This window comes from Paenibacillus antibioticophila (assembly GCF_000455265.1).
Taxonomy (GTDB): domain Bacteria; phylum Bacillota; class Bacilli; order Paenibacillales; family Paenibacillaceae; genus Fontibacillus; species Fontibacillus antibioticophila.
Genome location: NZ_HG005139.1, coordinates 434,690 through 492,360 on the forward strand (window position 1 = coordinate 434,690; position 57,671 = coordinate 492,360).

The 57,671-nt window shown below is 47.4% G+C and carries 48 protein-coding genes and 3 tRNA genes (1 of these 51 cut by a window edge); 43 read left to right on the forward strand and 8 right to left on the reverse strand.

Annotation, left to right across the window (positions count from 1 at the left end):
• Positions 1–449 precede the first annotated feature (449 nt).
• The 12 genes from TX85_RS01855 (at position 450) to TX85_RS01910 (ending at position 17,325) form a co-directional block, all read left to right on the forward strand.
• A tRNA-Glu gene (locus TX85_RS01855) sits at positions 450–524 on the forward strand.
• A 13-nt stretch (positions 525–537) separates the two neighbouring features.
• A tRNA-Leu gene (locus TX85_RS01860) sits at positions 538–620 on the forward strand.
• A gap of 224 nt (positions 621–844) precedes the next feature.
• Positions 845–2,941 (forward strand): S-layer homology domain-containing protein, encoded by a 2,097-nt coding sequence (locus TX85_RS01865; RefSeq protein WP_044477443.1) that lies wholly within the window; start codon positions 845–847, stop codon positions 2,939–2,941.
• A 42-nt stretch (positions 2,942–2,983) separates the two neighbouring features.
• Positions 2,984–9,997: an RHS repeat-associated core domain-containing protein gene (locus tag TX85_RS01870; protein WP_049894754.1), complete on the forward strand. Its 7,014-nt coding sequence runs from the start codon at positions 2,984–2,986 to the stop codon at positions 9,995–9,997.
• 49 nt (positions 9,998–10,046) lie between these two features.
• Complete coding sequence (locus TX85_RS01875) at positions 10,047–10,241, forward strand: hypothetical protein (RefSeq protein WP_044477444.1); 195 nt, start codon at positions 10,047–10,049, stop codon at positions 10,239–10,241.
• Between the two features lie 799 nt (positions 10,242–11,040).
• Positions 11,041–11,220, forward strand: coding sequence for a ribbon-helix-helix protein, CopG family (locus TX85_RS01880; RefSeq protein ID WP_020432359.1), 180 nt, complete (start codon positions 11,041–11,043; stop codon positions 11,218–11,220).
• A 139-nt stretch (positions 11,221–11,359) separates the two neighbouring features.
• Positions 11,360–11,644, forward strand: a complete 285-nt coding sequence (locus TX85_RS01885) for a DUF6809 family protein (protein ID WP_044477446.1) — start codon at positions 11,360–11,362, stop codon at positions 11,642–11,644.
• Between the two features lie 504 nt (positions 11,645–12,148).
• Entirely contained in the window at positions 12,149–12,334 is a 186-nt protein-coding gene (locus TX85_RS01890; protein ID WP_044477447.1) for an SAF domain-containing protein, read from the forward strand.
• Between the two features lie 286 nt (positions 12,335–12,620).
• Positions 12,621–14,456: an ABC transporter ATP-binding protein gene (locus tag TX85_RS01895; RefSeq protein WP_199558817.1), complete on the forward strand. Its 1,836-nt coding sequence runs from the start codon at positions 12,621–12,623 to the stop codon at positions 14,454–14,456.
• Positions 14,453–16,201, forward strand: a complete 1,749-nt coding sequence (locus tag TX85_RS01900) for an ABC transporter ATP-binding protein (RefSeq protein ID WP_044477448.1) — start codon at positions 14,453–14,455, stop codon at positions 16,199–16,201. Before TX85_RS01895 ends, TX85_RS01900 begins: the two co-directional genes overlap by 4 nt.
• Positions 16,202–16,221: 20 nt before the next feature.
• Positions 16,222–16,824, forward strand: coding sequence for a TetR/AcrR family transcriptional regulator C-terminal domain-containing protein (locus TX85_RS01905; protein WP_049894755.1), 603 nt, complete (start codon positions 16,222–16,224; stop codon positions 16,822–16,824).
• Positions 16,825–17,100: 276 nt separating this feature from the next.
• Positions 17,101–17,325: an NlpC/P60 family protein gene (locus TX85_RS01910; RefSeq protein WP_044477449.1), complete on the forward strand. Its 225-nt coding sequence runs from the start codon at positions 17,101–17,103 to the stop codon at positions 17,323–17,325.
• 540 nt (positions 17,326–17,865) lie between these two features.
• Here TX85_RS01910 and TX85_RS01915 read toward each other — a convergent pair.
• The gene (locus TX85_RS01915; protein ID WP_044477450.1) at positions 17,866–18,855 is read right to left on the reverse strand and encodes a zinc-binding dehydrogenase; all 990 of its coding nucleotides are present in this window, start codon (positions 18,853–18,855) and stop codon (positions 17,866–17,868) included.
• 136 nt (positions 18,856–18,991) lie between these two features.
• On the opposite strand from TX85_RS01915, the gene TX85_RS01920 reads away from it, so the two are divergent.
• Entirely contained in the window at positions 18,992–19,846 is an 855-nt protein-coding gene (locus TX85_RS01920; RefSeq protein WP_044477451.1) for a LysR family transcriptional regulator, read from the forward strand.
• A 556-nt stretch (positions 19,847–20,402) separates the two neighbouring features.
• Here TX85_RS01920 and TX85_RS01925 read toward each other — a convergent pair.
• The 4 genes from TX85_RS01925 to TX85_RS01940 form a co-directional block, all read right to left on the reverse strand.
• On the reverse strand, positions 20,403–21,785 hold the full coding sequence (locus TX85_RS01925) for a serine hydrolase domain-containing protein (RefSeq protein ID WP_044477453.1): 1,383 nt from the start codon (positions 21,783–21,785) through the stop codon (positions 20,403–20,405).
• 18 nt (positions 21,786–21,803) lie between these two features.
• Positions 21,804–23,141: an alpha/beta hydrolase family protein gene (locus TX85_RS01930; RefSeq protein WP_044477454.1), complete on the reverse strand. Its 1,338-nt coding sequence runs from the start codon at positions 23,139–23,141 to the stop codon at positions 21,804–21,806.
• 59 nt (positions 23,142–23,200) lie between these two features.
• Complete coding sequence (locus TX85_RS01935; RefSeq protein WP_044477455.1) at positions 23,201–23,965, reverse strand: MerR family transcriptional regulator; 765 nt, start codon at positions 23,963–23,965, stop codon at positions 23,201–23,203.
• A 239-nt stretch (positions 23,966–24,204) separates the two neighbouring features.
• On the reverse strand, positions 24,205–24,696 hold the full coding sequence (locus TX85_RS01940; RefSeq protein WP_044477456.1) for a GyrI-like domain-containing protein: 492 nt from the start codon (positions 24,694–24,696) through the stop codon (positions 24,205–24,207).
• Positions 24,697–24,789: 93 nt separating this feature from the next.
• Between TX85_RS01940 and TX85_RS01945 the strand changes: the two genes are divergently transcribed.
• The 8 genes from TX85_RS01945 to TX85_RS01980 all read left to right on the forward strand — a co-directional run bounded on the left by TX85_RS01945 (position 24,790) and on the right by TX85_RS01980 (position 33,844).
• Complete coding sequence (locus TX85_RS01945; RefSeq protein WP_044477457.1) at positions 24,790–25,710, forward strand: helix-turn-helix transcriptional regulator; 921 nt, start codon at positions 24,790–24,792, stop codon at positions 25,708–25,710.
• A gap of 234 nt (positions 25,711–25,944) precedes the next feature.
• Positions 25,945–27,666 (forward strand): helix-turn-helix domain-containing protein, encoded by a 1,722-nt coding sequence (locus TX85_RS01950; RefSeq protein WP_044477458.1) that lies wholly within the window; start codon positions 25,945–25,947, stop codon positions 27,664–27,666.
• A gap of 112 nt (positions 27,667–27,778) precedes the next feature.
• Positions 27,779–28,798, forward strand: coding sequence for an ABC transporter substrate-binding protein (locus tag TX85_RS01955; RefSeq protein WP_044477459.1), 1,020 nt, complete (start codon positions 27,779–27,781; stop codon positions 28,796–28,798).
• 26 nt (positions 28,799–28,824) lie between these two features.
• Positions 28,825–29,832, forward strand: coding sequence for a FecCD family ABC transporter permease (locus TX85_RS01960; RefSeq protein ID WP_044477460.1), 1,008 nt, complete (start codon positions 28,825–28,827; stop codon positions 29,830–29,832).
• A complete protein-coding gene (locus tag TX85_RS01965) occupies positions 29,825–30,853 on the forward strand; it encodes a FecCD family ABC transporter permease (protein ID WP_044477462.1) in 1,029 nt (342 codons plus the stop codon). The genes TX85_RS01960 and TX85_RS01965 overlap by 8 nt, the downstream gene beginning before the upstream one ends.
• Before the next feature lie 18 nt (positions 30,854–30,871).
• Entirely contained in the window at positions 30,872–32,455 is a 1,584-nt protein-coding gene (locus tag TX85_RS01970) for an alpha/beta hydrolase (RefSeq protein WP_044477463.1), read from the forward strand.
• 347 nt (positions 32,456–32,802) lie between these two features.
• Complete coding sequence (locus TX85_RS01975) at positions 32,803–33,123, forward strand: AzlD domain-containing protein (protein WP_044477464.1); 321 nt, start codon at positions 32,803–32,805, stop codon at positions 33,121–33,123.
• 25 nt (positions 33,124–33,148) lie between these two features.
• Positions 33,149–33,844 carry an AzlC family ABC transporter permease gene (locus TX85_RS01980; protein ID WP_044477466.1) on the forward strand — a complete coding sequence of 232 codons (696 nt, stop codon included), beginning with the start codon at positions 33,149–33,151 and terminating at the stop codon, positions 33,842–33,844.
• On the opposite strand, the gene TX85_RS01985 is transcribed toward TX85_RS01980, so the two are convergent.
• Positions 33,841–34,485: a PAS domain-containing protein gene (locus TX85_RS01985; RefSeq protein WP_044477468.1), complete on the reverse strand. Its 645-nt coding sequence runs from the start codon at positions 34,483–34,485 to the stop codon at positions 33,841–33,843. The two genes, TX85_RS01980 and TX85_RS01985, sit on opposite strands and share 4 nt — an antisense overlap.
• Before the next feature lie 257 nt (positions 34,486–34,742).
• On the opposite strand from TX85_RS01985, the gene TX85_RS01990 reads away from it, so the two are divergent.
• The 19 genes from TX85_RS01990 to TX85_RS02080 all read left to right on the forward strand — a co-directional run bounded on the left by TX85_RS01990 (position 34,743) and on the right by TX85_RS02080 (position 51,549).
• Entirely contained in the window at positions 34,743–35,033 is a 291-nt protein-coding gene (locus tag TX85_RS01990) for a helix-turn-helix domain-containing protein (RefSeq protein WP_392391803.1), read from the forward strand.
• A 58-nt stretch (positions 35,034–35,091) separates the two neighbouring features.
• A tRNA-Leu gene (locus tag TX85_RS01995) sits at positions 35,092–35,174 on the forward strand.
• Between the two features lie 228 nt (positions 35,175–35,402).
• The gene (locus tag TX85_RS02000; RefSeq protein WP_044477470.1) at positions 35,403–35,681 is read left to right on the forward strand and encodes a hypothetical protein; all 279 of its coding nucleotides are present in this window, start codon (positions 35,403–35,405) and stop codon (positions 35,679–35,681) included.
• 93 nt (positions 35,682–35,774) lie between these two features.
• Positions 35,775–36,203 (forward strand): thiol-disulfide oxidoreductase DCC family protein, encoded by a 429-nt coding sequence (locus TX85_RS02005; protein WP_044477472.1) that lies wholly within the window; start codon positions 35,775–35,777, stop codon positions 36,201–36,203.
• Between the two features lie 379 nt (positions 36,204–36,582).
• Complete coding sequence (locus tag TX85_RS02010) at positions 36,583–37,749, forward strand: AAA family ATPase (protein WP_044477473.1); 1,167 nt, start codon at positions 36,583–36,585, stop codon at positions 37,747–37,749.
• Positions 37,746–39,008 (forward strand): CpaF family protein, encoded by a 1,263-nt coding sequence (locus tag TX85_RS02015; RefSeq protein WP_187375122.1) that lies wholly within the window; start codon positions 37,746–37,748, stop codon positions 39,006–39,008. Before TX85_RS02010 ends, TX85_RS02015 begins: the two co-directional genes overlap by 4 nt.
• Positions 38,995–39,804, forward strand: a complete 810-nt coding sequence (locus tag TX85_RS02020) for a type II secretion system F family protein (protein WP_044477474.1) — start codon at positions 38,995–38,997, stop codon at positions 39,802–39,804. The genes TX85_RS02015 and TX85_RS02020 overlap by 14 nt, the downstream gene beginning before the upstream one ends.
• 11 nt (positions 39,805–39,815) lie before the next feature.
• A complete protein-coding gene (locus TX85_RS02025; RefSeq protein ID WP_044477475.1) occupies positions 39,816–40,688 on the forward strand; it encodes a type II secretion system F family protein in 873 nt (290 codons plus the stop codon).
• A gap of 42 nt (positions 40,689–40,730) precedes the next feature.
• Positions 40,731–40,925 (forward strand): Flp1 family type IVb pilin, encoded by a 195-nt coding sequence (locus TX85_RS02030; RefSeq protein WP_044477476.1) that lies wholly within the window; start codon positions 40,731–40,733, stop codon positions 40,923–40,925.
• Positions 40,922–41,578, forward strand: a complete 657-nt coding sequence (locus TX85_RS02035; RefSeq protein WP_044477478.1) for a TadE/TadG family type IV pilus assembly protein — start codon at positions 40,922–40,924, stop codon at positions 41,576–41,578. Before TX85_RS02030 ends, TX85_RS02035 begins: the two co-directional genes overlap by 4 nt.
• A 33-nt stretch (positions 41,579–41,611) precedes the next feature.
• Positions 41,612–43,846, forward strand: coding sequence for a hypothetical protein (locus tag TX85_RS02040; RefSeq protein WP_044477479.1), 2,235 nt, complete (start codon positions 41,612–41,614; stop codon positions 43,844–43,846).
• A complete protein-coding gene (locus TX85_RS02045) occupies positions 43,815–44,801 on the forward strand; it encodes a TadE/TadG family type IV pilus assembly protein (RefSeq protein WP_044477480.1) in 987 nt (328 codons plus the stop codon). The genes TX85_RS02040 and TX85_RS02045 overlap by 32 nt, the downstream gene beginning before the upstream one ends.
• 16 nt (positions 44,802–44,817) lie before the next feature.
• Positions 44,818–45,330 carry an A24 family peptidase gene (locus TX85_RS02050; RefSeq protein WP_049894756.1) on the forward strand — a complete coding sequence of 171 codons (513 nt, stop codon included), beginning with the start codon at positions 44,818–44,820 and terminating at the stop codon, positions 45,328–45,330.
• Between the two features lie 105 nt (positions 45,331–45,435).
• The gene (locus TX85_RS02055) at positions 45,436–46,905 is read left to right on the forward strand and encodes a DUF6382 domain-containing protein (RefSeq protein ID WP_158297290.1); all 1,470 of its coding nucleotides are present in this window, start codon (positions 45,436–45,438) and stop codon (positions 46,903–46,905) included.
• Positions 46,906–47,208: 303 nt separating this feature from the next.
• Positions 47,209–48,507 (forward strand): ABC transporter substrate-binding protein, encoded by a 1,299-nt coding sequence (locus tag TX85_RS02060; protein ID WP_044477482.1) that lies wholly within the window; start codon positions 47,209–47,211, stop codon positions 48,505–48,507.
• Positions 48,482–49,783, forward strand: a complete 1,302-nt coding sequence (locus tag TX85_RS02065) for an ABC transporter substrate-binding protein (RefSeq protein WP_044477483.1) — start codon at positions 48,482–48,484, stop codon at positions 49,781–49,783. The genes TX85_RS02060 and TX85_RS02065 overlap by 26 nt, the downstream gene beginning before the upstream one ends.
• 12 nt (positions 49,784–49,795) lie before the next feature.
• Positions 49,796–49,996, forward strand: a complete 201-nt coding sequence (locus TX85_RS02070; protein ID WP_044477484.1) for a hypothetical protein — start codon at positions 49,796–49,798, stop codon at positions 49,994–49,996.
• A 45-nt stretch (positions 49,997–50,041) separates the two neighbouring features.
• Positions 50,042–50,917 carry an ABC transporter ATP-binding protein gene (locus tag TX85_RS02075; protein ID WP_044477485.1) on the forward strand — a complete coding sequence of 292 codons (876 nt, stop codon included), beginning with the start codon at positions 50,042–50,044 and terminating at the stop codon, positions 50,915–50,917.
• On the forward strand, positions 50,905–51,549 hold the full coding sequence (locus TX85_RS02080) for an ABC-2 transporter permease (protein WP_044477486.1): 645 nt from the start codon (positions 50,905–50,907) through the stop codon (positions 51,547–51,549). The genes TX85_RS02075 and TX85_RS02080 overlap by 13 nt, the downstream gene beginning before the upstream one ends.
• On the opposite strand, the gene TX85_RS26660 is transcribed toward TX85_RS02080, so the two are convergent.
• Positions 51,542–51,715 (reverse strand): hypothetical protein, encoded by a 174-nt coding sequence (locus TX85_RS26660; protein WP_392391804.1) that lies wholly within the window; start codon positions 51,713–51,715, stop codon positions 51,542–51,544. The two genes, TX85_RS02080 and TX85_RS26660, sit on opposite strands and share 8 nt — an antisense overlap.
• Before the next feature lie 781 nt (positions 51,716–52,496).
• A complete protein-coding gene (locus TX85_RS02090) occupies positions 52,497–52,964 on the reverse strand; it encodes a DUF2621 domain-containing protein (protein ID WP_044477488.1) in 468 nt (155 codons plus the stop codon).
• Between the two features lie 128 nt (positions 52,965–53,092).
• On the opposite strand from TX85_RS02090, the gene TX85_RS02095 reads away from it, so the two are divergent.
• The 3 genes from TX85_RS02095 to TX85_RS02105 all read left to right on the forward strand — a co-directional run.
• Positions 53,093–54,205, forward strand: a complete 1,113-nt coding sequence (locus tag TX85_RS02095; protein WP_044477489.1) for a deoxyribonuclease IV — start codon at positions 53,093–53,095, stop codon at positions 54,203–54,205.
• Positions 54,206–54,350: 145 nt separating this feature from the next.
• Positions 54,351–55,250, forward strand: a complete 900-nt coding sequence (gene purU, locus TX85_RS02100) for a formyltetrahydrofolate deformylase (protein ID WP_044477490.1) — start codon at positions 54,351–54,353, stop codon at positions 55,248–55,250.
• Positions 55,251–55,495: 245 nt separating this feature from the next.
• Positions 55,496–57,671: the 5' portion of a DUF7408 domain-containing protein gene (locus TX85_RS02105; protein WP_148444315.1), read on the forward strand. It continues 143 nt past the right edge of the window; only the first 2,176 of its 2,319 coding nucleotides appear in the window; its start codon is at positions 55,496–55,498; the stop codon falls past the right edge of the window.

The following is a 57,671-nucleotide window of genomic DNA, read 5'->3' on the forward strand; positions in this document are numbered from 1 at the left end:
AAAGGCAATAAAATTGCAGGCGTGGGGGTTCGTGCGACGAAATAAGTGCCCAAAGGCAATAAAATTGTGGGTGCGGGTGCTCGTGCGACGAAATAAGTGCCCAAAGGCAATAAAATTGCAGGCGTGGGGTTCGTGCGACGAAATAAGTGCTCAAAGGCAATAAAATTGCAGGCGTGGGGGTTCGTGCGCGAATATAGTGCATAAAGTCACCTAAAGTTCATCTGAATATCGCTCGAAAGGTAATGAGGCGGAATTTAATGGCTGCCTTTAGGTAGAGTCTGATCTTGTCAACGTCTGTATTACCTACCTGAGAGTGACACTATCCTAGAACAACCAAAAGAGAAAATGGGAAGATTATAGGAGAAAATCTAGGAGAAAATTTTGGTTGCATTAGCATTCGGATTTTGCTATACTCATTTTTGCCGCTGCTTGTTGGCGATCTTTGATGTGGCCCGTTGGTCAAGGGGTTAAGACACCTCCCTTTCACGGAGGTAACAGGGGTTCGAATCCCCTACGGGTCACCATTTAACTGAATACGCGGTCGTGGTGGAATGGCAGACACGCTATCTTGAGGGGGTAGTGGGTGTATACCCGTGGAGGTTCGAGTCCTCTCGACCGCATTTCATGAACTAGGATGATTCCTGTGCAAAACAGGGATCATCCTTTTTTTGTTTTGATATTGGCTCAGCGATACATATGTCGAAAAATCTTTTCGTGATGGGTAATATTTACTATTTATCATAAATGCTCCTCCAAATGAAATATGTTCATCCGATATAGATATAAGACAATAGTTGGAGAAATTGCATCTATGTCTGACTAAGACAGGAGGTTATACATAGGAATGAGTGGAGTATGCAAAAAAGGATGGCGGGGCTGGAAGCGAGCTTGTCTGATCTGGACCGTGATATGTCTGTCAGGAAGCTTAGGAGGAGCAAGTGCTGTTCATGCCGTGGGTGCGAGGGGAAGCGAGATGGCTTCGGCAGCTATGAGCCAGTCGGATTCAGGGGTATCCGATGGAATCGTGGTTTGGCTAAGTACAGCAGCTGATGGGGAACAGCAGATTTATGCCCGTTATGAGTCAACAGGAGAGACGAAGGCATTAACCTCTCGAAAGACGAGGAAGGATGTGCCCTATATTAAGGGGACAATGGTGGTCTGGGCAGATAAGGGAGAACAAGACGCTTCCAGTACCAACTGGGATATTTACAGTTATGATCTGTCCACCGGAACAGAGCGGAAATTAAATAGCAAAGCAGGCCAGTACGCCAATCCTTCCGTGGATGAGAGCGGAGTGGTATGGGCGGACCAGCAGAAGTATGGACGCATCATTCATTATGATCCGGTCTCGGGAGCGGAATCCTCACTTGGCGAAGGGCAGTACCCGATCCTCAGTCAGGGGAGGGTCATTTTCAAAAATGCTCGTGATGGCGGATTAAGCATGATTGAGCTAAGCAGTGGAGTACACCGTCCGCTTGTTAGCCTCGGTGCGACGAATTATGTGGATTGGTTTGTGACGAATGGTGAATACGTGCTGTATAAGCAGAAAAATAGCAATCTCGAAAGTAAATATGCGATCATCTCACTTTTGGACCGTTCACTTGAGACTCAGGATTTGTCTCCCATGAGTGCCAAGGTAGAAGAGTACGCATTTATGTCGATTGGAAATTCGCAGGCAGCCTACCTGGTAAATGAAGGCGGACAGGCTGTGTTAAAGGGTGTTGATTTGGCTACAGCCAAGGTCTATTCGGTTAGAGAAGCCGAGGCAGGCGTTCAATACATTGGCTTTAACGGAGATCGCCTGCTATATGCTCAATCGGACGGTTCTTTGGGATCGCTGGAGATGAGCAAGTACAACACGAACCCTGATTCAGGCGGCGGTGAAGTGCCTTCGCCAACAGGCCCGAATAAACCAACAGAACCGAATCCAACAACCAACCCGGTGAAGAATGACGGAGGAAGCACTCTTCCAGGAACATCGGCAACCTTTGTTGTGGGATCTCAAGGGGGTGCTTTCAGCATTCTGGATGGTCAGGTCCAATTCGTGATAGCCGCAGATGCGTTCTCAAGAGATACCGAGATCAAGGTGTCGGAGATGGCTGCGAATTATTATTTGCTGAAGGATGAGAAGGGGCGTTCACTGGAAGCTGCCGGGAAGGTCTGGGATATCCAATCCGCCGGAGAATTCGGTAAAGCACAGCTTTCGCTATCCTATTCAAATGAGCCCTATTGGACAGAGCATCGGGAAAAGCTTGGTATTTACCAATATCAAGCAGCACTTGGTTGCTGGAGCTATGTTGGCGGTGTCACTGACAATTCCAACAACGGCCCATCTATTCAGACGACTATTGATTCTCCTGGAACCTATGCAGTGCTGCTGCGGAGCATTCATTTTGCCGATGTAGACACCGCTCACTGGGCTGCGAAGGAAGTAGAAGTACTTGCCGCGCGCGGTATCGTGGACGGAACGGGGGCAGATCTTTTTGCGCCGAAAAGCATCCTGACACGGGAGCAGTTCAGCAAAATGCTGGCAGGTACGCTCGGACTCGAGCCCGTATCACCGGCCGAATCCTCTTTCGGAGATGTTCCTTCCTCCAAGTGGAGTTACAGCTGGGTCGAAGCAGCAGCTGCGGCAGGCATTGTTGAAGGCGATCATGGGTTGTTCAAGCCGGAGGATGCACTTACGCGGGAGCAAATGATGGCGATGCTTGTACGTGCCGTTAAGGACCGCCTGGAAAATAACCAGACTCAAGGGACGGAGCTCAATCGATTCAAGGATCAGGAGATGATCAGTGAATGGGCTCTGCCGTTTGTGAGGCAGGCGGTGGCGTTAAAGCTTGTCGAGGGCAACGGAGAGCTTATCCAGACACGCGCTACGACAACAAGAGCCGAGGCCGCTGTAGTTCTCTACCGGTTGCTAGAGCAGCTAAATGAATTGTGATGTTGATAGATTGAGATTGAGTTGAATGGGGAGTTGCGTTTAATGAAGATGATAGAGAGCCTATTCCTGAAGAGACGCCGGTTCAAGAGCAGATCTGTTCTGGCAGGCATACTTGTGCTTATTATGCTGGTAACCTCGATGCCTTTCGTTCCTGGCATGAAGATTCAAACAGCTGAAGCCTCGACGAACTTGCGTATTTCACCAAGTGAAATCAATACCGATCTGGGCGAAAAGACCGTCATCAGCTTTAGCTTTAACGCCGCAGATAATGGTCTGGCAGAGCATGAAGTCAAGATTCAATTGTGCACACCAGGCGTGAATGGAGGAGCGCCCCAGTTAGGGCAACTGATTGCAAGCGGCAAATACCCCACCAAAAATGCTCAGGGCGAGTATATTGTGCATGAGGTGGAATGGGACGGGAAAATAAATGGTGTTCCTTTGCCGGAAGGGAAGTATTACATTGCAGTTTCTCCTGCCGACTATAACGGAATTGGCGTCTATTACGGCCAAATTGGCAGCTTTGAAATTGTGAATAGCACGCAACCGAAACCGCCGGTCTTGAGTTCCATAGAATCGGGGGCGACGGGTTCAATTACCGTTAAAGGCACCTCGGAAGCGGGAACAACAGTGAGCCTGGAGGTTGGAGATCACCTGGGCCAGCTGGTAGATACGCATACGGGAATTAAAGTCAATGGACAAGGACAATGGATGCAATCCTTGAGCGTGGGTACGGGGAAGCCGGTTCAGATCTCAGCTAGAAGTGATAATAAGGGTCAGCGCTCCAGTTATTCTGAAATCAAGGAAGTGCTTCGCATTGCCGCACCCGGCTTTCCGGTGAGCTGGAGAGCACTTGCAGGATTTTACTATAGGGCGGATTCCACAGCAGCCGTTCAAGCTTCTGTACAGGAAATAGCGGCATGGAATGGTCTGGGCAGTGTCCAAGTATCCGGCAATGTGCCAGGGACGTCAATCCTGCTGATCAATCCACAGTCGACGGGCACTTTAACCCAGAGCGACCTGGAGCAATTTACAAATGAAGCCATTAAGAAGCGGCTGCGTATCGTCAATCCATCCTGGAATGACGTGGTGGAGCCTGTGCGAGGAGACTTTGCTTACGCTGCCGATCCACTAGTCTTGCAAGCGTTAATGCCGCTCCACTTCGGCGTGTCTTATCTAAGCCGTGATCCATATCAGGGAGTGAATGGGCCGGGTTGGCATCATTCCTATGAATGGCGTCTGACTCCGGTTGACGGCAAGCAAGAGCTCATGCAGCCGGATGGCTCGCGCTTTGAGTTTATTCCTTTGGCGGGGGGAGCTTATCTGACTCCTGCAGGAACGGACTGGATGCTGAGCAAAAGCGCGAACGGGCATGCTCTAACAACTCCGCAAGGGCTTAGCTATCAATTTGATGCAAGCGGTCTGCTAACTTCTATACGTGATTTGAACGGAAATGAAATCAAGCTGAACTATCAAGGAGAGCTTCTGCAGCAAGTAACAACAGATGGGGCTTCGCTAACCCTATCCTATGGTTCAAACGACAGGCTGATCTCTGTCACCGACCATACAGGACGCAAGCTGGAGTATAGCTATGATGGCGCTGGAGATATGGTGTCTTTTACGGATGTTGACGGAGCAGTTACAAGGTTCGGTTATGATGGCGAACATCATGTCATCTCTGTTACGGATCCGGCACAAACGGCAATTATGCGAATCGCATATGATGATCATCAGCGGGTCACGAGTCTCACGGATTTTTACGGCTCTACACAGACGGCGGAATACAGCGGCAAGGTAGCTCCCGTCGTGCGGGAAGAGGAGGATGAAGCGGTATCGATCGACCCTGGCAATGGCCGGGATATCCCTGAATCCGATGTGGTCCTCTTGTCGGGTACAATGCACAATTTGCGGAATGCTCCGCCGCATCAAATTGTTCCTGGCCTGAAGCCGGTGATAAACAAATATTTGGATAATCTGTCCGAGGGAATCCGGAAGCAGATAGATAGTTATGAGGCTGCAGCTGGCTCCGGAGTCGCCGGTGACATGGATACGGTCAAGAAGATGATTACTGCGGGCGGAGGCAGCAGTCCTGTTATTGTCCGTGCCGGGCAATTGAATGTCGAAGAGGGCGTGACCTTAGGCAGTGCAAGCCAGCCGGTCATCCTGATTGCGGATGGTATGAATACGAATCAGGAGATGACAATCAGTATTTACGGCACCCTGATTCTGAAGCAAGGCTTGAATGCCAATACCAAATTGAATCTCAATGCGTATAAAGTCAACGGAAAGTACGGAAGTATTTGGGCAAAGGGTACGATTCATCTCAATAATGACTCCAATGTTAAGGTTGAAGATACGTTATATGCCGGAGTGCTAACCTATAACAGCGGCCAATTAACAGTGGATGCACCTTCAGTTATTGTGCGAGGGGACTTGTCGATCAACACTAAAGTTAAGATGAATATTGCTAGAGAAATGGTACTTGGAGGCATTGTCTCCAATAATCAGATTGCGGATCTGGTCATCAAGGGCGGAGATTTGTTCGTCCGGGATCATGTTCATGTGAATAATCAAATGTCTGTTACTGCTGGCGGAGTCTTTGCCATCGGGGGCGATATGGTTCCCAATCAAACTCCACAGGTGCGTATCGGAGCAGGGGATGGCAAGACAAATCTGACTTACCCTGAAACCCCCAGATTGACTGGGAAGGAACCAAACTATGCTGAGCTTGTGGCCGAGGCCAACCAAAAGGTAATTCTGCCCGCGACAGTCTCTGCAACACTCTTGTCTGTAAGTGAGACGAAGCAGACAGATGCGCAGGGATACGCAACGACTTATACCTGGGGGGATCGGTTTCTCCTGACCAATTTAAGCCTTCCGGACGGATCAAGCTGGCAATATGATTATGATGCCGGTCATCGATTGGCTGCTGTCACGGATGGGAACGGATATAGAACAACTGCAAGCTACGATGCCCGGGGCAATAAGCTGCTGGTTGCGGATGGCAACCGGCAATCTACTGTGATCCGGTATAACGTGCAGAATCGACCGGTAGAGGTTGTTAATGCATTGGGTGAATCTATTCTGTATACCTATGATACTGCCGGTAACTTAGTGGCGGAAGAGGATGCGCTAGGAAATAGCGTCGCCATTACAAGAAATGCCCGTGGTATAGCCACAGAGGTAAAGGATGCGCGCGGAGGCATTACGCAGTATACGGTGGATGCAACAGGGTTCGCCACCGCTGCCGTAGATCCATCCGGTTACAAGATCGAGATGGACAGGGATGCGCTGCATCGTGTCACTTCGATTCGGGACGCAAACGGCATTTTGGAAGAAATAACGTATGATGCCAAAGGACGGACGCAGGCGAGCACGGATGCTCTGCAGCAAGTACAGGAATGGCATTATGACGCCAACGGCAATTTGGTGTCCATCAAAGATCAGGCCGGTTCGGAAACCTCGCTTAGCTATGACGTATATCGCATGGCTACTGTGACGGACCCGCTCGGACATCTGAGCAATCATGTGTATGATACGGTTGGTAACATCGTGGAAGAAAGCGACGCTAATGGCGGGACAAGCCGTTATGTGTATGACGGTATGGGTCGTACGGTCGAGTTCATAGATGCGGATGGCAATAGAACGGGCTATGCGTATGATGGCAATGGCCAGGTAGAATCTATTACCGATGCTGAGGGGAATAAGACAACATATACGTACAATCATGCGGGCCAGATTTTAACCGTGAGCGATGAGATCGGCACGGTGGTGCAGTACAAGTATGATGCTGCAGGACAGCTCGTCAAAGAAACCGATGCCTTGGGCAACAGCACCTGGTACAGCTATGATGCCGCCGGGAGATTAATCCAGGAGACCGATGCCCTGGGGTATGTTACGAAGTATGCCTATGATGCTTCAGGAAATCTGATCGAGAGTACGTTGCCTGATGGAAGTACCTGGAAGACGAACTACGATGAGCGCGGGCTTGCCAAGAGCACGATTGATCCTTTGTCTCATGAGACCGTGATAGAACGGGATGGTCGCGGGCGAGTAATTTCCTACACAGATGCAGAGGGAAATGTTACAGAGTACAAGTATGATCAGCTTGGGCGCACGGAGGCAATCCGTAATGCGTTGGGATATGATACCCGCTACAGTTATAATGCCCTCGGACAGGTAACTGGATTAACGGATGAAAATGGACAGCTTACGAGCTTCAATTATGATATTTTAGGGCGCCTGACTGAGGTTGAGGATGCTGCGGGTCATCGCACGAATTATACTTACGATGCACTGGGGAACCTGCTTACCAAGACCAATCCGCTTGGAGCAGTAACGAGTTACAGCTATAATGGACGCGGCTTGCTGGAGCGCACCGTCAATCCGTTGCAGGAGATTTCAACGATCTCTTATGACGGCAACGGCAACGTGAAGTCAACGATAGCTCCGGACAATACGATAACGCAGTACGGCTATGACGGACGAAGCCGCCTTACGGAAATCAATTATGGAGATGGACAACAGGTTCGATATGGTTATGATTTGGCGGATCGTCGATTAACGATGGATGATGCCACCGGACTGACCCGGTACACTTACGATGCGTTAGGCCGGTTGACGGAAATGATTGATCCGCGCGGACAAAATGTGCGCTATGAATGGACACCAACAGGACAGCGCAGCCGCATTATTTATCCGGACAATACAGCGGTTCTCTATGAATACGATAAGGCTGGACAAATCAGCAAGGTTACGGATGCTCTGAAACAGCAGACGAACTACACATATAATCGCAACGGTCAAGTGATCAGCCGCGAGTTGTCGGGCGGTGAGCGCAGCCGCTATGAATATGATGCCTTGGGCCAGCTCATTGGCATCGAGCATCGTAATGCCGGCGGAAGTCTATTGGAGCAGCTGAGCTATGTGTATGACCCGGCAGGCAATGTTGTTCATAAGGAGCGCCTGGAGCAGGGCAAGGATGAGGATCGGCCGCAAGATGCGCCGAAGCCGGCAGATGTAGAGGATTATACCTATGATGCCCTGAATCGCCTTATTGAGGTTCAGAACCTCAATGGTTCTAAAGTAACTTATGCCTATGATGCAGCAGGTAACCGTCTGGAGAAGAGTCAGACTGGAGTAGGAACAACGATACCGGAAATAGAGTATTACAACTATGATCTGGCAAATAGACTGACTCGCTGGGAAAAAGGAACCGACTACAAGAACTATACGTACGACTTGCGCGGTAATTTACTTCAAGTTGAGGGGATTGACAGTGCTGCAGCAATGATGCGGGTAACCTCTTTGAATCCGCCGCAGAATGAAGTTGGCGTGCCGCAGGATGTATACGGGGATCTGGATTCAATTTTGCCGGATCTTTCGGGAACGCCGGATATAGTAGGCGCGGGTAATCCTCTTGAACTTGTCCCAAGCGTTGAGGCTACATTGGAGACCGATTCTTTAAGCGTGACCCAACAGGTATATGGACCTGAGGATTGGAAAGCTGGAGATGCATTCGATTCACAAATTGCTGCTGCACTTGCCGGGCCAGGAGTGCTGGAGACCTATACTTGGGATGCTGCTAACCGTCTGATTTATCACATGAACCCGGCGGGCGATCAGACCGAATATCGGTATGACGGAGACAATAACCGGAGCTTTATGGGGGTTACAATCGGCACCGGCAACCAGCAGAACCGTTATCCAACGAGTCATCCAGCAGGACAGGTAGCAGGCTGGGAAGCGCAGTATAAGAAGCTGCAAACTGATATTTATTTTACCTACGATATCACTAGTAGCCTACCTGAACCTTTGTATGCTGCTGATGTCAGCGGCAACAAATGGGAGCAATCCTATGTCTACGGAGCCGGCGGAGAGCGGATCAGCATGAATTATCTGCCGAGTGCAGATGAAAGTAATGCTTGGGAGCCAGTAGCAGGATCCAGCGGCGCAGCACCGAATACAACACCTGAAACGTTATTCTACCTGAATGACATGCTCGGCAGCACGCTCGCCCTAGTGAACCAGGACAGCGAAGTGGCGCTCCGTTACCATTACGATGAATTCGGGATAGCAGAGCAACCAGAGAAGTTCGACCTGAACTATCCGGGACCAGATAACCTGTTCGGTTACACAGGACTGGGCTACGACGCCTCAAGCGGACTCTCTTACGCAAGGGCCAGATACTTTGATTCCGGAATTGGGCGGTTTGTGAGTGAGGATACGTATCAGGGGGAACTGAATAATCCGCAGAGCTCGAATTTGTATGTGTATGTACAGAATAATCCTACTGGTTACGTAGACCCAAGTGGAAATTACTGCGTCTCTCCGGATGGTAGAAACGCCCATTATGGGATGTGTAATATCGAAAGCAATATTACAAATTACTATATTCCGGATTTTATGATAGGTGCTGGTTTTCCGGAAATCATAGATAGTAAGGTCTTAGGATATTATGATTATGATAAAAATGATGATCTGTATTTCGTTTCATCAAGCAAAGTAAGATATTCAACATTTTGGAAAGAAGCCAACTTATCTGAGGAAGCTTACTATTATGATTGGGTACTGGCAATCCCACTGGCAGACGCAGTGTTTGGATCAATGGCTAGTGTAAGATTTCCATCAACTTTTAAAACGATTACTACCAAGACGACACCTAAACAGAAGACGCCTAAACAGACGACTCCAAAGGGGAAGAGTAACGCTACAACAAATGGCAATAAAGTTATGTGGGGGAGTTGGAGCGATTATGAAAAAGTCACTGTTAATGGACAAGAATATGCTAAAGTAGGAGATAGGCTCTATTCTCGTCATGCTGTAGACAGAATGCAACCGAGCGGTAAGAGATATTCAGGGGATTCTCAAATTGTTCAAGCAGGTGGGCAAGGAAAAACCAATGATTATGGCAGAAGTGTTTCGCCGAACTATGTAGAGGATGTAATAAAAAACACTAAACCAGTAGTCCAAGAGAATGGGAACTTATCCTACACATCAGGCTCTCTTCAAGTAATCACCAATCCTCAAGGTGCAGTTGTAACAATAATAACAAAGTAGGTGAGACAAGATGGGGACTGAATCCCAAACACTTAAGGAGCTATGTGAGATGTTTCTACGACAAGAATATGATTTAGGGGATTTTCAAAGCAGGTTAGAAACTGCGGCTTTTCCCATTGAAATTGAAGTTATGAAACACAGCATTCTAAATGAACTGGAAGAAATCAGATTTACAAAGTTGGAAATGAATCATTATCGTTATGGAGCAGAGGTTGCTCAAAGACTTCTCAACATCCTGAATTAGTAATTTATCCGACCTTGATTGGCTTCACGCCTTTCAAGGTTTTTTCTTTGGTGGGGGCTACCCGGTGCCGAGTGAACTCATCATTCAACCAATAACACATATACCCCATGTAATACCCGTATGAAGATTTCGTCACGCACATCAACGCTTGAATTTTATCAACGGTATTGCTACACCAAATAGGTCGATTATGGTCAAATACCTCCATGGTAGATCTGTTTTGTGTTATCTTCGTTTTCTCGCGGATTTTTCAATATTAATGCAACTTTATGGTTAGATACCCCGATGGATATAGTGTCGAGAACATCGCAACAGTTTAACTAGGTTAGTCCGCCAACTATTATTGTCAGGACAGCAAAATTTAATGTTGCGACAGAAAAAGAAGCGACGAGCATTGTATCTAATGCAATTGAAATGGCACAATCAAAAGTATTACAGATAATAAAGGAGTTTTAGGAGATAAAGGTCAAAAAACAAATGTTGCGATGTCAAACCATTCATGAGATTTTGTCTTTCATGTGCGCCCATTATTCAAAGATTCCTATTATCTGGTAAAATGTGTTGGCACTACGCACTCCACATGTTTGATCAAAAAATAAATAAGGGGATTAGGGCAATTCCCCTAACAAGCGAATTTGGATATCCAAATTCAGTGCTTGCAGTAACGCAAGACAGCAGGTTTATATTCTATAATCAATAACCTGCCGAGAAGAAAGCTATTTATGATTGAGTTATTTATATTGACTTTTTGTCCTGACAACAATATATTATTGTCAGGACAAAAAAGCGAGGTGAAGAGATGTCCTCTAAAAAGATGGGGCGTCCTCCATCTGACAAACCCAAAAGCAAAACGATTGAGATACGTGTTGATGAGGAAACAATGAGTAAGCTTGATGCTTCCGCTGAAAAACTGAATACGTCACGTTCTGCAATTGTGCGTAAAGGGATTGAAAAGGTGTATGACGAGCTCCAAAAATAAAGAAGGAAGCAGCGAGCATCCCACGAAGAACACCGCTACTTCCTATCCCGCAACCGCTTGGATAAGCAGACTGCATAAATATGCTACCATGTGCAGGAATCTCATTCAAGCGATGCGATAAATTAATGGGAGGATGAACATGAAAACTATTCTGGAAGCCCTATACCGCGGACAAATTAACCCTGATGAGGTAATTGTTCCGTCTCAGCCAGAATACCTTTCTGTAAGCCGAAAAGTGTCAGCTCAGACGGTGCAATGGCGTGAGCGATTAGGTGAGGAAGCGTTTCGTGAGTTAGAGGAATATTTTGACCTGTGCGACAGCGCAAGTAGTATGCATGTGGAAGCTGCCTTTCTACATGGGTTCAGGCTTGGAGCGAATCTGCTTATTGAGGTAATGAGCAACCGGGAAGAGTTGGTTTCCTGATGCAGCTTTGGGTATAGATTCATAATAGATATTGCTCAACTACTGTATTTATTAATAGAAAATGTTGGATGGCATCGAGAGCATAAAAGCAATATTGGAGTGAAGAGTATAAGAACCTTTGTGGGGAAAATACAAAGGTTCTTTTTCTTGTAGCCCTCACCCGGTAACGAATGAATCAGACGGCTACGTCAAATGGACTTTATCATTATTATCCCTATGATTTTCGGTTTGTGAATGAGTATAGGGGAACTGAATAATCCGCAGAGCTTGAATTTGTATGTGTATGTACAGAATAATCCGGTGTTGTGTTTTTTACGAGGTAAACATAAAAACATGGAAAGCAGCAACAAATCGGCTTGAAAATTCACCTTCCAAGTAAAGAGTGAAGGTGGATTTTCTCATTCTATGACTTGAAAAACCACGTAAAGAAATGGAGTGCATTTCAAGTAATATATTGTTCAGACAATCAGAAAATCGATTTGACATGGTCTCAAGGCGGTTCCGATGCCCGCCGAGCTTCTTCCGTCCGGAATTCTGACCAATCGGGAGGCGATTATCGGCAAGCATGCCAAGGTGGAGCTGGACCCGAACGCCGCTGCTCGCTTTCTTGCTGTATGCGGGACAGCCCGTTCCGAAGGATGTGCGACTCAAGGAATTGAACAAGCAGGTAACAATGGAGGGAAATATTGAAAAGATATTTCCTTGCCATTTGCATTTAAGAATGAAGCGCCTAATTTAGTCCTTGTTATGATTGAAATGGCTGTCATGACATGGAGCTTCTACGGGTATGATTTCTTGCGAAAAGACGAAACCAGAAAGATACTTGGTCAATGAACAATTTTCTTATTGACTTGTTCATTGACCAAGTATATTATTGTGCTAATAAATCAGAATAGCATGGTAACCAGTACGGCTAATCTGACTTATAATTTTTGGGAAATAGGATGTCAAAATTTCAATGAAGGAGGTGGAGTATTTGAACTCTGCAAAAATAAATATTGAGAAAGAAAACAGCATGGCCAAAGCTAACGCTATCCCGAACTTCCGTGGGTTGTGGCTCCTTCTGAAGCCGATTCGTTGGCGGCTAATTCTCGCATTTTTTATAGCAGCAATTGGCGCCACGGCTTCAATCGTGCCGTTTATTGCAATTGCCGAGATCGCACAGATGCTTCTCGTTTCCGAGGTGAACACGGAGGGGAACATATGGATTTGGGGTTGGATAGCTGCTGGGGCGCTGCTGCTGCGTCTAGTTTGTGTGTTCGTTGCAGGCGCAATTACGCATTTTGCCGACACTAGTTTCCAGCTACTTGTGAGACGACGTATTGCGGCTCATCTGGGAAGGGTACGATTGGGCTGGTTTACGGCGAGAACTTCTGGAAGTATTAAGAAGAGTGTATCCGACGATGTGATGCATATGCACCATCTGGTCGCTCATACAGGACTAGAGATTGTAGACGGAGTGGTTGTGCCGGTTGTAACCCTGGTGTATTTGTTTAGCATTGACTGGGCGATGTCGCTGTTCGTCATGCTGCCACTGTTAGCAGGAATTGGCTTGTATGCTGTGCAGATAGCAAAGATTCGCCCGAAAATGGCCGATACGCCTACAGCCATGAGCGAGATCAATGGAACTGCAATTGAGTTTGTGCAGGGCATCAGCGTGGTGAAGACCTTTGGTCAGGCTGGGCGTGCCTATCGTAAATTTTTGGATGCCACGCAGCGATTTATGGCTCTTATGAGCGGAGTCATGGGTGGAACCTTGCGGTCTGCAGCTCTCGCGGAAGTTGTGCTTGCACCACTGGCCTCTCTCGTCATTATTACAGCAGCAGGCGCAGTTTTATCCGGAATGGGGCAGTTGGACCCGGTTGCAGTCATTCCTTTTGTATTACTGGGTGTTGGTGTGACGAGTCCGCTCATGGCATTGTTTTTTAGCGCTACTGCGACTTCGCAGGCTGCTGAAGCCAGTGAACGAGTCCTTGCCTTGCTGGATACCAAGACGCTTCCCGAGCCCAAAACGCCATCTGTACCTGCGAATGAAACCATCGTGTTGGAGAATGTTCGTTTTAGCTATGATGGGCAGCATGCAGCATTGGATGGGGTTGATCTTTGGCTGGAGCCCGGAACAACGACTGCGCTGGTCGGCCGCTCGGGTTCAGGAAAAACAACAATCGCCAAGCTTATTCCGCGTTTTTGGGATCCGGATGAAGGCAAGATCACGCTGGGAGGCGTGGATCTACGTGATATCCCGACGAGTGAGCTTTACCGCCATGTTTCTTTTGTTTTTCAAGACATACAGTTATTGAGCACTTCTGTGGCGGAGAATATCCGGCTGGCAAGACCTGAAGCCACAATTGCAGAGGTGGAGCAGGCCGCGCGTGCGGCTCAAATTCATGACAGAATTCTTGAACTTCCACGTGGCTATGATAGCGTTATTGGTGAAGATGCCCTCTTTTCAGGTGGCGAAGCGCAACGTATTTCAATAGCCAGAGCACTGCTTGCAGACGCTCCGATTCTTGTACTTGACGAGGCCACTGCATTTGCTGATCCGGAATCGGAAGCACTCATTCAAGATGCGCTCTCTGCGCTGGCTGCCGGACGCACCTTGCTGGTCATCGCTCATCGGCTTTCGACAATTCAAGGAGCTGATCAGATTGCAGTTGTTGATCGGGGACGCATTGTCGAACGAGGCACACATGGGCATCTGCTTGCGCAGGGTGGGCTATATGCCCAACTGTGGTGGAAACATGAGTGCTCAATGTCCTGGCATCCTGAAGTACATCATGGGTTGGATTCAACCAAGGAGGTGAAGTCATGATTCGTCGATTGCTTCGAGTCATGGGAGACGACGCGCCTGTATTGCGGCGGTTAATAACGCTAACTGTTGTATGTGCTATCCTGCAAGGAGTTGCTTTCAGCTTACTGGTACCGCTTGTGCAAGCACTTTTGGAAGGCGATTTTCAACAACTCTGGTTATGGATAGGGGTTGAGGCGGCTATCCTTGCCGGGTTTGGAATACTAAACTATCGTACTAAAATGCTTGGCTTAACCTCATCAATGGCTTTGACTGCGCATTTGTGGCAACGACTGGGGGATCATATATCCAAACTTCCATTAGGCTGGTTTAATGCTGAAAAAGTAGGTTCCGTTTCTCGCTTGACCAGCTCCGGGGTATTTAGTGTCACGGGGTTTCCGACACAAATGTTGGGGACGTTAGTCAATGCTTTTGTAACGCCGGCAGTTGTTATTGTGCTAATGTTTCTGTTTGAATGGAGATTGGCGCTGGTTGCCCTGATCGCTGCCCCGATCGTATGGGGCGCTTATCGGGGCACGGTTGCGATTGTGGATTATGTGGATTTGCGCACACATAGCGCCAATACACGAACAGCAAACCGGATAATCGAATTTGCCCAGACTCAGCCTATACTCCGCGCGTTTGGCCGGGTGTCCAAGGGCTACAAGCTTCTTGATGAAGCGCTTGTAGCGCAACGCAAGGCGGATAACAGCATGATTACATGGGGGGGTGCGATTGGCGACGGCATGTTTCGCCTTACGGTTCAGGGTGCATTTACAGCCATTCTGCTCTCGGGAATTGCGCTTGGTGTGGGTTCTTCAATTGGAGCAACGGAACTGATTGCCTTGCTGATTCTTGCCACCCGTTTCGTTCAGCCGCTTATGGACGGTGCCGCAGCAGGCGGGGGTGTACGTACTGTGCGCAACAACCTCAATCGAATGGATCATATCTTTCATACCAAGCCGCTCTCGGAGACGGCTGATGCTGGACAAGCCACCCTTGGCGATCCGGCTGTTTCGTTCGAAGCTGTCCGTTTTGGTTATGATAAACGAGAGATTTTGCATGACATCACCTTTACTGCGCAAGCTCGCACAATGACAGCGCTGGTTGGACCCTCAGGAGCAGGCAAAACAACCATAACCCGGCTTGTCGCCCGATTCTGGGACATCAGTTCTGGCGTCGTGAAGGTGGCTGGTGTTGATGTCCGAGACATGACTGCGGAACAATTGATGAGCCAGCTTTCCTTTGTGTTCCAAGATGTTTACTTGTTTTCCGGTACAATCCGTGAAAATGTGCTGATGGCTAGGCCTGATGCTACTGAAGAAGAATTGAAAAACGCTATTCGTCTTGCGCGTGTAGATGAAATTGCGAACCGGCTTGCCCACGGCTTGGATACGCAAGTCGGAGAAGGGGGGAGCGCGCTTTCCGGAGGGGAAAGACAACGGGTATCGATTGCCCGGGCCATACTTAAGGATGCGCCAATCGTTCTTCTTGACGAGGCAACTGCTGCGCTTGACGCGGAAAATGAAGCACTTGTACAGGAAGCGCTTCATGCACTCACTACAGATCGCACGCTGATTGTTGTTGCTCATCGATTGCAGACAATCGCCGCAGCAGATCAAATTATTTTCCTGGAGCAGGGAAATATAGTAGAATGGGGTACTCATCAAAAATTGATTAAAGCGGATGGACGTTATGCAGACTTTTGGCGGGAACGCTCCCGATCACTCGGTTGGCGACTTGGTTCGAGAGCGAAAATACAGGAATAAGCAAACAAGGAGGGAGCGAATTGGTAAAAAAGCGCCACAACCGGGATGATGTTGTGCGTGAGGCCCTGGCCATGTTGGAGGATGTGGGAATTGAGGCCGTTACATTGCGGGGGGTCGCCAAGCGAATGGGACTGCACTTGAACTCGGTGTCTTTTCAAGTGGAGAGCAAAGCACGACTATTTGAATTAATGGCGGAGGTCATCCTAGGCGAGCTTTCTCTTGCGGATCTTTCTGACAATGCTCTGGAAAGAATTACAGAAGTAGCTTTGCGGCTAAGATTAGCTATGCTTTCGCATCGGGATGGCGGTCGTGTTATCAGCGGTACGCATACTGCTGATAGGAATGCGCTGCATATTGCTGAAGTGCTGATCACGGCGTTCCAGGAGTTGGGCGTAGATGAAAGAGTTGCAGCTCGCGCTAGTGTTGCCTTACATTGTCTAATCATTGGGCTTGTTGAAGAAGAACAGGTTATTCGCCCGAAACGCCGCGCTGTACCGGATGGAGTTGATGATTATCACAAGCTTGCTCATATTAGCAGACTGCTTGAAGAAGATACGTATGGGGAACGTGCCGTGTTCGGAATAGAGGCAATTATTAATCAGGCAGTCTCCACTACTCGTTAGTATGAAGGCTGTTGATTTAAGTTTCTGCAAGGACAAAGACGAGAAGGCTCGTCAAGATAATAGCTGTCACAGCTATCCACACGTGCTGGTCCTGTGTTCAAGCTGATCATCTGCATTTACCCGCCGACAGGGATTCACGGAGAAGACAGTCGTTTAGCGCCCACCCGAAAAACCACCAGTCGGGAAAAGAGTTGAAGATCCGATGAACGGAAACAAAGCCGGCCACAGTGGAAAAGGGCAAGCAGATGTGCCGCGGCGGAGCAGGAGCGCTTTATCGTGGACAACGGGCTGATACTAGCTTCTGATGAATTAGCGCCAGACGACTTGATCTTCTGGAGCTACGAGCCAAATGGGTGTTTTTTGGATATTCTGCATGTCGGGATCTATGCCGGTAACGACAAAGTCATTGACGCTTACTCCAGTCGTTTGCAGGTGGTATACCGGAATGTGTTCGATGCCGAGCTTCAAGTGATGTATGGTAGGCCGTATGTCCAATACTAGTTTTCAGCAAAAAGTCGTTATGGCACCCTATAGCGGCTTTTTGCTGTCAAGATTTTTTCGATTGAGCGAGGAAACTTTCGCCTCTCCTACCCGATTCTGCCCCAAAAATGAACAGGCTTATAGAAAGAGAAATTCGATGGAGCCTGATTTTGAAGTGTGGAAAGATGTTCGATTTGATAATTTGTCATTTAAGAAATGCAAATTTATAGAACTAGGGAATATAGCTGCAATTCCAGGCTTGATAATATCAGTATTGTAAACAATTGCACATACGAAATGAATTTAACTGAGATCGGAGGGTTAAAGAATTTAAGCACATTGATTTTATTTTATGCCAAGTTCAAGTTGATTTGATTCCTCTGAAGGAGTACTTCCCTTAAATAGAGTCGCTGCATATCTCACAGATGAAAAAGAACTATGGGCTGCAATTGAAGGAACTAAATCCTGATGTCGAGATTACAAGTAGAACATTTAGGCTTGAGAAGTAAGAATGTATATAAAGGTGGCGTGAAGTTGGAATTGGTTACGGCCTCCTCCACGCTAGTTTATTGCGATCACAATATTACCGAGTTGTTCACTCCGCTCCATACGCCCAAAGGCAAGTGCAGTTTCTTTTAAAGGATAGACAGTATCAACAATAGGGTGCAGAGAATACTGCTCCATGAATTGAAGCATCGCGATAAATTCTTCTCTGCTCCCCATAGAAGTACCAATAATGTGGAGCTGAGGGAAAAATATGGCCCTTGCTGGAATCGTAATGTCATCCCCGGAGCTTGCCCCGAACATAACAATTTTTCCATTGGGCTTGATGACATCAAAGTATTGGTCGAAGGTAGCTGGACCAACACTATCTAATATTAAGTCGACGGAATTGTCTCTTAGATGTTCTTCCCAGCTCTCATGACTATCCAATGCTCGAGCTATTGGCAATTGCAGGGCGGCTTGGCGCTTCACCTCGCTTCTTGAAGTTACGCTTACCTCTGCACCAATTGCAGCAGCCATCAGTGTGGCAAAAGTTGCAACTCCTCCTCCGATCCCCGGGATGAGTACATGCTCGCCTTGCTGCAAATTTCCTCTAGTAAATAGCGCCCGGTAGGCGGTGAGGGCAGACAAGGATAGTACTCCTGCTTCTTCCCAGGTTAGATAAGCAGGCTTAGGGGCAACATTTTGTTGGGGAACGATTACAGATTCAGCAAATGTGCCGTCTGTAGGACCTCCCAATATGGCAGGCACAACAGGAACTTGATCTGTTTTTTCCCACCCTATGCATGGATTAATAATGACCTCAGCACCTGGAGTCAGATGGGTTACCTCGTCACCAACGGCTTCAATAACCCCTGCACCATCTGAGCCAAGAATGAAAGGAGCATCCTGATTCGTTCGTGCAGACATCAGAAATAAATCTCGATGATTAAGCCCTGCTGTTTTTAATCGTACCTTTACCTCGCCTTTTCCTGGCAGCTTGTCTCGCTGCTCTGTATACTGCAATCCACCGATCCCTTGCACTCCCGCATGTATGATCGCTTTCATCTTCATCCTCCTGCTGCTGTAGTTTAAGTAGCTCTCCAATGTCTCCTTTCATTGTACACATCCTGATATACTTGATAAAATCAAGAAAAATGAACGTGGGTATCATAAATAATCATAGCAGGGAGGTGAGCAGAAATTGGAAAGTGGCGATTTGAAAATATTTCAGGCTGTCGCAAGAGAAGGAAGTATTACAAAAGCCGCGCAGGCATTAAACTATGTTCAGTCCAATGTGACAGCTCGTATCCGTTTCTTGGAAGCTGAACTAGGCCTTCCGCTTTTTCGGCGAACGAATCGAGGGATGATCTTAACATCAGCAGGGGAAAATCTGCTTCAGTATGCGGATCAAATTATAGATTTGCTGGCAGAAGCGCTGAGAACTACACAACATTCAGATTTCCCCGCAGGTTCTCTGCGCATAGGGTGTATCGAATCTGCTGCTTCCAATTATTTGCTCCCCTTCCTAAAAGAATATCAGTCCAATTATCCGGATGTGCAGTTTCTGCTGCATACTGGTGGAACACATGATCTTTTGCAGAAGGTGCTGACTGGTGAACTGGCTGGAGCTTTTGTTTATGGCCCGATCAACGAGTCGCACATTGAATATATCCCTGTATTTGAAGATGAGCTTGTTTTGATTTCGGATCGGAACAGAACAGAGCCAATAACGGAAGAATTGCTTACTATGCCTATGCTGTTTTTTGATGTAGGCTGTACGCATAGAACCAGGGCAGAGCTTTTTTTGAAAGAGAAAGGAATTTCTTCTTATGAAATCAGAGAATTTGGCACGATGGAAGTGATCATAAATGGCGTTTCCGCTGGATTAGGCGTATCTTTATTGCCACGATCATCAGTCGCAATTGCGGAAAAGGAAGGAAGAATCTCCAGTCATTCATTACCAGAGCAGTATCGCAGGTTAGAGGTTGGATTTATATATCCATCAGGACAGATATACTCTGCTGCATTGTTGGAACTGATACAACAGCTGCATTAAAATTTGAAGCTCAGAATAGAGGAAACCTTGCAGGACAGGGGGGATGAAGGGCGGCAGGCGATTGAATGCGGACAAATTCGCGAGATTCAACTGGGCGGAACCTGATACTTCGTGCCAGTTGTCCTTTTCATGAATAACTTGCCTGGGCAGGAGATGGAGCGAGGTTGAACGGACCATAAATTAAACCCGAACGATTTCGAAACTATATAAGTTGAACTAGAAAAATGCACAGAAAGGGCATAAGAGTGAAGTGTGCTGTAGTGAAAGCTTTCTGCAGAAAGCTGCTTCGGGAGCATAAGCTCGTAAGCGTTCGCCTTTGTGAGTGGATTTCTACCGTACAATATCTTAATTCAATTAGAGAAATCCGCGAACAACAGCGATCGTAAGCACACTTCACACGTTGCCTCCAGTGTACAATCTTTAGTTCAACTTATTTTGAAATTAGAATTTCGAAAATCGTTCGGGTTTTTCATGAGATGAAATAAGCTCATCCCAGTCTCATGCGAACCATATCCGATGGAGACTGGTAAATAAAATTGCAAGAGTGCTGCAAGCGTCACCGCACGCGTTGTGCCACGCTATCGCTATCATGTTCATACCAGATCAATCGGGAACTCTTGCTTGCTTCGATCTCGCCGAATTCCAGTTCGGTTGCGGTTTGCTGTTCGTAGAAGCGCGTAGGGCTGATGGGCAGCAATACAAATGTCATCCCGTTGCCCAGTCGCATACAGAGTTGACTATGCTCGATAAAGACCTCTGCGGATAACGATTGTCCCTGTTCATCCTGAAAGAGGTATTCACCGAGAAAAGGTTCATAGTCCTCTGCTGCGAGCGGGAACAGAGTGCGTGGAGCTGCTGCCTGCGGCACCTCCATCGGCTCATCGGCAAGAGCCTGCTCTACGCTTCGGAGCAACTGCTGGGTATAGTTGTAATCCCGTTCTCCATTTTGCAGAAGGATAATTGTCAGATCCCGCTCGATATAGCGTTTCAGAAACGTAGCATATCCCGGCCAGCCGCCGCTATGGCTTACCGCTCGGCCTAATTGTGGATGCTGCTCGATCAGCCAGCCGAATCCGTAGTCGAACGTCTCCCCGTTATGGAGTGTCACAGGTGTGAACATGGCTTCGCGCAACTGCGGCTGAATAAACTTGTCGTCATACAGCGCGCGATCGAGACGAAGCAGGTCCATGGCTGTACTGTTCACCATGCCATCTCCCTGCAAGCCGTCCAGATAGTGGACATAGTTCATTGCCGGCACGGCGTCCGGAAGCACGTATCCACCGTGCTCCAGTCGATAGACGTAGCCCCAGGCATAGTCGGACGGCACAGCACCGGGATCAAGACGGCGATTGTAGATGCATGTCCGGGCCATGCCGAGCGGCTGGAATATTTGCTCAGACAGAAAGTCCGCATAGGGTTGGCCACTGATCCGTTCGATCAAAATAGCGAGCATAATATAGCCCGTATTGCTATACATCCAACTATCTTGCGGCGCGAATAGCGGCGCGGGACGATGGGCTGCGAGCATGTTCAGGACATCAGCGTTAACGGCGATCTGTGCAGGATTCCACTTCTCGCTGAATAGCGCAATGTAATCCGGAAGCCCGGAGGTATGGGTCAACAAATGTCGGATGGTAATGCCTGGATAAGGCAATTCGGGCAGCCATCTGGATACCGGATCGTCCAACTCCAGAAGTCCCGCCTGATGCAAGCGTATGATGCCGAGTGCCGTAATTGGCTTGGAGACTGAGGCTAACTCGAACATCGACTCTGTCGTAAGCGTACGCACCGGTTCCTGCCCCTGGCTCAGTTCTGCGAACCCCACGGCTTCATATAGCAACGGTTTTCCCTGTTCCGCAACCAGGATCACGCCATTAAAGTGTTCTCTAATCTGTTCCATGAGTGCGGATAATTGTGCTTCCTTCTTTTTTCTTGTCATTTCGGTACCCTCCTTGGTCTACAGATGCTCCTGCAGAAAACGCAGTGTAAGCTCATTAATCTGGCGGTGCTGCTCCTTGCTATCGGGAGCAAGCGGTTTAAAAAGCAGCGGCGAATAGAGGGGAAGATCAGTGAAACTCAAATGTCCAGCTTGCGGCAGCGTCACTTCAAGCCCATTTGGGCCCAGCAGGCGGTTTCGGACAGCTCGTTCTTCCTCCAGCCCGACCATCGTCTCCTCCAAACCTTTAACTTGCAGACCGCCATTTACAATGAGCAAGGGCTTCTGCTGAAGCTCGTCAGGATATTCGCCATACAGATACCCATCGAGATTAACTGCGGCTCTGGCTATTGTTGTATTGGCCAGTATATGTGCGGCAGCTGCGCCGCCGAAGGAATGCCCCACCAAAGCGATTCGGTCAGGATCTATTCGATCGGAGAGAGGCGAACTCGGCTCATAACGGTCGATTTGCTGTAGATGCTGAAGTACGAACTGAACATCGGCCTGCATTTCCTGGATGATTGGAACCGCAACCTTATTATGAGCACTGAAGTTGTCGGGCAAGCCCGTGAATGAATTTGTGAACGGGATGTAACGGTCTTCATCGAAAACACTTAAGAAGGCTGTGCCGGGATGTTCAATCGCAATAACCATATAGCCATGACTCGCTAATTCAATCGCTTGGAACGTGCCTGTAAATCGCGTGCCGAGTTGATTGCCGTGCAAATAGACAACAACGGGAACAGAGTTGGCATTCGGATAAAAGGGAGCCGCATACTGAGCGGGAATTTCGAGTTGACGGTAATTGCGCAGCAGTTGCGACCACAGGCCGTATTGTTTTTTTATTGCTTGGATAAATAAATCTGCTTGAGGAATATAGCGCGCAGGTGTGGTAAGGTCATCGCTTGCCGGATACCAGATTCGAACATTCAATTGGCGGCTTGTTCCGTCGGCTGCTGTACGTTCAGGATCGGTCCAGGTGTAATCTAACACGCCCACATTGTGGGAGCCGCTTGGTTTTGTAAATTGAAAAAGTGGAAGCAGACCTGCCCCTCCCCAAGAAAGCGTTCCCGCAAGCAACGCAAGCAGGCTGAGCAGGAACGGCCGGAGGCGTCTAGATGGAGGGGAGACGTGGTTCCGTCTTCTGAGTATACAAGCGATAACCACGACAGTTGTGATTCCATATACAGGTAGCATGATCCAACGCGCATGTTCGAATATCAAATGAAGAATCAGGATTCCGAGCAAAGAAGCGGGGATAACCAGCATCATTAGCGGACGGAAGCGCTGCTTAGCCCAGATGACATAGAGACAGCTAAGAATAGAAGCGCATAATAAGGCATACTCGAATAATTTCATTACAAATTCCAACTCTCTTCATAAATAATTCCGAGCTTTTGTGCGATCTGCGGCTATGGTCAGGTGATTCCAGGAAGGCCGAATTTGGCCGCATAATGTGCTAACGCCTCATCCAGCCAGGCGATCTCCCTTTCGTTGAAGGGGAGATCGACCAACTGCTCCAACTTCTCAGTCTGCTCCTCCGGAATCTGGGCAAAGTTTGCAATCGCTTTGTCATCCAGAAAGCTGAGTGTTCGTTGCACGTAGAAGCCCAGCATTTCTTCGACCTCCGAAGTATCGGGTTTTCCGGTTGATAGACGCTTGACGGCTTCGGCAAAGGCGAGCATATCCCGATCCAACTCAACAGCGGTATTCTGGGAGATATCGAACAAGGTAGTGGCTGTATGCTCCGACAAATGCTCCGCCGCCCAACTGCGCTGTTTGTCCTCCCTTAGCATGTTGCGTATCAGCAGAAACATCATCTCATGCTCCAGTTCTCCTTCACGCTGGAGGATGGCTTGCAGTCGTTCGATTATCTCCAGTGACTTGTCTAGTTCAACGCGGGCGGCTTGCAGGGCTTGTTGCTGAATGTGCAGGGCGTCGGCCAGCTTCATCTCCGGTTCACGATGATGAATGAACTGGCGAATACGCTCCAAAGAAAAGCCAAGCGACTTTAAGCCGATAATTTTCTGCAAGGTGATCAAATCAGCCGAACCATAGATGCGATGTCCATTGTCCTGACGGCGCGGACACAGCAGTCCTACTTCTTCATAATAATGAAGCGTGCGTATCGGAATGCCGCTTAACTCGGCAAATTTCCCGATGGAATAATGGGCAGCTTCCATCATCCTCTCCTCCTCTCTTGCCCCATTATATAACCTCCAGTAACTGTAGGATCAAGCCCATAAACTGTATTTATTTAATAAGAGATAGAAGATACGTATCCAGGGGAATTGAATGATCCGCTGAGTTTGAATTTGCATGTGTATGTACAAACAACAGCCATTCACCACTGATTAATGTGGTTGAAGGCTGTTGCTCGTCTTTTATCCGGAATTTCTGGCAAATAAGCTGGGTTAGCTGGTTAATGGTTGTTTCGCTTTTTAACGGGTATCCATACTTCAACCTGGGCATCAGACGGGTTTCCATTTAACAGAATTTCAGCAATAGGAGCACCCGTATAGATCCATTTATCATTTTCAGTCAGCAGATCATTAAAGGCCTGGTCCTCCAATCTGTCGAAGGCTAAGCGCGACAAGCCGCCGTTCCCTGTAAGGATTAAATATTCGCTCTCCGGAAACAAAACCTCCTCTGTTTGGTTTATTGCAAGCTGCGAAGTCCTGACTCCCGCATAATAGAAGACATTCCCTTTTTCCACAGTTATTGCGGCATAGCCATACGAATCTTCGGCAAGTGGACGAAGGAGTGCCATTTGACCATTTTCAACGGCTCCAATGAAAAACTTCGTTTTTTGTTGAGAAAATTCCGGGGAATGTGCATTGCCGGATCCCTCTAAAGCCGTTTTGTAACCAACGAAACGAAAACCTTCTTTTCTCTCAACTCTAAAGTTACTCATTTCAATTTCCTCCTGCTTCTTTTTTTGATACATAAATAACGTAGCATTCTATATATGACAACAGTATGGCATACTTAGAGTTGAGGTGATGTTGTGAAAATTGACCGTCTGATTGCGATGATCATGATTCTATTGGAAAATGAAGTTATAAGTGCCGGAGCGCTTGCCAAAAAGCTTGAGGTCAGCAGCAGAACCATCTATAGAGATATCGATACCTTGACAATGGCTGGCTTGCCGATTTTCACCACACAAGGGGTAGCTGGCGGAGTAGGCTTGATGAAATCATATAAAATCGATAAAAAGCTGTTCACACCCAAAGATATTCAAACCCTGCTAACAAGTCTGAGAAGCTATAGACAGTTATACAATCATAAAGAAATCGTTCATGTATTGGAGAAGCTAAGTAATATAGGCCAAGAAGGCGCGAAATCGGAGAAAGGAAGCAGTTTTACTGTCGATTTATCCTTAAATCAAGGGAACCGGTCCCTGCGTTCCCTGCTAAGCAGTGTAGAAACCGCCATCAATGAAGAGAGATATATAAAGTTTGATTATATCAATAAAGACGGGAATGTTACCTCTAGAAAGATAGAGCCCTATCAAGTTGTTTTTAAAGAAAGCAGCTGGTATTTACAGGCATTCTGTACCTTGAAAGAGGATTACCGGATATTCAAATTGGCTCGGATGAGCAATCTTTATGTGCTGCCAGAAACGTTTGTACCTCGTGACTTTTCACCCCTAGCAATGGATGGATCAGGTTGGATGAGTGATGAAAGGGTTCCGGTCAAGATCCGAATTGCCTTATCCTTAATGGACAAAGTGATAGAAAGATACGGTGAGGAGAACATTATTAGTGTAGAAGGGGATAGTTGTCTGGCCATATTTCCAATTGTCAACAATGAATACGGTTATGATATACTGCTGAGGTTTGGAGATAAATGCGAGATCATTGAGCCATCCGATGTTCGGGAAGCTTTTCGGAACTATATTCGTAAAATATTGGCGATATACAAATAGCTGTGAGTTGGACTTGTATATAATAGGGTATTCGGGCTTCCAATCCGATGATTGACCAAGGTAATTAACACCACGAACAGGACTCCATATGGGGTTCTGTTTTCTATTACAGCACGCTCAACTGAATATAAAACATTTACAGCCATCCTGAAATAAATGATAATGATAATTGTTATCACTAACTAATATAACTATATTCATATACCCATTCATGAGTAAGGAGTTCGATTGCGAATGAAAGCACAATCGGAAATGATGCTTCATCGAGATAGGCCTTGCGGTTCTCCAGGTCGCAGATTTGGTGAACAGCAAGCAGTGAACATGGATAAAGCCGATATCCGGTTTCATTTGCGTGACGTGCAGTATCTTCAGCCAAGACCGGAGAGAAGGGAGCATCAATTGCATGTGCTGACGGCGCTCATTCTTGTTCATGAAGGAGAAGGAGTGGTGGAGCTGGCAGATCGCAAGAGGCTGGTTCGAAAGGGAGATTTTATAGTGTGTCCTGCAGGGTCTACGTCCTTATTCTACTTCCATACTCCTTCAAATCCGAGCGACGCTCCCAATTCGGGTTTAGCAACTATGTTTCACTTCGATGCTTATCGATGGGGAGAGAATTTTCAGGAGAGTCCTACGGCTCTGGATACCACAGGCCCTTGGCTGCCTTCCTCAGGTAAGCTGACGAGCCAATTGGAGCGAATCGGGGTGTACTGCCGCTCGATATTCGAGCATTTTTACAGTGGAGAAGATCGCAGTTTGTGGCTTGCCCGTATTGAGTTTGAGCACATGCTGCACGAAATATCCCTCTATGCCGAGACAGCGTTTTCGAACGATAGAATGGGTGCCGTTGAGAGCACGAAGGCATTCATTGATCAGCACTATGCAGATGAGCTAAGCCTGGAGAAGCTGGCCGGGCTGGCCGAGCTGAGCCCCAAATATTTTGCCGAACAATTCAAAAAGTATTATGCGGTATCTCCGATGGAATATGTGGCGGAAGTGAGACTGCAAAAGGCCAAGCAGCTGCTGGCTTCCGGGAGCGGACCGATGAAGGAGATTGCCCATGCGGTGGGATATCGAGATGAGTTCTATTTTAGCCGCAAATTCAAGAAAAGCTTTGGTGTTTCCCCTTCGGCCTATCTCAAGACCAGACACACCAAAATAGCGGTATTTGGAACGTCTGCGATTCTCGGATATTTAGCCGCTCTCGATGCGGCTCCCTATGCGGCCCCGCTGCACCCGAAGTGGTCTCCTTACTATTACCGGACCATGGGTCCCGATATTCCGGTACATCTCAATGCCTATCTGCATCGGCAATTCCAGCAGGAGAATCTGGAGCAGATCCAGGCAGCTCAGCCTGAACTGATCCTTTGTCCTTCGGGTGTGCAGGATTGGGAGCTGGATGTGCTGCGGAAATGTTCTCGCGTTTACGAAATAGAAGGGGCACATGGAGAGAAAGCCTGGAGGGAGCAATTAAAGGATTTAGGCGCATTGCTGCATAGAGAAGAAGAGGCGGATGCGTGGCTGGCTAAATTTGATGAACTTTTGGCGGAAGCCAAACAAAGCCTTTCCTCCATAATTGGAGGTGCCAGAGTTCTCCCGATCAGATTGTTTAACGATAACTTTTATGTCAGTGGAGATGAAGGTGCGTCGGAGACGCTTTTCACACAATTAGGCTTGGTGCCCTCAGAATTGCTTAATGGACTTAAGCCCGGAGATTCCCGCAGATCTACACTTGCGGAAATCCGAAAGAGTGATGCCGACTTGCTGCTGCTCGTCGTTCGTCAGGATTCGCGTACGCTTGAGCATTGGCGAAGCATCCAGAGACATCCGGATTGGTTAAGCCTGCCGCAGGTGAAGCGAGGGGCCGTATATGTCATGTCCTCTTACCCTTGGAGAGAGTATTCGCCGACAGCCTTTGTACACATGATTCAAAACCTGCTAAGGATTTCAGGGAATTAATCCATGCCAAACCGGAAGATTGTCCATGGATTAACGGGGGAGTATCCTTTAACATAACCAATAATGATAATCATTATCAATCTAGAAAGATGGAAGGGGAAAGCGGGGTATTATGAAAAAGAGTAAACTGATGGCGTTTGTGCTTCTGGCAGCCGTCCTGCTGATTTCTGGCTGTGGTGCCAACAAGACCAATGAAGTCTCCGGTAATGCAGCATCCAATAATGGAGCAGCAAATGGAGTAGAAGAGACACAAGCGGCAACGACAGAGACAGAGCCGAAGGGCGATGAGTCGGCGACGAGAGTTATTAAATATCTGGATCAAGAATATACCGTTCCATCCAAAATTGAACGAATCGTTATTACAGGGGCTGTAGAAGCGATGGAGGATGCGATCGTGCTGGATGTTCAGCCGGTCGGAGCGATTTCATTTGCAGGAGAGTTCCCGGAACTGTTCTCCAAGGTGACAGCAAATGCTGTATCCATCGGTGAGAAGACGGAACCAAACTTTGAACAAATTCTGTCCTTGAAGCCGGATGTAATCCTGGGTACCTCGAAGTTCAAGCCGGAGGTAGCGGAGCAATTGAACAAAATCGCCACGATGATTCCTTACTCGCATATCTCCACCAACTGGGAGAGCAACCTGAAGCTGCTCGGTGAGATCAGCGGCAAGACAGCCGAGGCGGAAGCGGCGATAGCTCAATACAAGAGCGACCTTGAAGCAGGGAAAGGGGAGCTTGGCGAAGCTCTGACAAAGAGCAAGGTAGTCACAATCCGTATTCGTGGCGGCGAGGCTTATGTCTATCCGAAGGACGTCTTCTTTAACCCTGTTCTGTATGAGGATCTGGGCTTTACCGTGCCGGCTGAGATTGAAGCTGCCGAAGCACAAGAGCTGATCTCTACGGAGAAATTGGCCGAGATGAATCCGGACTATCTGTTTATCCAATTCTCGGAAGCTGAAAATACGGACACACCTAAAGCATTGGAAGAGTTCCAGAATAATCCGATTGTAGGAAGCCTGGATGCCTTCAAGAACGGTCATGCCTTTGTTAACGTTGTCGATCCCTTGGCACAAGGCGGAACAGCATACAGTAAAATCGAGTTTTTGAAGGCGGTATTGTCGAGTTTGAAATAAAATTTGCGATAAGGCGTTGTTAAACTATGCGATTTCGACCTTCGCTGCCGGCTGTCATTCTCATAATGACACCGGCAGTTTGCCTGTTTCTTGCTGTGGTGTCCGTTCTCTACGGCGCCAAGGATATCTCCGCCGAGACGGTCTGGCAAGCTTTATTTTCCTTTGATAGCAGCAATGTGGATCATCAGATTATTCGCGCCTCCCGCCTGCCTCGCGCGCTCGGCGCACTGTTGATCGGTGCTTTTCTGGCCGTATCCGGCGCCCTGATGCAAGGGATGACGCGCAACTATCTGGCCTCTCCTTCGATTATGGGGGTAGCGGATGGCTCGGTCTTTGCCGTGACGATCGTGATGATTCTTTTGCCGGATACAAGCTCTTATGGACTGATCTTCAGCTCAATGCTGGGCTCCCTGATCGGCGCCACGATTGTCTTTGGGCTGGCCTGGCTGGTTCCCGGAGGGCTAAGTCCGGTTAAGCTTGCGATTCTTGGCACGATTGTCGGGACCTTCTTGAGCGGAATTTCTTCGGCGATCTCGGTTTATTTTCAAATCTCACAAAATATCAGCTTCTGGTATAATGCAAGGCTTCACAGCATGGACCCCGCTTTGATCAAGCTGAGCCTTCCGTTTGCTGCGGTCGGACTGCTGCTTGCCATCGGCTTATCCCGGTTCGTTACGCTGCTTGCCTTAGGCGAGGATACGGCGAAAGGGCTGGGAGTGCATACCTGGCTGATCAGGGTGCTTTGCACCGTTGCCGTGGTCATTATGACGGGGGTGGCCGTTGCTCTGGCGGGGAAAATCGCATTTGTCGGATTGATCATTCCGCATATTGCCCGTTTCTTTGCAGGCACGGATTATCGGCGGATTGTTCCGGTGTCCGGGGCGCTCGGAGCGATTTTCCTCCTGGCCTGTGATATTCTTGCTAGATTCATTAACTATCCTTTCGAGACGCCGGTTGGGGTGGTCACCTCACTGATCGGTGTTCCGTTCTTCCTTTATCTAATCAAGATGAAGGGAGGAAAGAGCAATGTCTAACCGGAATTCATCGTTCGCAAGGTTCGGATTGGTGGTATTCATCGGGTTGTTGTTCGTTCTGGCTACGATGTATGTGAGTCTGACGAACGGCATGTTTGATATTTCGGTAAAGGATGTCTTTAGAACCTTACTCGGGCTGGAGACCAACGAGGATTATCGCCTTGTCATCTTCGAGTTCCGCTTGCCGCGTATCGTCCTGGCAGCTCTGGTGGGAGCAGCCTTGGGGATGGCGGGAGCGGTCATTCAGGGAATTACCCGAAACGGCCTGGCTGATCCGGGTATTCTGGGGATCAATGCCGGGGCGGGGATGACGGTGGTCCTGTTCATGTTCTTCTTCCAGGGGCAGGTTACCTTTACCGGATGGCTCGGGGTAATGCTCATGCCATTGTTTGGATTGGCGGGAGGGATCGCAGCCACCTTGTGCATGTATGCCTTCGCAAGGCAACAAGGGCGGCTGGATCCGCAGCGCCTCGTGCTAGTGGGGATAGCGATCGCTTCAGGCTTTGGAGCGGTGACCTTGTTCATTTCATTAAAAATGAATCCCAGAGACTACGAGGCGGCCGTCTCCTGGCTGGCCGGAAGCCTGCATGGAGCCAACTGGAGGTTCGTCGTCACGATGCTGCCGTGGATGCTGGTGCTTCCGCTCTGTATCTGGCTTAGATCCAAGCAGCTGGATATCTATCAATTAGGCGAGGACAGCGCCAGAAGCTCCGGAGTAGCTGTGGAACGGGAAAAGAATTTTCTCTTATTGTGCAGCATCGGGCTTGTGAGTGCGGGGGTATCCGTATCAGGCAGCATCGGCTTTATCGGGCTGATCGCTCCTCACCTCGCGCGTCGTCTCGTGGGCCTTGGTCACAAGTATATGCTGCCCGTTAGCGGTATTCTTGGCATGGCAATGGTCGTAATCGGCGATTTTATCGGTAAAACCCTCTTCGCGCCGGCAGAGCTTCCGGTAGGAATTGTGGTGTCCATTATCGGCGTTCCTTACTTTGTCTATCTCATGATTCGAACGAGAAATTAATGAAGGGAAGTTGACGGGGTGTATTTACATCGACTCCATAAGATAACGGTAGGGGAACGAGCTCTAACCGTGTACCTGCCCCCATCCTATGATCATGGGCAAGAGGACTATCCAGTTGCTTATGTGCATGATGGCGGGAAGCTGTTTATGAACTGCTTGAACTATCTGGAGCATCTGTATGCCGCATATAAGCTGTCAGGAGTTATTCTGGTTGGCGTCGAGTCCGCAAATCGGAATGATGAATATACGCCATGGCCGGCTGAGGAATTGATTAAGACTTGGCCGAATTTCGGAGGAAGAGGTCCGGCATATGTACAAGAATTGGCTGATGTCATCAAGCCTTATATTGACGAGAATTTCCGCACCTTGCCTGAACGGGAGCATACAGCGGTAATTGGAGGATCTTTCGGCGGTCTGATTTCACTCTTTGCTCTGTATTGGAGACCGGAGGTATTCGGTAATGGCGGCTTGATCTCGGCCTCCTTCTGGTATGAAGGCGTACTTGCCTATGTGCAGGAGCATCCGCTTCCTTCCACGGTCCGCGTATTCATGTCGATCGGGAAAAACGAGGGAATCTACAAGCAGAATATCCAAAAAAACATGGTGCCTTACACGATGAAGGCACATCAATGGTTCCGGTCCGCTTTGCCAGACGGCGAACTGCTGCTGGCAGTAGATCCAGAGGGCACACATGATCCCTTGTTCATGGCGAGGCAGTTCCCGGAAGCACTATCCTGGCTATTTGAGCGGAGGGGGCGTAAGGTGAATGAGACTGATCATGTCGAAGGGGAAAATAAACCTCATCAAATTCAAGGAACGTTTAGCTTCCTGAGACATTCTGAGCGGACTGGCAGACAGTACCGAATTTCTGTCGCCGAGCCAATGGCTCCGCCTCCAGAGGGAGGATACCCGGTACTATATATGTTGGATGCGAATGCTTCCTTCGGCACCTTCGCAGAGGCGGTCCGCTTGCAAACCCGGCGTCCACGAGGGCATGAACCGGCCATTATTGTCGGCATCGGGTATGATTCTCCGGACCCGATGGTCACGCCGGACCGGTTCATTGATTACACCGAACCCGCTGACCAGGACAAAATGCCCGTCCGTCCGGACGGCAGCTCGTGGCCGGAAAATGGCGGAGCCGAGGAGTTTCTTCACTTTATCAGCGAGCAGCTAAAGCCGGAGATCGAGCGGATGTACAGCATTCACCCGAAGCGCCAGAGCTTGCTGGGCCATTCACTGGGCGGATTTTTTGCTCTCTATGCGATGATGACCAGAACAGAGCTGTTTCAGCAGTATATCGCTGCGAGCCCGTCGATCTGGTGGAACGATCAGGCCTTGTACGGCCATTTGGACCGATGGCTCGCTTCCCGGCAGGCCAGCCATGAACCGTTGGAGCCTGTCGGCTGTATGATCTGTGTCGGTTCGGAGGAGAAGGAAAGCATGCTGGACGGGGCCAGAGAAATAGCCAAGGCTCTGAGCGAGCATCAGGAGCATGTAGATGTACACTACTTTGAAGTAGAGGGAGAGGGGCATGTCTCCTTGCTGCCTGCTATTGTCAGCCCAATCCTTCGATATGTCTCGGGACACCGTAAGCCTTAACTTGCAGAATTTCATAGCTATTTCAATGATGAAGAGCAGCCCTGATCAGAAAGGGACTGCTCTCCTCTCTTTTAGGGGCAATATGCTATAATATAATCTTTATTATATAAGTTGAACTATAAAGCTACGTTAGAAAGGGTATAAGTGTGAAGTGTGCTGTAGAAGCGTTAGCGTTCGCCTTTGTGAGTGGATTTCTACCTTATAATATCTTCGTTCAATTAGAGAAATCCGCGAACAACAGCGATCGTAAGCACACTTCACACGTTGCCCCCGGAACGTAAAATTCAATAGTTCAACTTTTATAATACATAAATTCATATAGACATTATTGGATTTGAGGGAGTAAGATGGAGAATCTATTTTGGATCATTGCGGTGACAGGTGTGGGGACTTATTTATTTCGTGCTGGTTCCTTGGTATTGGGAAGCCGAGTGAAATGGAATGAACGGACAAAGGAATGGCTCTCCTACGTCTCTCCGGCTGTGCTGGGGGCTATGCTGGGACCAGTTCTGCTATTGTCGGACAATCGCTGGGTATCCGTGACAGACAATGCCGTATTGCTTGCCGCGCTCCCAACCATGCTTATCGCATGGAAGACGCGCCGGTTCTTATTGACCGTAACCTCCGGGATATTGCTGTATGCGCTCATTGGCCACCTCATCTTATAGTGCGAGAGAATTCGGAGAGAAGAATATGAATCCATTGGACAAGATCAGACTTGGGTTAAGAGATGTACTTCCTGTTGTATTAGCTTATTTTCCTTTGGCAGCCGCATTTGGCGTTCTGGCTTCCGCTTCCGGGATGCCGGCACATTATAATTTTCTGACCTCCGCATGGATATACTCTGGCGGGGCTCAATTTATGCTGCTTAGTCTGCTGGGTGATGCCATTTCGCCTTTTACGATCATATCGACATTGCTTCTGGTTAATATGCGGCACATTATGTATGGCACATCGATCGGACCGCATGTAAGGGGCTGGAGCGAGCCCCATAAATGGCTGGGTGCCTTCGGGCTGACCGACGAAGTATTTGCCGTCGTGTCCAGCCGATTAGACAAGAACGAGCGCTTGAGTGTCCCTTATTTCATTACTGTGATGCTCGCGGCATACGGCTCTTGGCTGGCGGGAACCCTCGCGGGCTATGGTCTGGGTACACTGATCCCATCAGGAATGGCAGAAATTCTCGGGTTTGCGCTTCCGGCCTTATTCATAGCCTTGCTCTTTGGCAGTGAACGAAGCCGTGCGGACTGGACAGCTGCGCTGTGCGGTGCCCTCTTGGCTACCCTCGCAGCCTTATTGAATGCCGGGGGGATTGGGATCGTGCTTGGAGGATTGCTCGGCGCGGCCGTCGCAATGAAGGTGAGGCCTAAGAAGCGAGAGCACAGCTAATCAGTATCGGAGGTTTTGTCAGGGGCATCGAGAATGGAGGAGTATTCAGGGTACAGGGTTCTAATGCAATCCGGGCAAATATCGTGAGTAAATTCTGCATGAGTGTGCCGAATGAGATATTCCTCGATCAGGGTCCAATGATTAGCTTCGTCCTTAATCTTTTTGCATACCGCGCAGATGGGCAGCAAGCCCCTTAACGTCCTCACTTCACCCAGAGCTGTCCTCAGGCTGTTCTCCAGCGATTTGTAAAAGGTGATGTCGGTCAACGTAAGCAATAACCCTTCGACCTGGCTAGAGAAGGGATGAATGAAGGGAGAGAGTTCCAACACCAGTGATCGTCTGGAAGGGGACTCAATGGTAAGCTCCATGGCGAAGAACGGTGCACAGCCTCTTAATACGGAACGAAAATGGCGAAAAAGCTGGCGGAAGGTATGTGGCGGAGAGAACTTGGGATAGGGTCCTTTTTTTAAACGCTCAAGCATGTTGAATCCAATGCTGCTCCATGCCGGCGAGAGCCCAAGATCAACGGTTTGCTGAATCAAGACGGGATTCACGGCCTGAACAACTCCTTCAGGATCGATGATTGCAAATCCTCTAGACAGATTTTGTGTTGCTTGGTGTGCGGAAATGATCTCGGTCACAGTAGACGCTCCTATAATACATATTTATATCCGTACTTTACGACCCTATTAATGGCTGGAAATGCTGTGATATAATGGTTCTACAATTCTATTTCTAAGTCATTATAAGCGCAAAAGCGTAATTTCTCAACTATTAATTACTTTTATGCGTAATTCGATGTATTTTGAAGGAAGGTCGGGGCACAGTGTCTATCTACAACAGGATCGAGTTTCTTATTAAGTCGCACGGTATAACGAAAAAATCATTTTGCGAGGAATTGAAAATCAGCACAGGCAACCTCGGAGATTGGAGAAGGGGAAAATCGACGCCAAGCACGAACAAACTAATTGAGATCGCTGCCTTTTTTGATGTCAGTTTAGACTGGCTGCTAACCGGACGAGAGCGAATCGCTCAACCAGCGGAGGTTGTGAATGAGCTTCCTGCCGACTATGTATTTCAGGATGGGGAAGGATTGAATACGGAGCTGGAGCCCGCGGAGAAAGAATTTATTCAGGAATACATAGCCTTCGTGAAATACCGCAAACAGCGCGATTCGGGAGGGAATTAATACCACTTTACATTTAAGATTTCAGAAGATATAATAAATCTTGTCGCTTTAACAACTTGCGGTCGTGGTGGAATGGCAGACACGCTATCTTGAGGGGGTAGTGGGTGTATACCCGTGGAGGTTCGAGTCCTCTCGACCGCATTGAAATGATGGACTCCGTGAAGAGTCTGAGAAGAGATCGATTAGGGGCAAGCCCCTTAGTCGATCTTTTTTATTTTGACATCTGCTATAAGTTCAAGCTAATCCGGCAATAATGGAAATAGCCCGGAGCCGATTGTCATCCTCTTCCAAGTTGACACACCCCGGAAAAATAATTTAATATGTCTAAGTACTACAGAGCACTATATCTTATAAATACGGGTGATGATCATGTCTTACAGACCGAATGTAACGAATGTGACCAAGGCTGGAAGCAATGAGAAAGATGGATTGTACGAGTTTATCGTCAAGTTGGCCGATGGAACGGAGTGCCGGGTATTTTACAACCGCGAACCGGAATGGCAGCTGACAAACATCAGCCGGTTGCAGAAGACGCCATGTCCGGTCTGCCGTAAAGACTTCATCTGCAAATGCATGGATCAGTTTTCAGGTGATATTGCGAGCCAGATCGAAGCTGGACAATGGTTTGACAAGGCTCTGGCTCAATAAGCAGCAGAGTTGGAATAATGAGCGCGGGGGAACTGCCCCGTGCTTTTTTCTATTAGAGGTTGTTCAATACGCAAGCAATATAAGGAGGTTAGGATGAAAAAGAGTCCGCCATTGAAGCAGGAACGCAGCATCGTCTTGTTTGACGGTGTATGTCATCTGTGCCAGGCTGCCGTTCGTTTTATCATTGACCGCGACCCTTCCAGGAGATTTGCCTTTGCGTCTCTGCAGTCGGATACTGCGGCAAGGTTACTGGGAAGAGCCCTTCCGGAGGGAGAGGCTCCATCAACGATCATTCTGGTGGAGAACGGAAGCTGCTATACCCAATCCACAGCAGCCCTTCGCATCGCCCGACGCCTTCGTTTTCCCTGGCCGGCCTTGTATGTCTTTATCGTGCTCCCCCCACCGATCAGGGATCTCATATATAATTTTATTGCTGCTCGCCGTTACCGATGGTTTGGCAAGGATACAGCCTGCATGGTGCCAACGCCGGAAATTCGCAGTCGGTTTATTGAAGAAGAATAAGGGTGACGAAAAGGCATGGCAGTGGTATGTTCAAGGAGGGGTTACTGAGCGTTTTAGTAGTATGACCAAAGATAAAATTCCCAAGATTAACGAGGCAACAGACTTAGAATTAATCTGTTCTGGTGAATTTCTAGACAGTTCCTTCGACCTCGTTTACTCCTTTGACCTGAATATATCAAATTATGGAAGAGATATCCATGCTTCATGTGCCAGTCATTGCTTTTATTTGTGATTAGAAAAAGGGACTTGTCTGAATCACGTTATTATGATAACCTAACTGTAAATTTAAGGAATACCGGAACGGAAGCACCGTCCACCAACCGAGTCATCGGTTTGTGGGCGGTGCTTTTTTTGGTTCCGGGAGGAGGTGAGGCGGGCGATGCAGCCAATCAGGCTTGTTTTAGCCGCAACGGAAGAGGATTACATTGAACCGTTTCTTCAATATATCCGTTGTAGTGAGTTTGAAAGACGGGTGGTGGTGACCGCTTTCAGCCGGAAGGAAGCACTTTGGAAATATATTGAGAATGCGCCGGATGAGATGGATGTCGTTCTTGGAGAGACATCGTTTCGGGAGGGCTGGCAAGGGAAGCTGCGGGAGGGGGCTCCATGGATTGAACTCCGGGAAGGAGGATATTCCAGTCGGGAAGGGAGATCAGGCCTAGGGGTATCGAAGTACCAGCCCTTAAGCCGTTTGCTGGCAGAGATTGAGGAGATGATCCGGGGCAGAAGAGAGACGGCTGGAAATGAGGGAAGGACAACGCTGATCGGAGTCATATCGGCAGCCGGAGGAAGCGGGAAGACAACAGTCTCTATCCAGCTTGCCAGACAGTTCGCATCCGAAGGAAAGCATGTAATTTACATCAGTCTTGAATCACTTCAGTCCAATATCTCAAGTGACGGAAAGGAAGAGATTGAGGCTGAGGGACGTCCGGGTTTGGCTCGGCTGTTATATGACTTGAAGGCAGCAGAAGAGAAGCATCAGAAGCCCCGTTATCCAATTAGTCACTATGTATATAGAAATGCTTTCTTGAGGGGCGACGCCTTTCCGGCATTGTGTAACCTGAACGAGATGAAGGAGCTGGAGCGAAGTGATGTTGTGGCATTGCTCAAATTCATTATCGAGAGCCGGAGTTATGATGCTGTAATTGTTGATACGGATTCCATTCCTGATCTTCGTATAGAGACCGTGATGGAACGGGCAGACCAGCTTCTTTGGATTGTCGGTGAGAACCGGATCATATTGGACAAGACGGTAAAATGGCTGGCATTTCTTGAACGAACCAACCCAGGGCTATACAAAGGGATTATAGGAAAATCGCTGTTTGTTGCCAATCGCACGTCAGGAGAAGGCCTCCTTACTCTTCCCGAAAAAAACATCCCGATTTCGGCCGAATTGCCATGGATTCCAGCGTGGAATGGCTCAGCTGGATATGCCGACATTCAGCGGCAGGCGCCCGCATATCAACGAGATGTGATGAAATTAAGCAGATTGCTTCACGAGAATGAGAACTGGACGGCTCCTGGCGGAAGGGAGAGCCCGGCATGATCGAAGATGAGCTCTTCCTGACACTGCGTCGAGAGATTCGCTCCGGGCTTGATGTGACATCTGCCATGCAGGATGACCAGCTAATGGAGCATATCGAGCGGTATGTTCTTGGAGATGAACGGTTGACGGAGCTGACTTCAACGGCGAAGCGAAAATGGGTGCGCAGGCTGTACGATTCCTTCCGGGGGCTTGACGTACTGCAGCCGCTGATTGATGACCGAACCATCACCGAGATTATGATCAATGGTCATGAGGAGATTTTTATCGAGCAGGCAGGAGCGATCCGGCAGCTTACGGCGCAGTTCGAATCCAGAGAAAGGTTGGAGGATATTATTCAGAGCATTGTGTCGAATGTGAACCGGGTTGTCAATGAGTCGTCTCCAATTGTCGATGCCCGGTTGAAGGATGGCTCCCGTGTCAACATTGTACTCCCGCCAGTTTCACTAAAAGGACCGGCCATGACGATCCGGAAATTTCCCGAGCGGCCGTTATCTATGGATGATCTCGTGGCTAAGGGCTCGCTGGACATAGATACCGCTGAATGGTTAAAGAAGCTGATTTACGGCAAATTCAATATTTTTATCAGCGGCGGAACCGGGTCCGGGAAAACCACATTTTTGAATGCTCTGTCCCAGTACATCCCTTCAGATGAACGGGTGATTACGATTGAGGACTCCGCAGAGCTGCAGATCGTGACGGTTCCCAACCTGGTCTCCTTAGAGACGCGAAATGCGAATACGGAAGGCAAAGGGGAAGTTACGGTCAGAGACCTGATCCGCTCCTCCCTCCGGATGCGCCCTAACCGCATTATTGTCGGAGAGGTACGGGGTGCCGAGGCGCTTGATATGCTCCAGGCGATGAACACTGGCCATGACGGCAGCTTATCCACTGGGCATGCGAACAATACAGCAGATATGATCAGCCGTCTGGAGACCATGGTCCTGAGTGGAGCTGATTTGCCGATTGGGGTTGTAAGGAAGCAAATTGCTTCGGCGATCGATATTTTTATCCATTTGTCCAGGCTTCGTGACCGGAGCAGGCGGGTAATGGAAATCTCTGAGGTCATCGGCATGGAGGATGGGGAGGTGGTTCTGAACCGATTGTATCAATTCAAAGAATTGGGTGAGGAAGAGGGGAAATTGATAGGGGTTCTGGAGCGAACCGGAACGATGCTTCGAACCGAGAAGCTGAGCATGGCGGGGATTGCTGCCGATGTAACGGCCCTATCTGAGGAGGCAAGCGCACATGGCATGGACTAAAAGGGTGCTGAGACAAGCAAACGAAGCCAAAAAGCAGCCGCAAGGTGCTTCACCACTTCCTGACTATCGGCAGTATACGCTCAGTAACCGGCAAAGAGCGGCCTGTTTATTGGTGGGCGGGTTATTGCTGTACGGCATTGGCTATGTGTTTTTCCATTCGGTCATGATAGCTTTTGTTCTTGTCGGAGGTACGGTGCTTTTGCCGAAGTACTGGAGCCAATATTTGCTGCGCAGAAGACGCGAAGCATTAGGTCTTCATTTCAAACAGGCGCTCTATTCGCTGTCTTCCTCATTAGCCGCCGGGCGCTCTGTGGAGAATGGATTTCGTGAAGCGATCAACGATCTTGAGCTGCTGTATCCGGACGGAGGCAATGACTTGATCCGCGAGTTGGAGATTATCTGCGCCAGAATGCAGTATGGTCAACCTATCGAAGAGGCATTGCAAGACTTTAGCCAACGTGCAGATCTTGAAGACATACGCAATTTTGCGGATGTGTTCACAACCTGTAAACGATCCGGAGGCGACCTCATCGAAATTGTAAGGCGAACCTCCACCATTATCAGCGAGAAGCTGGAGATTACCCAGGAGATCGGAGTCATGCTTGCCCAGAAGAGGTTTGAGTCCAAAGCGATGCTGGCGGCACCCGTGTTATTTCTGATTTTTATGGATGTCAGCTCGCCTGATTATATGGAGCCCCTGCATAGCGGGGGAGGACTCCTTATTTCTGCGATAGCTCTTCTGATGTATGCAGGCTGCTCCTGGATGATTTTGCGTATGATGGATATCCGCCTATAAGGAGGCTAGGTATGCTCATTCTGGCTGGACTATTATTTGGGCTCTTATCGGTAGGCTGGATAATACTATTCGCTGTATCCCGGCCAAGATATACGACTGGCAAGCCTGCTGATCTGGAGGGAATTCGCCTTCAGGCCATTGCTCCACCCATGTTGTATTTATTGGATCAGATAGCCGTTTCACGAAGACTCCCTATTTTCTTCTATAAAATTCAGCGCTCGATTACAAAAATTAGCGGAGGCAGACGCGGCGGAGAACACACCTTATTATTTTTAGCTGAAATGCTGTCTTATACTTGGCTGCTGCTCACATTGGGCTGTCTGATGTCATTGTTGACTCAAGGATCGGATGGACTGATTATCGGCACGATGCTTGCTTTCCTGCTGCCTGCTGCATTGATTCATGATTTGCACAAAAAAGTCGTTCGGCGGGAGCAAGAGATGCTGCTGGAATTGCCGGAGCTGCTTAACAAGATAATTTTGCTGGTCGGCGCAGGATCAACTGTACAGCAGGCGATCCGGACGAGTATCGAACGGAAAGGAGAGGATTGTAACCATCCTTTGTATAGAGAACTGAGACAGATGCAGCGGGAATGGGACGGGGGCTATTCATTTCAACAGGCGATGGAGGGCTTCTCCAGGCGCTGCGGCATCCAGGAGATTTCTGCATTCGCAACAGCCGTCCTGCTGAATTTCCGAAGAGGAGGCAATGATTTTGTGCTTGCCTTGATGGACTTGTCCAGATCGTTATGGGAGCGGAGGAAGGCGATATGCAAGACACTCGGAGAGCAAGCCTCTTCGAAATTGATATTTCCGATGGTGCTCCTGTTTTTGGTGGTCGTCATTCTCGTAGGAGCCCCGGCATTTATGATGATGAATTTATAACTTGCTTAACTTAATTTAATTCATGAATAGGAGCGGATGGATATGTGGATGCAAATTCAAGGGAAAGTAAAGAGCTTTTGGGGAAATGAGGACGGTCTTGGCATGCTGGAGATGATCCTGATTATTGCTGTCATTGTTATTATTGCAATCATTTTCCGGTCTCAGCTTAAGGAGATGATTACGAGTCTGATGGGCAAGGCGAAGTCTCAGACTGAGGACTTCATGGAAGGTAAATGAGTAAGCTTCGTCGGGATTGTGAGGGAAGCTTTACGCTTGAAGCTTCCCTGGTCATGCCGGTTATATTTGTATCCTTGTTGCTGCTTCTGTTCTTCTGCTTGTATTTCTATCAGCAGAGTATTCTCAGTCATGTTGCTGTCGTGGCAGCGGAACGAAGCGCCTATGTATGGGATAACAGCCACCGCGGGATAAGGGATGGCTCCTTTGGAGCCGGTGAACACGATCAACTGTACTGGCGTTTGACCGAGGATCGGATGCTTGAGGCGATTTTCGGACTCGGAGGGAAGGTAGACACGACTGAGTTGCAATTGCCTGTCGATGGGAACAGCAAAGATTCACTTGCGATCACGAAGCTGCTTAGAGTTGGTACAGAGATTCCTGCCGGACTTCAGGGGAGTGTGGAATACCGGAATCAATTGCTACTGCGAAAGGTAAGCGTCTCGCTAAACCGATTCGTTCCCTTTCCGGCCTTGGAGCGAGTCATCGGCTCACTGAAGCAAATTGGCCATTCCGAGGCCTATATCGTCGATCCGGTGGAATGGATCAGGACAGTAGAACTGGCTCGATATTATGGTTGCAGATTTAAAGAACGCGGAGATGGTGGAATGAATCCCTCGGAGGCAGGGAAGGCGCTCGAAGCTTACGGAAAATGAGTGGTCCGTTCCAAGCGCTTGGAGGTGACGTGATTGAAAAGATGGAGAAATCATTCAGAAGCAGGCAGTGTATCCGTATTCTTGATTATGATATTTGCTGCGGTATTTGCCTTTGTTGCCATTTTCATTGATTTTGCCAGAATGTCGGCGCTGCAGGCAAAGACAGAGCTGCTGGTGCGCTCTGCATCACGTTCTGTGCTCTCGGCTTACGATCCGATGCTTCTGGAGCGATACGGCTTATTTGCCTTTGGTGAAACAGATGAGAATTACCTTATGTCCAAGGTGTTAAGCGACCAGCTGAACTATATGAGGCGAAGCGATTCCTTTCCGATTGTGGATGTTCGGCTGGATGAATCTACAGTGGAGCTGGGGCGACAGCTTGGTAAATATGAAGTGTTTGAACAGCAGATTCGGGAACAGATGAAGTATCGTGCTCCGATTGACTTCTCTATCGATATTATTAATCGCTTTAAGCCGATGTCGGAGGCGATGAAGGAGGCTTCCAACACGGTAGATTTACTTGGAAAGCTGCAGAAGCTGTACGACCGTCGAGAAGCCAAGCTGGATGAATTGCTGAACGGACAAGCCACAGCGGCTCAGTCAGCAGCTCAGTTGGCTGCCTTGCTTCCAAGAACCGGTTCAGGTTCCGGCAGCAGTCAATCGGGCTTTCAAACTGCGGAGCAGCTGGTATCAGGGTACAGCAATTATGTCTCGATGATTGAGGCTGAGCGGGCACGTAGGGAAGCTGCTGAGCATTCAGGAGGAGAACAGGAAGAAGATGATAGTTATGCTTTGGAAATTAGCCGGTACCAGCAGTCGGCTTCGCTTCTGTTTAGAGAGATGAATGACCGTAATAATGCTGCAAAGCAGCTTCATAATGTTGTGCTTTCTAAGGCAAAGGAGCTCTTGCAAGAAATTAGAAGCTTGAATGCAGAAATGCTGCTTCTGATCGAGAAGGCGGAGCAACGCCCTGAGCAGGAGGCCTATAACAAAGTGGGTAGCGGCGAGAGTTTATCGGTCTCCGGAAAAGAAGAAATCGCTCCGCTTCGTGCTCAAAGCCGAAAGCTGCTGCTTTCTGAATCATTATTGAATGATATTTCAGCGGGAATTGAGGCGCAGACTGAGCGGGTCATTTCATTTTCAGGCGCTGCAAGCGCATTTTTATCTATGGAAGGCTCGGTTCTGTCTGCGTCGGCTTCAGAGTCAGCGCTTCATTCTGCGGTTGATCGTGCGAGAAAAGAAGCTGATAAGTACTTGACTGAATTTGCTGATGCCGGATCTGGAAACCGTCTGCAGCGAATCAAGGCAATCATTGAAGAGTACCGCGGTTCAGACAAGGAACGCAAAGAGACCGAAAAGAAGGCCGAGGATAAACTGGATGAAGCTAAAGGGCTTCTTGGCCGAATTGATAATCTGAAGGAGGAATCGCAGCAGAATCAGGAGCAGTTTGATCTGCTGGAGTCCTTTTACAAGGCGAACAAAGATATGAATCAAGCTGAGGATAGCGATAATGCGCGAAAGAACAGCATCAAGAGTGATCCATATGAAGCCGGAGGAGCGGCGATGGGCGGAATGGATTCCTTCTATGGTGGAATTGCGGCACTGATGGACAGCATGTCGGACAATCTTTTTCAAGCAGAATACATAACAGGCTATTTCAATCATTTCGATTTGAAGGAGCTTCAGGGAACGATCGAATCCTTGGGGGGAGAGTCTGGTGAATCGGGCGCTGCAGATTTCTCTGTGGAGAGCCAGGAGATTGAATATATTCTTTATGGATTCCATTCTCCCCAAGGCAATATTGCCGCCGCGTACGGGGAGATTTTCGCGATGCGTCTGGCGATTCGGACGATGGAGGGGCTGCTCAAAAACTCGAAGAACGGGAACCCGTTGTTGATTGTGGCTGGAGCGCTTCTCTACGGCGTAGAGCACGCTATTAAGGACATGATTTCACTGACGAAGGACGGATATCTGGAGCTGAGTGATTATCTGAAGGTCAAGCTGACCTACCGGGATCACTTGCGCATATTTCTAATGCTTCATGGTCCCGGCAAGTCTCGGTTGTCACGTATGCTGGCTGTTATTCGCCTGAATACCGGGGTGCCTGTTGATGAGAGGGAAACCTATGTGAGTGCCAAGCTGACGACGGCAATTCCGCTATGGTTCCTCCCGGGAATAGCAAGTCTGATGGGTAATACGGGGATTCTGAAGGGCAAAGTGGAAGGGACAAGATATTATGCGGAGAAACAAGCAGACTTTTCATACTAGATCCCTGGGCGAAGTGCGCGGAAGCATTGTACTGGAAGCGACCCTGGTTATGCCTATGTTCGTCATGGTGCTGTTCTTGTTTATCTATATGATTCAAATGACCCTTGTCGCTACCCAACTTCATGCTGTGACATCGAATGCGGTCAGACAAGTATCAGCACATATCTATCCGGTCGCGCTTGCAGTTGCTTCTTCCCAGACGGAGGAGGAGCAAAGTGCGAGCTCGAATAATTCGCTATCGCTTGAACGCATCTATGACTTTTCTTTATCAGAATGGTCGTCCCAGTATGCTTCCAAGCTGCCTTCTCCGGTATCGGAGTGGGTTCAGGCAGCTGTGAAGAAGGGCGAAGCCCCCCTTCAAGACCTTAAAGGAAATGTCGCAGAGGCGGTTCTGGACCCGGTGATCAAGCCGCTCCTCAGTCCATTTCTGCAGGCGACCTCCTTAAATGAAGCCAGATTACATGTTAGCAGAGTAACGATTCCGGATCTGCGGACAGGAAAGACCCCGTACTTTGGGCTGGAGGTCAGCTATGTGCTGCCGATCAAGGTTCCTTTTACCGGACAGGCGATCTGGATCCAGGCTCGGGCAGAGGAACGGCTGTGGATCGGAGACACAGATGAATTGGGGAACAAGAATTCAGATGGTGAGCCCGGTACAGGGACTGCAGCCAAGGTATTATCCAAGCCAGAACCTGCGTTTGCAGGCCGCAGAGCTGAAGTGACGGCATTAGTCGAGCCGGGGGCGTCTGCAACGATGACGGTTTATTATAAAAGCGGGGTCAGCCAAGCCAAATATTTAGGGGAAGCCAAGGCTGACGAGAATGGAATTGTTTCATGGAATTGGCTTGTAGGCGGCAATACCACCCCCGGGGAATGGACTTTCGTCATCGAAACAGAAGATGGAGCGCGGACCACAGAGCAGTTCCATGTCGAGAGCCCGCGAGCTAAAGAATAGGAAGGAATGATAGAAAATGAATCTGGCATGGGAATATATCGGATGCTTCATCATGTTAGGAGCTGCATTTGTTACGGATATTAAATCTATGAAAATTCCAAATTGGATTACGATTAGCGGGCTGGTAACAGGCATAGTTGCTCATCTGCTCCAAAATGGCTGGTCTGGAGGGTGGTTTTCACTCCAAGGAGCGGGGGCAGGCTTCGGCTTGATGCTTCTGATGTATTGGTGCGGTGCGGTTGGCGGAGGAGATGTCAAGCTGTTTGCAGGGATCGGTGCTTGGACAGGCACCCTACTTACCCTGCAAATTTTGTTCTATTCCGTAATGGCGGCGGGGCTAATCGGTTTGGTTGTCTTATTGTTCAGAAGAGAGATGTTCTCCCGGATCAGAGCTCTGCTTGCCCGTATCTTTTCTGCCCTTATGCTGCGCAGTATTGCTCCTCTCCGGATTGCTGGCAAGAGTCAACTCCGGATTCCATTCATGCTGGCCGTCTTGCCGGGAGCTATTCTGACCGCTGCTTTATATTAGTAGGATCGAGGTGTATGAACTGTGGTAGCACTGCTGACCGATTTTTCCAGAAGTGACGGCGTTTTTATGCACTTGAACGGTAAGGAGCCCTTGAAGGGAGCACACATGAATCGTGTTCAACGCATGATGCTGTCTTCTGTGGCAATCCCTCATTTGCTTCCGCTTATCGTTCGCGAGGTCGATGATGATGTAAGTCTTCAATATAATATTACAGGCAAAAAGATGCTGTCCCAATGCCTGAGACAGGACAAGCTGGAATTGACGGAGTTCTACAGTCTCCTGCTGCAAATTGTAACCGTGCTCGAAGAGAGTAGGCAGTATATGCTTTCTCCGGATCAGTTTTATTTGGACGAGGACCATATTTTTGTGGAGGAGCCCTTATCCTTGGCGGTATTGCACTTCACGTATGTGCCTTTGAAACAGGCGATCAGGGAAGAGCCGCTGCCCCAGGTGTTTTTAAAGCTGGTTACCAAAATGATGGCATGTGTGGACAATATGAATGGAAACGGTATCCAGAGGCTGCTTCGCTGGTGCTCTGATGACCGCTTCACCCTGGCGGAGACCAGGCAATTGATCAGTGATTTTATGACCGATACGGGTCCGCAGCAGCCCGAGCCAAAGAAGCTTGAACCTCGGTTCAAGGTTAGGGAATATGTAAGAACGAATGAAGAACAGGTACAGTCTTCGGCCATTTCCTATTCTCCAGAGTGGAATATGCCCCCAGCGCCGCAATGGAGGATGCCGAAAACCCCAATGTTCTCCGATGAGGGAGAGGAGGAGGAACAAGAACAGGAGCCGCAATCCTCGTCGATGAAAACTTATATTGTCCTGGGAGCTGTATTGGCTGCGGCCATGCTTTGGAAATTCGTATATCTGGATCATCCGGGGGCCGGCGCATTATGGACAAGCCTGCTAGGAACGCTGCTCTTGGCGGGGGGGATCCTGCTGAGCCGAATTGGCTTCAAGCTGCCTTTTCCCAAAATCGGATTACATAAAAACGAAGAGCACGAACAATATGAAGAGTACGGAGAGCAGGCAAAGGAAGCAGAGAAGAATAGCGGCCTGGGTGCATACCGATATCCGCTAGATGAAGATGAATTGTCTGCACTAAGTAACTGGAGAAGGGATGAAAAGTCGGTCACTGTTCAAGAGGAAGCCCCGGTACGAAAAGAATTAGAGAAAAAGCCTCCAGAGCTGATCGTCCAGCCGCCTCAGACTGTGTTGCTCTCAAGGAGTGGACTGGATAAAGAACATAAAATTGGCGCTGCTGCCTATTCTCTTGAACGTACCAGCCGCGGTTCATCAGGAGGTGAGACCATCACGCTGTCCAAGGGAAGCTTCGTCATTGGAAGGTCCGAGGAGATTGCTCAATACATCGATAACACGCCGGGAGTATCCCGCGCTCATGTTGAATTGATGGTCAAGACCACAGGCTGCACGCTTAAGGATCTGGGATCCAGAAACGGCACGGTACTCGGAGAGGAGCTAATGGCCCCCTATAAGGAGTACCCTCTGAGTCCTGGCGATACGTTCTCTATTGCGGAGAGTAAATATACGCTGGGGGTAGATAGTTAATAAAGAGGCTGCTGTGCCTTCAACAGCAGCCTTTTTTTGTAAATGATCAACCATGGCATATCTCCACGAGTAAGTTTCACAAAAGCAAAAAGATAGTAAATCCAGAAGGTAAAGCCTGCCTACACGGGGACAATCCGCATAAGTGTATCTTTCTGAGATGGAATAGCCCCAAGTAATTAATAGGCATACACTAAGAAACTATTATATAAAACATACGTTATTTATAAATATAGTGGACTGTTCCACAATATGGATATTAATTGATGTATATATTTTAGAATTTTTAAATCTCGAGGTGAAACCGTGAAAGGTCAAAAGTGGTTTCTGCTTATCATTTTTTGCTTGATTCTTGATGGCTGCCAACTGAGTGAGCAAAAAAAGGAAACGAAGGAAATTAGTATCCTCTATAGTTCTTTAGCTGACTTTCAAAGAGATTACGGGTTAGTTAAGGAAAACTTCAAAGACATAAACATTCATATTATTGAGTTTACTCCCCAACTCGGGCGTGGCATATGGAATGAAATGAAATATATTTCTGCCGAGAATACATACTGGGACAGTAAGAGATACATAGAACTAGTGAATGAACATAATCCAGATATTTTGTTTTTTCCACAATCTATATATGCAGACTTGATGGATGAGGGCGTATTATCTGATCTGTCTGCATTTTCAGATACAGATGATTTTACGGGGATTAACTCCAATTTTACGGAAGCTCTTAGGGAAATGGGTAATGGGCGGCTTTATGCCTTGGCCGATTCTGTTAGCTCTCAAGTGTTGTTCTATAATAAAGATTTATTTCAGAAGTACAAGATACCACAACCAACGGATCAAATGTCATGGGAGCAAATTCTTGACTTGGCCAAGCGTTTTCCAACCCAAGAAGATTTAACAGGTCTCTATCTGCTCAATTATGACGAGGCGGGATTGCTACTGACGATGGGAAGAACCAATGGCTTGAACTGGTATGATTCTTTACATCACAAGACCCTGTTTGATAGCCCTGCCTGGAAGGAGAACATTGAGGACGTAGTCTCGTTCTATCGAGCAGGAGCGGCCTATGTTTCCCAGGAAGATCCTTTGGATTTATTCTTAGACAATAAGCTAGCAATGACCTTGAATACTTATCAATTTGTGATGAAGTTAAATGCTAACAATGATAAAAAAATAAACTGGGGTGTTGTTACCGAACCGGTTAACCTTGATGAGCCCGACCTCAGTAAGACGATGACCTTCCAATATCTAAATGGAATCAATGCAAGAACTAAGAATTTCGAAGATAGTCTGGAGGTTTTGAAGTACTTAAACGGCGAGCAAACAGCAAGAATAAAAAGCAACTTGAACTTATTCTTATTCACGATTCCTACACGAGAGTCTTTGATCATGGATAATGAGGGGCGGAACTTGGCTGCCTTTTACAAGCTTAAGCCGCAATTGAACCAAGGAGATACTGGTTTGCCATATGATTCCGAGAAGGCAGCGTTATTCGAAATAAATAGTATATTACGGCAAGCGATAGATGGACAAACCACCGTGGATCAAATGATTTTAAAACTTCAGGAGGATGTTATAGATGCAATTCAGTCTAATCAATTGTAAACCCCGAATCCATCGATGGATCATTGCTTTCATCATTATATCTATCATTTTTGTAATCACGGGCTGTAGTCAACTTTTTTCAACTGAAAATAAAAAAACTGATTTAGAATCACCGGAGACTGAAATCACCATTTATTCTTCTTTCGAAGACCAGTTCTTTTACAAATTTTATGGGAACTACCTTATTCAGAAATATCCTAATCTAAAATTGCGGCTTATCCAATCCACAGGTCAAACTGTTGAAGAAACGATTAAAGAAATTCAACAGATCAAGCCAGATTTGGTTATCACATCGAAATATAATTTCCGAGAACTGCAGAATCAAAATGTTCTTACCGACTTAAGCGTACTAGCTGAGCGTAGCAATATGAATGTGGAGGCTCTGTATCAACCGATGATAGATACACTTAAAGATGACTCGGGCAAACTGAGTGGACTTTCGCCATTGGTTACCCCTTCGGTTCTTTTCTACAATAAGGATTTGTTTGATACGAACAGGATTGCATATCCTATCGATCAAATGTCATGGGACGAGTTACTTTCTCTAACGCAGAGTTTTACTGGATCTGGAACAGTAGGATTAACCGGTCGCACTCCAGCAACTATATTATCTGCAATTTCGATTTCTAAAGGTTGGAATATTGTTGATAATCGGACTAAAGATTTATTTTTTGATCCACAACAATGGACAAGCTCTATTCAGAGTATTTTGGATTCATCAATCGATGGAAATATTGTAAATGATAACGGTGAATTATTTCTTCAAGGAAAAGCAGCTATACACTATGGATCATTAAGTCTGATTCCTAAGCTATTGGATAAGAACTTATTTTCTTGGGGAGTTGTTACTACACCAGTAGATCCGTTAAATAGGGACGTCAGTCAAGATATTTATTTCTATGATATATTTTGCATACCTTCAGAGGCCTCACAAAAGGATGAAGCATGGGAAATTGTTCAAGCATTACTGGATGAAGACGCTGTTAATTATTTGCTTAATAATAGTATCCCGGGCTCTGTATCCACGCTAAATGAGTTCATGAATTCTCAATATGGCGGTGTCGATTTATCGGCAATCTGGATGCAAAAAGTCGGTAAAAATTCTTACTTACATAGCGATTTAACTCGAAGCTTTATAGACAAATTTGATGAAATTGTGGATGCTGTTTTAACTAATGCTATACAGAATCAAAATGCAACATCCGCAGGTTGTTTAAAAGAAATCGAAGAGCAAGCACGTGTTTTATATCAAGAAGAAGTTCGAAGTGAGATGTGACTTTCTAATTTCATGGACATTCTGTTTGAATCAGAAGCAACTTGCATTATGGTCTCACATCGCTATCATGATAGTGAGAATTTTGATCATATTTATGTTATGAAAGATGGGGTTATCGTTGCGGACGGAAGACATCATGAATTATTAGAAAAATCACGGGATTACCAGGAATTATATTTAAGCAAGGAAGAAGTCTCTACTGCTACTAGTTAACTTAATCAATAGTTCAATTCTTGGATAGTACGGAGGTAAAAAACTGTGCCAAATGAAAATGCAATAAGTGTAAGGAATTTGACAAAAAAATATAGTGATTTCAAATTGAATAATATTTCATTTGATCTGCCTAAAGGGAAAATTGTAGGTCTTATTGGTGAAAATGGTTCTGGTAAAACAACAATTATTAAACTGATGTTAAACGACATTGAGAAAGATAGTGGTGAAATATTTATCTTTGGTATGGATCATGTTGCCAATATGAAGCAGATTAAAAGTGAGTTAGGCGTGATTTATGATACCAATCATTATCATGAACTGTTTAATGCATTGGAGCTTGAAAAGATTATTAGAAAAATTGTACCTAAATGGGAGGAGAGCAAATACAAGTCTTTATTAGATACATTTCATTTACCATTGAACCAGCCTATAAGTGATTTTAGCCAGGGAATGAAAGTGAAATTAAATTTTTCTATTGTATTATCCAGCTCTCCTAAACTGCTTATTCTCGATGAGGCCACCAATGGTCTAGATCCAATGGTTAGAAGAGAAATCTTAGATATACTGGTAGATTACACTGGAAATAAGGAACATTCAGTGCTTATTGCTTCACATATTACCAGCGATCTAGAACGTATTGCAGATCATCTTATCATATTGCACAAAGGAGATATTTTGTTAACAGAGGAGAAAGATGTTTTGCTGAATCAATACGGCATTGCTCAGCTTAGCAAGGAACAATTCAATCAGGTAGATCCCAAGGATTTGCTTTTTTTCAATAAAAGACATCAGAATTACGAAGTGCTGGTGAATGAAAAGATAGCTTTCCAGAAAAAATATAAACTGACGAATATGGAGTGTCCTAGCTTTGAGGATGTTCTTTATTTCTATACGAAGGGGGAAAGAAAGTGGCTGGATTGATATTAAAAGACATGACAATTTTGAGTAAAAAATTCAAAATTATAGAAATGCTTGTGCATATTCTTCTTTCTATATTATTTGCCTGGCTGTATGGCATCAATTTTTTAGTACCGATATTAGCTTTTTTGTTTTCTTTATCTAACATTAATTGTTTTTATAGCTTAGATACTGAAGATGAAAAGGTTAATTGGAGGCAACAACTTTCGGCACTTCCATTAATGAAATCAGAAATTATTAATAGCCGACATGTGACAATCCTGTTGTTGTCCATAATTCAAATTGTAATCATAATGTTGTTTACGCTAATAGGAATGATATTTTTACAAGAAATTAATCTGCTGGAATCTTTATTTGTTAGCTTTATAGCATCATTTGTAGTTTTTATATCCGGAATACTACATATTTCACTAAAACAAGTATTAGGGTCTACAGCGTCCGTATTATCTATGGTTTTATCAATGATTATTTTGGGGGTAGTAGCATACTTATGGAGTCAAATGAATGTGGATATTTTTAGTTCAAATACCTCTGATTACATATATACTCTAGTTATATTTATAGCGATGGCTGTTATCATTGAACGGATAGCATTTTTGATCGAGAAGAAATGTTATTATTTCAAGGTCAAGTAAATATCAGTAGAATCATGTACGATACAGCAGCCCCGGCAAGGGTTAATCGAACCGGTGTCATACCGCCCCTCGACATAAAGCCGAAGCCGAATACCAGCAACGCCCCAACGGCTGCACCTGCAAATGCATAATACATTGTGGTCATAAAAGAGGTGCCTGGAAACAATGCATAGCAAATCCTGCTTCACAACTTATAAAGCATAAAACAAAAAAGGTGCGAAAAATGAACTATAAAAAACCGACTTTTGTAAGTGCCCTAGTTCTTATCATCACTTTTTTAGTACTCTTCTTCAGTTCAATGCTTTCAAAAATGAATGTATACTTATCATTTTTTATCTGTCTATTGATTAGCATCATTTGTCTCTCTCTAGGCGTTTATTCATTAGCTAAAAGACTATCAACACCCATTTCTATATTAATTATAACCGCATCACTGATTATATTACTTTTCACCATTATTGCTTATTTACTTCCTGAAGCAGGTTATCCGCCTCTTATAAAACTAGAGTAATAAAAGAAAATAGGGAAAGAGAAATCAGAAGATCAAGTTCAATATATTACCATTTGTTTTTCACCATTTCCTGTAATGCTTTTCGATGTCAAGACACGATTTCTGAGGATAAGTTATGCCCTTCTAATTGAAAGTAATTCTACCCCAAAGGGGCGATTCCCAAGCTGCTGTCAGCCGATGGGAACCGCCCTTCTTCATCGTTCTTTAGGATATACTAAAAAACTTGTCGTCAATAAAGCAAGCAAGATCATAATTCCAAAACACGCAATAGAAATTCCGAGCGATAAAGAACCGGTCATTGAGAGGTAATCGGATAAAAGCTGATCATATAGATAGAAGAAAATTCGGAGTATGCCCCAGAAAACGAGTGCCGAGACAATCCGCTTTTTCAGGGTAATCCATCGGTTAGAGTGGCGCTCCAAGCCAGCAGCCTCCTTTATTTATTCATCAGGTGCTTATAAGGCTGATAGTCAATTTGATTCTTCTCCAGAAACCGGACGAGGAATTTATTGTCGCGTTTTGGCGTGGCTACAATGTATCCTTTGATGCAGTGATCGCGCGTCACCTCCGACGCCTGATCCTCGAGGGCAATGCGTCCGATCTCGGCGGCGATGGAGTGCTTGGCAATGTCTCTGAATGCGCTGGGCACCGGCTGGACGAGTTGATCGAGGAAAGCTTTGGCGTCCTCTGTCCATAAATGACGGCTGCTCTCCACCCAATGGTTCTGCCAGTCGAGCTTCGACCGCCCGTCCGCCTTCGGAAGCACCTTCAGGAACTTGCGGAACATAAAGAAGCCGCCAATGCACATCATGCCGAGCAGAAGGAAAGCCCAAAAAACGATGCTGTTCAGGAATAGATTGCTTGGTCCGTTCGAAAGGCTGTATGCAAGGGAATGCTTAAGCAAGGAAATCACCCCAATAAGTACATTTGATGATCAATTTGGTTAAAATTATACCTTATTTCTTTATTTATTTCAGCTTTCAGGCTAAAATAGGTTTGTTTAGCGATTTAATGTCCAAAAGGGGGATTAACATGCTGAAAATAGGATCCCATGTATCTTTTTCAGATAAAGGACTGCTTAGTGCGACTGCGGAAGCAGCAAGCTACGGTTCTAGCTCGTTCATGATTTATACCGGTGCGCCTCAGAATACCCGGCGCAAACCGATCGAGACCATGCATATTGCGGAAGGCAAGCTGGCTATGGAAGCTGCCGGCATAGAAGAAATCGTTGTTCATGCACCGTACATTATTAATTTGGGCTCTTACAAACCGGCGACATATCAACTCGCGGTTGATTTCTTGCAGGAAGAGATTCGCCGGACTCATGCTCTCGGTGTAAGAAACATCGTGCTTCATCCCGGTGCCTTTACGGATATGGATGCCGAATACGGAATAGACCGTATTGCGGAAGGACTGAATGCCGTTTTGAACGGTACGGCTGAGACGGATGTGAATATTGCTCTGGAGACGATGGCCGGCAAAGGCACGGAGATGGGGCGCAGCTTCGAAGAAATCGCGGCTATGATCAACAAGGTAGAGCATAACGAGCGCTTGACCATCTGCCTGGATACCTGTCATATCCATGATGCAGGTTATGATATCGTCAATGATCTTGACGGCGTGCTGCGGAAATTCGATGAGCTTATTGGGCTAGACAGGCTGGCCATTGTGCACATTAATGACAGTAAAAACCCGATTGGCTCCGGCAAGGACCGTCACACCCCGATCGGCAGCGGATGGATCGGCTTTGAAGCCATTAACCGCATTGTGCATCATGAAGCTTTGCAAGGACGTCCATTTATTCTGGAGACGCCTTGGATCGGAAAGGATGCAAAGACACAGCGGCCGATGTATGAGATGGAGATTGCCTTGCTTCGCGGCAATGTTGCTGAACGGTTCGGAGAGAGCATTCTGTCCGAGATTGAGCAACTTAAGGAGTTTTTTGCTGGACAAGACATTCATCCTCGTTCCTTCGTGCTAGATACGTGGAATGTGCTTAAGTCGGACGCGAAGGCGAAAAAGGCCGATCCTCGTGAACCTTTGGAAAGACTGTATGATCTGGTTCTGGCTGCCGGCTTGTTCCCGGATCATGCAGAGGAGCAGATCAATCAGCTGTTGGTCGCTTGGCTTGCTTTAGGAGAATAACGCTATATAAGCTGAACATAAAAGCTACGTAGAAAGGGTATAAGTGTGAAGTGTTACAAGCTTTCTCACATGTTGCCCTCAGAACGTGAAATTCAGTAGTTCAACTTATATATATTAGAAGATAGAGATCAGGGGGCTTGGAGAGATGGACACTCATGTCAAGGCGGCTTTGAAGCCGGCGAAACCTTATGAACAAAACCGGGCAAGAATGCTGATATCCTGTCCGGACGGACCGGGGATCGTAGCGGCGGTATCAGACTTCCTGTATCAGCATGGCGCTAATATCGTGCAGTCTGATCAATATACGATGGACCCGGAGGGCGGTATGTTCTTTATGCGGGTCGAGTTTGATCTGCCGCAGCTGGAGTCGCATCTTGCAGGCTTAGAGCAGGATTTCGCGGAGATTGCGGACAAGTTCGAGATGAAATGGCAGCTTTATCCATTGAGTCACAAGAAGAAGCTAGCGATTTTTGTGTCCAAGGAGGATCATTGTCTTGTTGAACTGCTCTGGCAATGGCAGGCTGGCGATCTGGATGCGGAAATTACCATGGTGGTCAGCAATCACCCGGATATGAAGGAATATGTCGAATCCTTCGGCATTACTTATCATTATATTCCGGTTACACCGGAGACGAAGGCTGAAGCGGAGAAGCAGCAGCTGGAGCTGGTAAATGGTCAAGTGGATCTGATCATTCTGGCCCGCTACATGCAAATTGTATCTCCGGCCCTGATCGAGCCATACCGGAACCGGATCATTAATATCCATCACTCCTTCCTTCCGGCCTTTGTCGGCGGCAAGCCCTATGCTCAAGCTTATAACCGCGGTGTGAAGATTATCGGCGCAACGGCACATTATGTCACCGAAGAGCTGGACGGCGGACCGATTATTGAACAGGACGTGCAGCGGGTCAGTCACGGAGACGATGTCAACGAGCTGAAGCGAATCGGGCGCACGATTGAGCGTGTGGTTCTGGCACGTGCTGTCAAATGGCATATCGAAGACCGGATCCTTGTGCATCAGAACAAAACAGTGGTGTTTAATTAATTTTGAAACGTGATAGCAGAGCCATAATCATCAGCCTCGTCAGCAGGGAACATCCTCGCTTGTCCGAGGCTTTTTTCATGAAAGGATAAGGTTGTATCCATTGAAGGAAACCTTTGGGTACAAGTGTACGTTATAATAACAGTAAGTCTATGGATGGAAATACAGACAGGAGAGGGGAACGAAGCGTGTATTTATCAATACCAAGAACCAATAGAAGCAGCATTTTGGCTAAGGTTGTATGTGCCTTGCTTACAGTACTGGTCCTACTGGGCATAGCGCAGCCTCTGACTGCCTCGGCAGCAGGACCCAAGATTGCGGTAGAATCTGAGCTCGGCTACAACGGAAGTATTAAAATGAATGATTGGGGACCGCTGACTGTCAAGCTGACCAGTGACCAGGATATTTCCGGTGATCTGGTCGTCCAGATGGAGAATCCGTACACCGGAACGTTCTCTTCCTATGTGGAACGGGTGGATTTAACTGCGGGTACGGCCAAATCAGTTCAGTTTGCTGTTGTAGGCAACAGCTTCGGCAAGCAGAACAGCAGTATTAAATTTTACGAAGGATCGATGGAAAAAGGAGATTATATCGCTTTTTCAACCGGCCGGGCTTACATACAAAATTCAGCGGTGAACGGTTTGATGATCGGTGTTCTTGCTGCTGATCCGGATACCCTGAATTTTCTGGCTCTGGGCAGCGGCATCGGGAAGACTGCATTCGTCGTTCCGCTTGAGAAGGAAAAGCTGCCGGAGAACGCCACGATGCTGTCGACAATGGATGTCATCGTTATGAACGACTATTCGGCTGATACATTAACCGAAGATCAGATCCATGCCATTCGTACTTGGGTGAAGCGAGGCGGCACCCTTATGCTGGCCGGAGGTCAAGGTTATGCCAAAACCGCGAAAGGCTTCGAGGATTTGTCTCCTGTGGAGGTTCAGGGCGGAACGGACGTGCTTGAACTGGATGCCTTGGCTAAAGCAAGCGGGGAGCCCCTTGTCCTTAATGGAGCCTTTCCTGTCTCTAAAGGAGCTCTGAAGCAAGGGGCAATAAGCAGCTATGGTACGGCAGAATTACCGCTTATCGCAGAGCAGGCGGCAGGAAAAGGGGAAGTCATCTACGCGGCTTACGATATTTCTATGGACCCCGTCTATCATTGGCGTGGTCATGCGGCATTATGGCTGGATGTGCTTCAGGAACAGTTCTCGAATAATAATGGCAATTATAGATCGAACTCATCGGATTGGAATCTGTTGACGGGGTTGTCCTATATTCTGGATTACTTCCCTTCATTGACGCTTCCACCATTCTCATTACTGTTCTGGATGCTTGTATTATATGCGGTTGTGGTTGCTCCGCTCCTCTACTATGTGCTTAAGAAGCTTGATCGAAGAGAATGGGCCTGGGGATTGATTCCGCTGATTGCTATTACGGCAAGTGCATCGATTTACTTTGCGGGTACAAGCGGCAGATCGGACATCCGTGCCCATACGCTTAACATTATCGAGCTTGATGGACAAGGGGAGGCAGTACAATCCGCCTCTTCCGCCTTGTTTGTTCCCAAAGGAGGAGACTATAGCCTTAAGCTGCCAGCGGGAACTCGCGTAACAGTAGAACGGGAGCATAACCTGATCACGGGCGGACAGATTGGCGGAGCGGATCGTCAGATGATTCGTGTCCAGGCGGATTCTACGGATTTGATCCTGCGTGAAATGACGACTCGGTCCATCGCCAAGCTGTGGATGGAGTCTCCGGAGCTGTTAAACACAGGTGAAATGAAATTGGATCTGCATTTTGATGGTCAAGGTAAATTGCAAGGCACGATCGAGAACCAGACCAAGCATGACATGGAGGAAACCTTCATTATCGCGGCAAGCCGGATTTATGAACTTGGAGAACTCCCACGGGGAAAGCAAATCCAGCTTCCTGCATCATTTACTTCTTCCTATGGGAACGATTACGGATCAGCCATTTTTCCCTATCATGGATACTCCTCCGGTTCTTCTAATGAAGACAAAGAGCGGGAGCGTTCTATGATTAACCAGTATATGAATTATTCGGGCCACTACGGCGGATATGTGTTGATCGGCTGGAGCAAGGAAGCTCCTGATCCGGCAAGCAACTATACGGTTAATGGCAAGGACCCCAAGTTTGATTATTTAAATATGTGGATTCAATCGTTCGATCCTCAATATGACCTCGATGGTGCGGTTGAGATTCCAGCAGGGGTAATTGTGCCTGAAATTTTAAGCAATACGGCCACCGATTTTTCCAAAGACTGGGGCAACCAGATCAATATGTCTGCAGGGGAGATTACTTTTGGATTCACCCTGCCGACCGAAGCAAAGGTTGAATATAACGAAATTCAAATTCAGAACTCTTTCCCTAGTAATGTAAGCATGCAGGTATGGAACGAGAGCA

Coding starts and splice junctions, on each gene's coding strand:
- TX85_RS01865 (WP_044477443.1), top strand. CDS start 845: ATGAGTGGAGTATGCAAAAAAGGATGGCGGGGCTGGAAGCGAGCTTGT.
- TX85_RS01870 (WP_049894754.1), top strand. CDS start 2,984: ATGAAGATGATAGAGAGCCTATTCCTGAAGAGACGCCGGTTCAAGAGC.
- TX85_RS01875 (WP_044477444.1), top strand. CDS start 10,047: ATGTTTCTACGACAAGAATATGATTTAGGGGATTTTCAAAGCAGGTTA.
- TX85_RS01880 (WP_020432359.1), top strand. CDS start 11,041: ATGTCCTCTAAAAAGATGGGGCGTCCTCCATCTGACAAACCCAAAAGC.
- TX85_RS01885 (WP_044477446.1), top strand. CDS start 11,360: ATGAAAACTATTCTGGAAGCCCTATACCGCGGACAAATTAACCCTGAT.
- TX85_RS01890 (WP_044477447.1), top strand. CDS start 12,149: ATGCCCGCCGAGCTTCTTCCGTCCGGAATTCTGACCAATCGGGAGGCG.
- TX85_RS01900 (WP_044477448.1), top strand. CDS start 14,453: ATGATTCGTCGATTGCTTCGAGTCATGGGAGACGACGCGCCTGTATTG.
- TX85_RS01915 (WP_044477450.1), bottom strand. CDS start 18,855: ATGAAAGCGATCATACATGCGGGAGTGCAAGGGATCGGTGGATTGCAG.
- TX85_RS01925 (WP_044477453.1), bottom strand. CDS start 21,785: ATGACAAGAAAAAAGAAGGAAGCACAATTATCCGCACTCATGGAACAG.
- TX85_RS01930 (WP_044477454.1), bottom strand. CDS start 23,141: ATGAAATTATTCGAGTATGCCTTATTATGCGCTTCTATTCTTAGCTGT.
- TX85_RS01935 (WP_044477455.1), bottom strand. CDS start 23,965: ATGGAAGCTGCCCATTATTCCATCGGGAAATTTGCCGAGTTAAGCGGC.
- TX85_RS01940 (WP_044477456.1), bottom strand. CDS start 24,696: ATGAGTAACTTTAGAGTTGAGAGAAAAGAAGGTTTTCGTTTCGTTGGT.
- TX85_RS01950 (WP_044477458.1), top strand. CDS start 25,945: ATGAAAGCACAATCGGAAATGATGCTTCATCGAGATAGGCCTTGCGGT.
- TX85_RS01955 (WP_044477459.1), top strand. CDS start 27,779: ATGAAAAAGAGTAAACTGATGGCGTTTGTGCTTCTGGCAGCCGTCCTG.
- TX85_RS01960 (WP_044477460.1), top strand. CDS start 28,825: ATGCGATTTCGACCTTCGCTGCCGGCTGTCATTCTCATAATGACACCG.
- TX85_RS01965 (WP_044477462.1), top strand. CDS start 29,825: ATGTCTAACCGGAATTCATCGTTCGCAAGGTTCGGATTGGTGGTATTC.
- TX85_RS01975 (WP_044477464.1), top strand. CDS start 32,803: ATGGAGAATCTATTTTGGATCATTGCGGTGACAGGTGTGGGGACTTAT.
- TX85_RS01980 (WP_044477466.1), top strand. CDS start 33,149: ATGAATCCATTGGACAAGATCAGACTTGGGTTAAGAGATGTACTTCCT.
- TX85_RS02000 (WP_044477470.1), top strand. CDS start 35,403: ATGTCTTACAGACCGAATGTAACGAATGTGACCAAGGCTGGAAGCAAT.
- TX85_RS02005 (WP_044477472.1), top strand. CDS start 35,775: ATGAAAAAGAGTCCGCCATTGAAGCAGGAACGCAGCATCGTCTTGTTT.
- TX85_RS02010 (WP_044477473.1), top strand. CDS start 36,583: ATGCAGCCAATCAGGCTTGTTTTAGCCGCAACGGAAGAGGATTACATT.
- TX85_RS02015 (WP_187375122.1), top strand. CDS start 37,746: ATGATCGAAGATGAGCTCTTCCTGACACTGCGTCGAGAGATTCGCTCC.
- TX85_RS02020 (WP_044477474.1), top strand. CDS start 38,995: ATGGCATGGACTAAAAGGGTGCTGAGACAAGCAAACGAAGCCAAAAAG.
- TX85_RS02025 (WP_044477475.1), top strand. CDS start 39,816: ATGCTCATTCTGGCTGGACTATTATTTGGGCTCTTATCGGTAGGCTGG.
- TX85_RS02030 (WP_044477476.1), top strand. CDS start 40,731: ATGTGGATGCAAATTCAAGGGAAAGTAAAGAGCTTTTGGGGAAATGAG.
- TX85_RS02035 (WP_044477478.1), top strand. CDS start 40,922: ATGAGTAAGCTTCGTCGGGATTGTGAGGGAAGCTTTACGCTTGAAGCT.
- TX85_RS02045 (WP_044477480.1), top strand. CDS start 43,815: ATGCGGAGAAACAAGCAGACTTTTCATACTAGATCCCTGGGCGAAGTG.
- TX85_RS02050 (WP_049894756.1), top strand. CDS start 44,818: ATGAATCTGGCATGGGAATATATCGGATGCTTCATCATGTTAGGAGCT.
- TX85_RS02055 (WP_158297290.1), top strand. CDS start 45,436: ATGAATCGTGTTCAACGCATGATGCTGTCTTCTGTGGCAATCCCTCAT.
- TX85_RS02065 (WP_044477483.1), top strand. CDS start 48,482: ATGCAATTCAGTCTAATCAATTGTAAACCCCGAATCCATCGATGGATC.
- TX85_RS02070 (WP_044477484.1), top strand. CDS start 49,796: ATGGACATTCTGTTTGAATCAGAAGCAACTTGCATTATGGTCTCACAT.
- TX85_RS02095 (WP_044477489.1), top strand. CDS start 53,093: ATGCTGAAAATAGGATCCCATGTATCTTTTTCAGATAAAGGACTGCTT.
- purU (WP_044477490.1), top strand. CDS start 54,351: ATGGACACTCATGTCAAGGCGGCTTTGAAGCCGGCGAAACCTTATGAA.